Annotated in this window: 48 protein-coding genes and 1 tRNA gene (1 of these 49 cut by a window edge); 29 read left to right on the top strand and 20 right to left on the bottom strand. The window is 71.8% G+C overall.

From position 1 onward, the window contains the following. A protein-coding gene (locus ABD327_RS35685; RefSeq protein WP_344457770.1) for a phosphotransferase family protein crosses the window boundary here: on the top strand, positions 1-1006 show its 3' portion. Its footprint begins 20 nt before the window's first position; 1006 of the gene's 1026 nt are visible here — the last part of the coding sequence; its start codon lies beyond the left edge, outside the window; its stop codon occupies positions 1004-1006. Here ABD327_RS35685 and ABD327_RS35680 read toward each other — a convergent pair. Further along, a complete protein-coding gene (locus ABD327_RS35680) occupies positions 1003-2469 on the bottom strand; it encodes an RNA polymerase sigma factor (protein WP_344457768.1) in 1467 nt (488 codons plus the stop codon). The two genes, ABD327_RS35685 and ABD327_RS35680, sit on opposite strands and share 4 nt — an antisense overlap. A gap of 138 nt (positions 2470-2607) precedes the next feature. Beyond that, positions 2608-4818, bottom strand: a complete 2211-nt coding sequence (locus ABD327_RS35675; RefSeq protein ID WP_344457766.1) for a substrate-binding and VWA domain-containing protein — start codon at positions 4816-4818, stop codon at positions 2608-2610. Between the two features lie 343 nt (positions 4819-5161). Here ABD327_RS35675 and ABD327_RS35670 point away from each other — a divergent pair, with 343 nt between their 5' ends. Further along, a complete protein-coding gene (locus ABD327_RS35670) occupies positions 5162-6136 on the top strand; it encodes an endonuclease/exonuclease/phosphatase family protein (protein ID WP_344457764.1) in 975 nt (324 codons plus the stop codon). Positions 6137-6154: 18 nt separating this feature from the next. Beyond that, positions 6155-6973 (top strand): TrmH family RNA methyltransferase, encoded by an 819-nt coding sequence (locus tag ABD327_RS35665; RefSeq protein WP_344457762.1) that lies wholly within the window; start codon positions 6155-6157, stop codon positions 6971-6973. A gap of 45 nt (positions 6974-7018) precedes the next feature. Here ABD327_RS35665 and ABD327_RS35660 read toward each other — a convergent pair whose 3' ends face one another. From ABD327_RS35660 to ABD327_RS35650, 3 genes are all read right to left on the bottom strand, one after another. After that, entirely contained in the window at positions 7019-8005 is a 987-nt protein-coding gene (locus tag ABD327_RS35660) for a hypothetical protein (RefSeq protein WP_344457760.1), read from the bottom strand. Between the two features lie 152 nt (positions 8006-8157). Next, complete coding sequence (locus ABD327_RS35655; RefSeq protein ID WP_344457758.1) at positions 8158-8526, bottom strand: hypothetical protein; 369 nt, start codon at positions 8524-8526, stop codon at positions 8158-8160. After that, on the bottom strand, positions 8523-12695 hold the full coding sequence (locus ABD327_RS35650; RefSeq protein WP_344457756.1) for an SseB family protein: 4173 nt from the start codon (positions 12693-12695) through the stop codon (positions 8523-8525). Before ABD327_RS35650 ends, ABD327_RS35655 begins: the two co-directional genes overlap by 4 nt. 184 nt (positions 12696-12879) lie before the next feature. Between ABD327_RS35650 and ABD327_RS35645 the strand changes: the two genes are divergently transcribed. Continuing rightward, positions 12880-13260: a hypothetical protein gene (locus ABD327_RS35645; RefSeq protein ID WP_344457754.1), complete on the top strand. Its 381-nt coding sequence runs from the start codon at positions 12880-12882 to the stop codon at positions 13258-13260. Here the strand turns inward: ABD327_RS35645 and ABD327_RS35640 are convergent. Both ABD327_RS35640 and ABD327_RS35635 read right to left on the bottom strand, forming a co-directional pair. Further along, entirely contained in the window at positions 13257-15482 is a 2226-nt protein-coding gene (locus tag ABD327_RS35640; RefSeq protein WP_344457751.1) for a transglycosylase domain-containing protein, read from the bottom strand. The two genes, ABD327_RS35645 and ABD327_RS35640, sit on opposite strands and share 4 nt — an antisense overlap. 195 nt (positions 15483-15677) lie before the next feature. Next, positions 15678-16754: an FKBP-type peptidyl-prolyl cis-trans isomerase gene (locus ABD327_RS35635; RefSeq protein ID WP_344457748.1), complete on the bottom strand. Its 1077-nt coding sequence runs from the start codon at positions 16752-16754 to the stop codon at positions 15678-15680. A gap of 256 nt (positions 16755-17010) precedes the next feature. Between ABD327_RS35635 and ABD327_RS35630 the strand changes: the two genes are divergently transcribed. The 3 genes from ABD327_RS35630 to ABD327_RS35620 all read left to right on the top strand — a co-directional run bounded on the left by ABD327_RS35630 (position 17011) and on the right by ABD327_RS35620 (position 19213). Next, positions 17011-17084 (top strand) — tRNA-Arg (locus ABD327_RS35630). A 174-nt stretch (positions 17085-17258) separates the two neighbouring features. Beyond that, the gene (locus tag ABD327_RS35625) at positions 17259-18707 is read left to right on the top strand and encodes an AlkA N-terminal domain-containing protein (RefSeq protein WP_344457746.1); all 1449 of its coding nucleotides are present in this window, start codon (positions 17259-17261) and stop codon (positions 18705-18707) included. Further along, a complete protein-coding gene (locus ABD327_RS35620) occupies positions 18704-19213 on the top strand; it encodes a methylated-DNA--[protein]-cysteine S-methyltransferase (protein WP_344457743.1) in 510 nt (169 codons plus the stop codon). Before ABD327_RS35625 ends, ABD327_RS35620 begins: the two co-directional genes overlap by 4 nt. Before the next feature lie 121 nt (positions 19214-19334). Here the strand turns inward: ABD327_RS35620 and ABD327_RS35615 are convergent, their stop codons facing one another. After that, a complete protein-coding gene (locus ABD327_RS35615; RefSeq protein WP_344457741.1) occupies positions 19335-20651 on the bottom strand; it encodes an FAD-binding oxidoreductase in 1317 nt (438 codons plus the stop codon). 53 nt (positions 20652-20704) lie between these two features. Here ABD327_RS35615 and ABD327_RS35610 point away from each other — a divergent pair, with 53 nt between their 5' ends. After that, positions 20705-21664 (top strand): cobalamin biosynthesis protein, encoded by a 960-nt coding sequence (locus ABD327_RS35610; protein ID WP_344457739.1) that lies wholly within the window; start codon positions 20705-20707, stop codon positions 21662-21664. 73 nt (positions 21665-21737) lie between these two features. Next, positions 21738-22304: a DUF1444 domain-containing protein gene (locus tag ABD327_RS35605; protein WP_344457737.1), complete on the top strand. Its 567-nt coding sequence runs from the start codon at positions 21738-21740 to the stop codon at positions 22302-22304. Positions 22305-22330: 26 nt separating this feature from the next. On the opposite strand, the gene ABD327_RS35600 is transcribed toward ABD327_RS35605, so the two are convergent. Further along, positions 22331-22903: a TetR/AcrR family transcriptional regulator gene (locus ABD327_RS35600; RefSeq protein ID WP_344457735.1), complete on the bottom strand. Its 573-nt coding sequence runs from the start codon at positions 22901-22903 to the stop codon at positions 22331-22333. A gap of 127 nt (positions 22904-23030) precedes the next feature. Here ABD327_RS35600 and ABD327_RS35595 point away from each other — a divergent pair, with 127 nt between their 5' ends. The 4 genes from ABD327_RS35595 to ABD327_RS35580 all read left to right on the top strand — a co-directional run bounded on the left by ABD327_RS35595 (position 23031) and on the right by ABD327_RS35580 (position 27154). Beyond that, positions 23031-23708: a DUF4328 domain-containing protein gene (locus ABD327_RS35595; protein WP_344457733.1), complete on the top strand. Its 678-nt coding sequence runs from the start codon at positions 23031-23033 to the stop codon at positions 23706-23708. A gap of 126 nt (positions 23709-23834) precedes the next feature. After that, the gene (locus ABD327_RS35590) at positions 23835-24467 is read left to right on the top strand and encodes a TetR family transcriptional regulator (RefSeq protein ID WP_344457731.1); all 633 of its coding nucleotides are present in this window, start codon (positions 23835-23837) and stop codon (positions 24465-24467) included. A 31-nt stretch (positions 24468-24498) separates the two neighbouring features. Continuing rightward, positions 24499-25461: a quinone oxidoreductase family protein gene (locus tag ABD327_RS35585; RefSeq protein WP_344457729.1), complete on the top strand. Its 963-nt coding sequence runs from the start codon at positions 24499-24501 to the stop codon at positions 25459-25461. A 43-nt stretch (positions 25462-25504) separates the two neighbouring features. Further along, positions 25505-27154: a serine/threonine-protein kinase gene (locus ABD327_RS35580; RefSeq protein ID WP_344457727.1), complete on the top strand. Its 1650-nt coding sequence runs from the start codon at positions 25505-25507 to the stop codon at positions 27152-27154. A 3-nt stretch (positions 27155-27157) separates the two neighbouring features. Here ABD327_RS35580 and ABD327_RS35575 read toward each other — a convergent pair whose 3' ends face one another. From ABD327_RS35575 to ABD327_RS35560, 4 genes are read right to left on the bottom strand one after another with little or no spacing between them, the layout of a single operon-like run. Further along, complete coding sequence (locus ABD327_RS35575) at positions 27158-28102, bottom strand: alpha/beta hydrolase (protein WP_344457725.1); 945 nt, start codon at positions 28100-28102, stop codon at positions 27158-27160. A 27-nt stretch (positions 28103-28129) separates the two neighbouring features. Then, positions 28130-29134 (bottom strand): LLM class F420-dependent oxidoreductase, encoded by a 1005-nt coding sequence (locus ABD327_RS35570; RefSeq protein ID WP_344457723.1) that lies wholly within the window; start codon positions 29132-29134, stop codon positions 28130-28132. 48 nt (positions 29135-29182) lie between these two features. After that, the gene (locus ABD327_RS35565) at positions 29183-29359 is read right to left on the bottom strand and encodes a DUF397 domain-containing protein (RefSeq protein ID WP_344457721.1); all 177 of its coding nucleotides are present in this window, start codon (positions 29357-29359) and stop codon (positions 29183-29185) included. Positions 29360-29364: 5 nt separating this feature from the next. Continuing rightward, positions 29365-30177, bottom strand: a complete 813-nt coding sequence (locus tag ABD327_RS35560; protein WP_344457718.1) for a helix-turn-helix domain-containing protein — start codon at positions 30175-30177, stop codon at positions 29365-29367. Positions 30178-30344: 167 nt separating this feature from the next. Between ABD327_RS35560 and ABD327_RS35555 the strand changes: the two genes are divergently transcribed. The 12 genes from ABD327_RS35555 (at position 30345) to ABD327_RS35500 (ending at position 44963) form a co-directional block, all read left to right on the top strand. Further along, positions 30345-30767: an ATP-binding protein gene (locus tag ABD327_RS35555; protein WP_344457716.1), complete on the top strand. Its 423-nt coding sequence runs from the start codon at positions 30345-30347 to the stop codon at positions 30765-30767. A gap of 99 nt (positions 30768-30866) precedes the next feature. After that, on the top strand, positions 30867-31802 hold the full coding sequence (locus tag ABD327_RS35550; protein ID WP_344457714.1) for a bifunctional cobalt-precorrin-7 (C(5))-methyltransferase/cobalt-precorrin-6B (C(15))-methyltransferase: 936 nt from the start codon (positions 30867-30869) through the stop codon (positions 31800-31802). A gap of 156 nt (positions 31803-31958) precedes the next feature. After that, positions 31959-32546: a precorrin-8X methylmutase gene (locus ABD327_RS35545; protein ID WP_344457712.1), complete on the top strand. Its 588-nt coding sequence runs from the start codon at positions 31959-31961 to the stop codon at positions 32544-32546. A 2-nt stretch (positions 32547-32548) separates the two neighbouring features. Continuing rightward, positions 32549-33610: an Rv2231c family histidinol phosphate aminotransferase CobC gene (gene cobC, locus ABD327_RS35540; RefSeq protein WP_344457710.1), complete on the top strand. Its 1062-nt coding sequence runs from the start codon at positions 32549-32551 to the stop codon at positions 33608-33610. A 90-nt stretch (positions 33611-33700) separates the two neighbouring features. Next, positions 33701-34933, top strand: coding sequence for a uroporphyrinogen-III C-methyltransferase (cobA, locus tag ABD327_RS35535; protein WP_344457708.1), 1233 nt, complete (start codon positions 33701-33703; stop codon positions 34931-34933). Next, the gene (locus tag ABD327_RS35530) at positions 34930-36690 is read left to right on the top strand and encodes a GTPase family protein (protein ID WP_344457706.1); all 1761 of its coding nucleotides are present in this window, start codon (positions 34930-34932) and stop codon (positions 36688-36690) included. Before cobA ends, ABD327_RS35530 begins: the two co-directional genes overlap by 4 nt. After that, positions 36687-39608 (top strand): hypothetical protein, encoded by a 2922-nt coding sequence (locus ABD327_RS35525; protein WP_344457704.1) that lies wholly within the window; start codon positions 36687-36689, stop codon positions 39606-39608. The genes ABD327_RS35530 and ABD327_RS35525 overlap by 4 nt, the downstream gene beginning before the upstream one ends. Before the next feature lie 452 nt (positions 39609-40060). Beyond that, the gene (locus tag ABD327_RS35520; RefSeq protein WP_344457701.1) at positions 40061-40585 is read left to right on the top strand and encodes a single-stranded DNA-binding protein; all 525 of its coding nucleotides are present in this window, start codon (positions 40061-40063) and stop codon (positions 40583-40585) included. 260 nt (positions 40586-40845) lie between these two features. After that, positions 40846-42132, top strand: a complete 1287-nt coding sequence (locus tag ABD327_RS35515; protein WP_344457699.1) for a GGDEF domain-containing protein — start codon at positions 40846-40848, stop codon at positions 42130-42132. Between the two features lie 133 nt (positions 42133-42265). Further along, entirely contained in the window at positions 42266-43927 is a 1662-nt protein-coding gene (ettA, locus tag ABD327_RS35510) for an energy-dependent translational throttle protein EttA (RefSeq protein WP_344457697.1), read from the top strand. A gap of 123 nt (positions 43928-44050) precedes the next feature. Continuing rightward, positions 44051-44503: an acyl-CoA thioesterase gene (locus ABD327_RS35505; protein ID WP_344457695.1), complete on the top strand. Its 453-nt coding sequence runs from the start codon at positions 44051-44053 to the stop codon at positions 44501-44503. A gap of 100 nt (positions 44504-44603) precedes the next feature. Next, positions 44604-44963 (top strand): hypothetical protein, encoded by a 360-nt coding sequence (locus ABD327_RS35500; RefSeq protein ID WP_344457693.1) that lies wholly within the window; start codon positions 44604-44606, stop codon positions 44961-44963. 39 nt (positions 44964-45002) lie between these two features. On the opposite strand, the gene ABD327_RS35495 is transcribed toward ABD327_RS35500, so the two are convergent. From ABD327_RS35495 to ABD327_RS35475, 5 genes are all read right to left on the bottom strand, one after another. Next, entirely contained in the window at positions 45003-45620 is a 618-nt protein-coding gene (locus tag ABD327_RS35495) for a hypothetical protein (RefSeq protein ID WP_344457691.1), read from the bottom strand. Between the two features lie 39 nt (positions 45621-45659). Then, positions 45660-47156 carry a glycoside hydrolase family 13 protein gene (locus ABD327_RS35490; protein ID WP_344457689.1) on the bottom strand — a complete coding sequence of 499 codons (1497 nt, stop codon included), beginning with the start codon at positions 47154-47156 and terminating at the stop codon, positions 45660-45662. An 18-nt stretch (positions 47157-47174) separates the two neighbouring features. Next, entirely contained in the window at positions 47175-47558 is a 384-nt protein-coding gene (locus ABD327_RS35485) for a globin (RefSeq protein WP_344457686.1), read from the bottom strand. An 11-nt stretch (positions 47559-47569) separates the two neighbouring features. Continuing rightward, complete coding sequence (locus ABD327_RS35480; protein WP_344457684.1) at positions 47570-48556, bottom strand: mechanosensitive ion channel family protein; 987 nt, start codon at positions 48554-48556, stop codon at positions 47570-47572. A gap of 268 nt (positions 48557-48824) precedes the next feature. Continuing rightward, positions 48825-49106, bottom strand: coding sequence for a hypothetical protein (locus tag ABD327_RS35475; protein ID WP_344457681.1), 282 nt, complete (start codon positions 49104-49106; stop codon positions 48825-48827). A 355-nt stretch (positions 49107-49461) separates the two neighbouring features. Here ABD327_RS35475 and ABD327_RS35470 point away from each other — a divergent pair, with 355 nt between their 5' ends. Together ABD327_RS35470 and ABD327_RS35465 are read left to right on the top strand one after the other, a co-directional pair. Next, positions 49462-51081 (top strand): NsdA family TPR-like regulatory protein, encoded by a 1620-nt coding sequence (locus ABD327_RS35470; protein WP_344457678.1) that lies wholly within the window; start codon positions 49462-49464, stop codon positions 51079-51081. After that, entirely contained in the window at positions 51078-51614 is a 537-nt protein-coding gene (locus ABD327_RS35465) for a GNAT family N-acetyltransferase (protein WP_344457676.1), read from the top strand. The genes ABD327_RS35470 and ABD327_RS35465 overlap by 4 nt, the downstream gene beginning before the upstream one ends. A 77-nt stretch (positions 51615-51691) precedes the next feature. Here ABD327_RS35465 and ABD327_RS35460 read toward each other — a convergent pair whose 3' ends face one another. Beyond that, the gene (locus ABD327_RS35460; protein ID WP_344457673.1) at positions 51692-53764 is read right to left on the bottom strand and encodes a prolyl oligopeptidase family serine peptidase; all 2073 of its coding nucleotides are present in this window, start codon (positions 53762-53764) and stop codon (positions 51692-51694) included. A gap of 349 nt (positions 53765-54113) precedes the next feature. Between ABD327_RS35460 and ABD327_RS35455 the strand changes: the two genes are divergently transcribed. Together ABD327_RS35455 and ABD327_RS35450 are read left to right on the top strand one after the other, a co-directional pair. Beyond that, positions 54114-54626: an HNH endonuclease gene (locus tag ABD327_RS35455; protein WP_344457671.1), complete on the top strand. Its 513-nt coding sequence runs from the start codon at positions 54114-54116 to the stop codon at positions 54624-54626. A 9-nt stretch (positions 54627-54635) separates the two neighbouring features. Continuing rightward, on the top strand, positions 54636-54854 hold the full coding sequence (locus tag ABD327_RS35450; RefSeq protein ID WP_344457669.1) for an FmdB family zinc ribbon protein: 219 nt from the start codon (positions 54636-54638) through the stop codon (positions 54852-54854). Between the two features lie 76 nt (positions 54855-54930). On the opposite strand, the gene ilvD is transcribed toward ABD327_RS35450, so the two are convergent. Continuing rightward, the gene (ilvD, locus tag ABD327_RS35445) at positions 54931-56799 is read right to left on the bottom strand and encodes a dihydroxy-acid dehydratase (protein WP_344457667.1); all 1869 of its coding nucleotides are present in this window, start codon (positions 56797-56799) and stop codon (positions 54931-54933) included. Positions 56800-57039: the final 240 nt, after the last annotated feature.

Raw genomic sequence — 57039 nt, 5'->3', positions numbered from 1 at the left:
CGGCCTGGATTTCCCTCAGCTGTCGCGCTGGCTGGAGCAGGCCCTCCCCGACGCCGGCGAGCTGACCGGCGCCACCCTGATCGCCGGGGGCAGGTCCAACCTCACCTACCGGCTTGATCTGTCAGGACGTTCGGTGGCGCTGCGCCGCCAGCCGCTCGGCCACGTGCTGCCCACCGCGCACGACATGGCCCGCGAGTACCGGGTGCTCAGCGCGCTGGCCGGGAGCGGCGGGGTCCCGGTGCCGCGGCCGCTGGCCCTGTGCACCGACAAGAGCGTGCTCGGCGCCGACTTCTACCTCATGGAGTGGGTGGACGGGCGCATCCTGCGCACGGTCGAGGACGCCGCGGACGTCACCCCCGAGCAGGCCGGCGAGCTCTCCCAGCGGCTGGCCGAGGCGCTGGCCGCCATCCACACCCTGGACGTGAAGGCCGCTGGCCTGAGCGACTTCGGCCGTCCCGAGGGCTACATGGCCCGCCAGCTCAAGCGCTGGGGCCAGCAGTGGGAGCGTTCGAAGACCCGGGAGCTGCCCGCCTACGACAAGCTGGTGACCCGGCTCGCCGAGGGGCTGCCCGAGCACTCGCCCGCGTCCCTGGTGCACGGGGACTTCCGGCTCGACAACGCGCTGGTCAGGCTGGAGCCGAAGCCGGAGATCGCCGCCGTCGTCGACTGGGAGATGTCCACTCTCGGCGACCCGCTGGCCGATCTCGGCCTCACCCTCGTCTACTGGCTGGAGCCGGGAGAGGAGGCGCTGCCCGTCGGCGCGACCGTCACCGCCGCGCCCGGCTTCGGGACCCGCGCGCAGTTCGTCGAGGCGTACGCGAACCTCACCGGCTTCGACGTCGACGGCCTCGACTACTACGTCGCGTTCGGCTGCTTCAAGCTGGCGATCATCCTGGAGGGCATCCACGCCCGCTTCCTGCAGAACGCCACCGTCGGAGAGGGCTTCGACAAGATAGGCGACGCGGTGCCCCTCCTCATCGACCGGGCGCACACCGTCCTGGGTTAGGGCAGCGGTGGTTCTTCGTCCTCGGGAGGGGGCTCCTCTTCCAGCGGCGGGCAGTCCCAGGAGACCTGGACGCTGCCCGCCGGGACGAAGTCGATGCCGACCTCGCCCTCGATGCACGGGTCGTCCCGGGTGACCCGGAAGAGCACCGTCCGGCTCCTGCCGGCCGCCAGGGTGCCCGACCCTCCGCCGCTCACCTCGGCGTATCCCTGCGCCGACCACTTCACCGGGCCGCCGAAGGCCGTGATGACGACCGCGCAGGTCCGGGCCGGGTAGACGATGACGCAGGCAGGGGAGGAGAAGAGCAGCCTGCCCGGCTTGGGAGCCGTGGTGGGCTTGGTGGGCGTACTGCTGGGCTTGGGGCTCGTCGTCGAGACGCTGGGGCTCGCCGAGGGAGACGCGCTCTTCGACGGAGTGGCGGAGGGTGATCTGGTCTTGACCGACTTGGAAGGGGAGGGCAGGGGGTCTTCGGAGGGGGTGTCCTCTTCGTCCTCCAGCGGCTCCTCGGTGCGCTCGGGCGCGACCTGGCTGATGTCGGCGGCCTGAGGGTCGCCCGTCTCCTCGCCGGGGCGGAGGAGGAACAGCCCGCCCATGAGCAGCGCGACGGCCGCCGCGCCCGCCAGCGGCCACACCGCGGAGGGCACCTTCGTCCTGTCCTCGCCGTCCCGGGCCTTTCCCGGCCCGGCGAGGCCCGGCGCGCGGTGCCCCTGGCGGTCGCCTTTCTCGCAGGGCCACCCGTCGGCGCCGAACGGCAGGGCCCGCCGGGCGATCTGGGCCCGGTCCTGGTCCATGCCGGGGTCCAGCGCGCTGGCCAGCACCCGCTGCTCCAGGTTCGGCGGGGCCATCGCGATCGGCAGGACGGACAGCAGCCGGTCGAGCCGGATCCGGCGGTGCCCCACCCTGGCCTCGACGGCGTCTGCCAGGTCGTCACGGGACCCCTCCGCCAGCGCCGCCGCCTCCTCCGAGGAGAGGCCCAGCACGCCGGCGAGTTCGGCGTCCGACAGCCCGTGCCGGAGCGTCAGGTCGACGGCCTCGCGCTGCCGTCCGGTGAGCGCGGTCATCGCGTCGTGGGCCAGGACCCGCGCCTCGTGGTACCGGCGGCGCTCCTCCATGGAGCGGAACCGGTCGGGCGCCTCGGGCGCCGGACGCCGCTGGGCGGGCCGGTCGGGGCCGCCCAGGATCCGCTGGCACTCCCGCCTCGCCAGCGCGTAGAGCCAGCCGCGCAGGTGCCCCGGGTCGCGCAGCCGGTCGGCGTGGGCCTGGGCGGCGAGCAGCGTGTCGTGCAGGACGCGCGAGGCGTAGGGCTCGTCCCTCAGCAGGGTGTGGCAGTAGTCGAAGAGCTGATGACCGTACCTGTCGTAGACCCTGGTGAGCGCGTCGGTGTGCCGCGCGCGCAGCGCCCGGACGAGTTCCTGGTCCTGGTGCGCGTCGTGCAAGGCGTCGTGCTGACCTGTCCAACCGGCCAACGCAGGCCTCCAGCAGTCGGGGTAAGGGATCCGCTTAGATGACGGCTCGCACTGTGTCACGGTTGACACTGGTACGTCCATATGTAGAGAAGGGGCGCGGCCGACGGCCGCGCCCCTTCTCATCCGTTCGTCACCGGGTCAGCAGGTGGTGCTCTCCTGGCCCGCGCACATCCGCCGCGAGAGCGCCTTCAGGAAGATCTGGGTGATCTCCTCGGGCGTCCTGGGGATGTAGGCCTCACCGCCGGTGAGGTTGGTGATCCGCTTCATGGTCTTGAGCTGGCCCGGGCCCGAGCCGATGCTCACCATGACGACCTGGATCGGCTTGCGCTTGTCGACTTCCTTCTTCAGCTGGGTCAGCAGCTGGTTCAGGGTGATGCCGCCGTTCGGGTCGTCGTTGCCCAGACCGTCGGTGAACAGCACGATCGAGTTGATGCGGTCCGGCCGGTGGGTCTTCTTCATGTGCTGGTAGGCGGCGAGCACCGTGTCGTACAGGCCGGTGTTGCCGTTCGGGAGCGCCTTGATGCCCAGCAGCGACTGCTGGAGGCGGCGCAGGTGGTTGGCCGAGCCGAAGCGCTTGTTGAGCTGCTCGACCGGCACGACCTCCTTCCAGTCCTGGTTCCCCACCAGCCGGTCGGAGTAGACCCAGGTGCCGACCTGGCTGTCGGGCGGGAACTGGGTCAGGCCCTTGGAGGCGAGGGTGAGGATCGTCTGCATCCGGCTCGGGCCGCCGGGGGCGATCGGCTCGGTCATGGTGCCCGAGACGTCGATGACGGAGAGCATCCGGATCGCCAGGGAGAGCTTGGACCAGTCCTGAGTGATCTTGTAGATCTCCTCGGAGGTGCTCAGCGGCAGCACCTTGACGCGCTGGGTGCTCAGGCCCATGTTCTCGGTGAAGGTCTCGGGGGCCTTGCGGTCCGGGCCGCGGAAGCCCAGCGCCTGGTAGTTCTTGACGGCCTCGGGGGAGCTCAGCGCGGTGGCCAGCTCCTGGGCGGCCTTCTTCTTGCCGCCGTCCTCGGCGGTGACGGTCACCGGGTAGTCGAGGCTCACCATGCCCTCACTGGGGTAGATGGTGACCGCCTTCTCCTTCGGGTCCTTGGTGTTGTGCGCGTACACCGACTGCTCGGGCGCGATCAGCAGCGGGAACCGCTTGCGGGCGTCCTGGTGGAAGTCCTCGTAGAGCGCGTCCACCGAGGCGACCGTGTGGTTGCGGATCGTCTGCGCGATGCCGGTGAAGATGGTGTCGGCGTACTTGTCGCTCTGCAGCAGCGTGCGCAGCATGGAGATGGACGACATCCCGGCGCCGGTGTTGACGGGGTCGGGCACCCGCATGTCCAGCAGCTTGGGGTCGATGAGCTGGTTCTTGGTGACCGCGCCGCCCTCGAGGCCGCCGGCGGCCTTCAGGAGGTTGTCCCAGGAGGGGTTCTCGGCGAAGCCCTGCTTCTTCAGCGCCACCGCCAGGGTCTGCGGGACCGCGACGACGATCGGCGTGGAGGCGATCGAGATCTTGGTCGGGGTGATGGTCTCCTTGTTGGTCGCCTGGACCAGGTTGGACCACAGCGACGAGTCGGGGATCCACACGTCGGGCCTGGTGGTCTGGCCCGCCGAGACGCCCTCGCCGGTCAGCACGGTGCGCACGGCGCCGGGGTCGGTGCCCACGATCTTCGCCGTGTAGCAGACTCCGTCGATCTCCTTGCCGCCGAACGCCTCCGCGGACTTCGTGACGGCCGGGGCGATGTCCTTGGCCACCGCGACGTTCAGCACGGTGGAGTCGCCCGAGCAGCCGCCGCTCTTCTGCGTGAAGGCGTAGATGGCGACGCCCACCAGCAGCGCGAGGCCGACCGCGCCGGCCAGCGGGCCGATGAGCGCGCCCTTCTTGCGCTTCTTGCGGGTGCCGTAGGTGCCGGAGTCGAAGGAGTAGTCGCCGCTGGAATAGGTCCCGCTGCCGCTGCCGCCGCCGCGGTTACCGGACGAGGAGGTGCCGGGACCGGTGGGGAAGGGCCGGTCGTAGGAGCTGAGCGAACTGTTGGCGGAGGAGGAGCCGGACGGGGGGACGGGCGCCGAAAGGTAGGGGTCGGACGCCGGATTCTGCGAGTAGGAAGGGCCGCCCGGGTCGGAGGCACCGGTGAACCCGCCGGATCCGAACGACGAACCGGAGGCGCGCGAGGAGAACCACTCCGGTTGGCCGTTGGAGTCGGAGACGGTCCGGTCCACGGGGTGCCCGGGGTTGCCCGCCGAGGAGCCGCCGGCAGCCCGCGGGCTGAACCAGTCGCTGCTGCCGTCGGCGGCCGGATACTCCGAGGAGGAGCCGTATCCACCCTCGCCCGGGAGGTCGCCGGGGGGACGAGTCATGGTGCTCTCCGGGTTCTGTCATGGGGCCGTGCCTGGTCCTGGGGGCACCTGGCGTTGGTCGGACGCACTTTAGCCGTATCACCCAGGTGTTACAAAGGTGTCTAAACCGGTGATCTGTCGGTGGGGCGTTGCATGTCCGGATTTAATTGGATTACCTATCGGTAACAACCGGGGGGAAGCCGTCCCCCTGCGCGCCCCGGTATGCCTTGTGGCACGGTGGGCAAGGGATCTCTTGCCGTGGAGTGACAACTCCTGGCGCCCGCTGATCGTTGAGGTTGTCGTGGGTACCGAAGCTGTGACCGAAACGTTGCCGGACGAGCCCGGGAAGGCTCGCCGCCGAGCCGTGACGAGGGCCGACCTCGACCCGGGCGGGGGGTGGCGGAGCCGGGTCGCGTGGTCCGTCACCGCGCTCTGGGCCGGCTGGGCCGCGGGCCGCACGCTGGGGCTCGACGGCCTGGCACTGTTCGAACCGGTGGCCGTGCCGCTCATCTCCCTCACCCCTTACATGGCGGCGGCCGCGCTGGTCCCCCTCCTCGCCGCCGCGCTGCTCCGCCGCTGGTACGCGGCGCTGGCCGCGGCGGTGGCGGCGCTGGTCCTGGCGGCCGCGGTCCTGCCGCGCGCCACCGCCGACGCGGCGTCCGGCGCCGACGGCCCGAAGCTGCGGGTGCTGACCTCCAACGTCTTCTTCGGACGGGCGCCCATGGCGGAACTCGTCCGGATCGTGGAACGCGAGCGGGTGGACGTGCTGAGCGTCCAGGAGTTCACCCCCGACGCCCGGAGCGGGCTCGAGGAACAAGGATTGCGGACACAACTTCCTTACGAGGTGGTCGATCCGAGATGGGGGGCGGGCGGCTCCGCGCTCTACTCCCGGTACCCCCTCACCGCGCTCCCCGCGCTCCCCGGGACGGTCATGGCCCACCCCCGCGCCGCCCTCGAACTGGACGGGCGGCGCGTCGAGATGACGGCCGTCCACCCGCTGCCGCCCCTGCCCGGCGACGGCCTCGAGGACTGGAAGCACTCGCTGTCCACCCTGCCGTCCGCCGGCTCGGGCGACGACCGCACGGTCCGGGTGCTCGCGGGCGACTTCAACGCCACCCTCGACCACGCCCGCTTCCGCGGCCTGCTGGACCGCGGCTACACCGACGCCGCGGACCGGCGCGGCGAGGGCCTGACCAGCACCTGGGGCTTCTCCGACTTCCCCCGGCTGACGCTCGACCACATCCTGGTCCCGCGTAGTGTGGCGGTCCGGTCCTACGAGGTGCTGCGGCTGTCCGGCAGCGACCACCGCCCCGTCCTGGCCGAACTCCAGTTCCCCTGACCCTGGAACAATCAGCACATGGCCGAACTCATCCACGTCCCCGACGCCTCCGACCCCAGGCTGGCCGACTACGTCCGTCTCACCGACGGCCAGCTGCGCAAGAGCCTGGAGGCCGAGGAGGGCCTGTTCATCGCCGAGGGCGCCAAGGTCATCCGCCGGGCCCTGGAGACCGGCCATCGCCCCCGCTCGATCCTCATGTCCGAACGCTGGCTGGACTCCCTCTCCGACGTCCTGCCCGCCCTCGACTGCCCGGTGTACCTCGTCTCCGACGGCACCGCCGAGACCCTCACCGGATTCGCCGTCCACCGCGGCGCCCTCGCCTCCATGACCCGCCTCCCCCTCCCGTCCCTCCCCGACGCCCTCGCCGGCGCCCGTCGCATCGTCATCCTCGAGGACCTCGTCAACCACACCAACGTCGGCGCGATCTTCAGGTGCGCGGCGGCGCTCGACGTGGACGCGGTGGTGCTGGCGCCCCGGTGCGCGGACCCGCTGTACCGCAGGTCGGTGAAGGTCTCGATGGGCGCGGTGTTCTCGATGCCGTACGCCCGGATGGAGGACTGGCACAAGGACCTCGCGCTGGTGCGGGAGGCCGGCTTCCGCCTGCTGGCGCTCACCCCGGCACAGGACGCGCTCGACCTGGAGGACGCCGTCGCCTCGGCGGGAGACCGCGTCGGCCTCCTCTTCGGCTCGGAGGGAGACGGCCTTTCCTCCCACTGGATCTCCGAAGCCGACGCCGCGGTCCGTATCCCCATGAGCGAAGGCGCCCTCGCCAAGGGCGTGGACAGCCTCAACGTCGTGGCGGCCGCCGCCATCGCCTGCTATGCGCTGACCCGCTGAACCCCTCTGCGGCGGATCCGCTCCGCCGGGGACGCGCGGGGCCGGTCAGCGGGCGAATCTGCCTCGGGTGAGGCGGCGGTGGGTGCCTCGGACGGGGCGTTTGAGCTGGACGAACAGCGCGCCGAAGAGGGCCAGGAGCATGCCCAGCCAGACGGCCTGGACGCGGATGAGCCCGTCGGCGTCGTCGGCGGGGCCGGGGCGGATCGCGGCGACGTTCTGCGTGGGGTTCAGGGGCTGGGCGGAGGAGTCCACCACCACGGGGAGCTGGCCGTCGGTGCTCTCCGGCGACGAACCGTTCGGGAGGGTCGCCTGCGAGGTGTCCGACGGGAGCGCCGAGTACGGGGGCGTCGTGCCGGGAGGAACGGGCGGCTGGGCGGGCTGTTCCGCGGAAGGCGCGGCAGGCGCGGGTGACGTCGTGTCGGGGGTGCTCGTACTCGGCGTGGACGTGGCCGGAGCGGGGGCGCTCTTCTTCTCGATGGTGAGGAGATGGACGACCGTCTTGGCGGCGGCGGAGCGGGCCGAGACGGACGTCGTCACACGCAGGGGACCGGGGGCGGCGGTCGCGGGGACGGACAGCGTGACGGGGACGAAATCTCCCTGGGAGGTCACGTCGCCGAGACTGCAGGTGCCCGCGGCGAGCGTGCAGGTGGGGGAGACCTCGGCCCCGTCGCTCGCCGTCACCTTCAGCTTGGCGGCCTTGGCGACCGCGCCCGCCGCGTAGACGTGGGCGGTCGCCTTCACCTCGTCGCCGGGCCGGACGACCGGGTCGGGGACGGACAGGACGATGTACAGCTCGGGCGTCGCGGCGGGGGTCTCCGTCGGCTCGTCCTGAGGAGCGTCCGCGCCGGTGTCCCCGTCGGTGTCGTCATCCGGCTCGTCGACCGTGCCGTCGTCCCCCGGCGGAGTGCTGGGGGACGGCGTCTGCGACGGGGAAGGAGAAGGTGAGGGGCTCTCCACGGACGGGGAGGGAGAAGCCGCCGGCTCGTCCGTGGGGTCCGCCGCGCCCAGGGCGGTGGCCGCGAGGACCAGCACCGCCGTCAAAGTCGTGCCCGTTCGCCTGGAAGGGTGCACGGCTCCAGACCTCCGCATCCGTAGAGGATTCAGGTGTACTTTCAGCAGCCTTCGTTAAGGCTATCCGTACACGGAGCGAATGATCGAATCAATGTGAAGTTAGGTGTTATCGCTCAGATGAACTCCTCGTGGAGTTCCTCCACCTCTGCCCGCGGAGCCCAGGTCTGCCACACGCCGTGGTCGATCCGGTCGAGTCCGAGCCGCTCGGCGACCGGGCCCCGGCCGCCGGTGTACTCCACCCGCAGCCAGGTCTCGTGCTCGCCGACCACGATGAACCGCTCGCCCCGCCAGCGGCAGGCCGTCCGGACGTAGCGCAGCCGCTCGATCTCCGAGGCGGGCACGCTGCGGCGGTACCGGCCCGGACGCGCCTCGGCGAAGCCCTCCGCGGGCTGCGTCGTGTACAGGCGGACCTCGCCCTCCGGCGTCGGGCTCGCCTCGTACTCCGAGCCCTTCCAGATCGCGACGTAACCGTCCCTGATCACTGCGGGACCTCCTTGGGCTGCTGGGCCGGCGTCCAGCTCAGGACATCGGCGTCGTAGACGGCGACCAGGGCCTCGGTCCGGTCCCTGCCGACGAGGTACAGCCGCGCCCCGGTGGGCAGCCGGGTGCTGTCGCTCTTGAACTCGCGGATGCTGCCGGCCGAGCCGGGCGCGAAACCGGTGCCCTCGAACGGCTCCTGCTCGAGCACCCAGCCCGCGTCGCCCCAGGCCTGCAGGTCCTCCTCGGTGCGCCCGCCGAACGGCACCCGGTAGAGGTCCTCGCAGTGGGCGTGCCAGCGCAGGACGTGCACCGCCTCGTCCGCGAGGTCGAAGGGGGAGTCCCGGTACAGCAGGCCGAGGGCCTCGTACAGCTGCGCCGGGGTGGTGAGCTCGGCGCAGTCGGCCAGCGGGTGGATGAACCCGCCGACCCGGTCGTACCCCTGCTCCAGGTACCAGCCGACGTGGCCGTGCGGCAGCACCTTCTGCATCACCGTCACCTGCGGGACCCGCTCGCGCGGGGCGGGGACCTCCACGACGGGGTTCTCCGCCGAGGTCGCCTCGGGTGAGGCGTCCGCCTCGGCGGGGGCGTGCGGCGCCGCGTACGGCTGCGTGAGCTCCCGGTGCTGGCCCTGCCGGACGGGCAGCCCGACGGAGACCGCCCAGTCGCTGAGCTCGCGGACCTGGCCGCCGTCGAGGGACGCGCCGATCCGGGTGCCCGGGTTGAGGTGGAGCGTCCAGTCGGTGCGCCGCCAGTGCGAGATGAGCTCGGTGAAGCCGACGGTGACGTACCGGACGTCGCCCACGGTCTCCTGCAGCCGCAGGTGCGAGGTGAACACCCGGACGGAGGCCCCGGGACCGGGCGGGCTGGCCGACAGCGCGGCCGACCAGTCGAAGTCGGGATGCTCGGGGGAGAGGTCCTCGGGCGCGGTGGCCGGGACCGGGACGAGCACCTCGGCGGCCAGCGTCACCCGCAGGAAGTCGTCGCTGTCCCCGGCGAGCACCGCCTCGTCCAGGTCCTGGTCGACCCGGTTGCCCGGTTCGAAGTGCACGGGACGCGCCCGCTGCGGTTCGGCCGGCGCGACGGCGGCGCGCAGCCGGTCCCCCGGCACGGTCAGGTCGATCGGGGTGCCCGGGTTGAGCACCAGCGACCAGCCGTGCTCGGGCCAGTTCGCCGCCAGTTCCCGGAAGTCCGGCATGACGAACCGGGACTGGCCGACCGCCTCGTGCATCCAGCGCGGCGAGGTGAACGCCATGATCGACTGCTCGCCCTTGATCGGCACGGGATGCCAAGGGAAGTCCGGTTCGCCGGGCTGGGCGCCCCAGGGGGTGTCGGGGTCGGCGGGGATCATCACCTGGGCGGAGGTCAGCAGCCCGAAGAACGTCTCGGCGTCCCGGCGCTGCGCCGCCTCGTACAGCCGCTGCTCCAGCTCGTTCTGCGGGGAGAAGGAGTCGGGCCGCTCGGTGACGAGCTGGTCGACCCAGGTCGCCACCAGCGGCAGCTGCTGCCCCGTCAGCGTCGCCGACGCGGGCGTGCCCGGGTTGATGGCCAGGGTCCAGCCGAGGTCGGGCCAGTGCCGCACCACGGTCGGGAACGGCACCCGCACGTAGTCGACCTGCCCGATCACGTCCAGGAGCCGCTCGGGCGAGGTGAACGCGGGCACCGCCGGAGTCCCGTCGATCTCCCCCGGCTGCCACGGGAACCCCGGACGGCTCGGCCGGGCCGCCGCGTCCGTGCCGGGCGGCACCGGCAGCAGCAGGTCCGCCCCCATCAGCGCCTTGACCAGAGACTCCTCGTCGGCGGCACGCACCAGTTCGGTCTCCACCGGGTTGGCCGGAAGGAACCGGCCCCGGCCCGGCGCCGCCGCGGCCCGCTCGGCCTCCGCCGCGGACCCGCTCCTGAGCTCGTCCACGATCGGCGGCAGCCCGTCGATCTGCGTCTGCGTCGGGTCGTTCCCGCCCACCGGTCCCCGAGCGTGCTCGGCCGATCCGAAGACCTGGCCCGCCTCGTCCGGCGCGCCCTCTGGAACGCTCCCGCGCTGATCGGGCTCCTGCCGTCCGAGCAGCGCGGCGACCGAATCGGGCATGTTCTGCCCCGCTTCGCCGACCGGCGCCACGGGCGACCCGGGCAAGGAGTCGTCCCCGCTCTGCGGAGCTCCCTGGCCGTCATCGACGGGGCCTTCGGCCCGATCCGGAGAACCGGACTCCGGCGCCGCGCTCCGCGTGTTCTCCGGCTCGGCGACCACTTCCGGTACGGCCGGAACGTCCGCCACCGGAGAGGTCGGTTCGGGCACCTCGCCCGAATTCGGCCCACTCGTGTACGGCTCCTCCCGTTCGGGGGCCGCGTCGGGAACCGGAGGAGCCTGTTCGGGGGAGCCGGTGGGCTGCGACGTCTCCGTGTAGGGGCTTCCCTGCTCGGCGGGAACGCCGGGAGCCGCTCCTTCAGCCGAGGGAGTGTGCTCGGCGGTCTGCGGTTCTCCCGCGAGGGGAGCGCCGTGCTCCGAGTCCACTCCGGGAGCCACGGGCTCGGCGGAGGACGCCTGCTCCGGGGAGACACCTGCTTGCGCTGCTCCGGTATGGGGAGCTTCCTGTCCGGCGAGCATGCCGGGAGGCACGGCCTCGGCCGGAGGCACGTGTTCGGGGGAAGCGGTGGTCTGGGGTGCTCCTGGCCCGACGGGCGCACCGGGAAGCACGACGTCTGCCGCAGGCGCGGATTCGGTGGAGCCGGCCGTCTGCGGCGCCTCCGGGAGGGGGCCTTCCTGGACGGCGGGGGCCACTGGCAGATCGGGAGCCACGGAGTCGGCCAGAGGTGCCCGCTCGGCCGAGTCGGCGGGCTGGGGGACGCTTTGCTCGGCGGGTGCTCCGGGAGGCGCCGCACCGATGAGAGGCGCCTGCTCGAAGGCGGTCTGCGGACCGTCCGGGTCGGCAGACGCGGCGGGGACCACGCCTTCGGTCGAGAAAGGGGGTTCCGGGGCGTTCTGCGGTGTCTCCACGGGGGGAGCGCCGTGCTTCGCGACCGACGGAGATCCCTGGCCGGACGGCTGCGGTGCCTCATGCCTGGGGGCTCCAGGCAGGGACCGTTCGGCGGTGTCGGCCGCCTGCGGCGCCGAGTGCCGGCCTGCGCGTTCGGCGGGAGCCTCGGGAGCGGCGGGAGCCTCGGGAGCGGCAGGAGCCTCGGGAGCGGCGGGAGCGGGATCCGCGTGTTCGCGGGGGTCGGAGGCCTGAGGCGTTCCCTGCTCGGGGAGCGGAGCGCGCGGTGTTCCCGGGTACGGGCCGCTCTGCCTGGGAGGCGTAGCGGGGGCCACGGGGCCGGGGATGCCTCCGGCGCGGGGAGTGGGGTCGGGGAGACCCGTGGGCTGGGCGGGGCCCGTGTACGGAGCGCCCTGTTCGGCGGATGCGCCGGGAAGCGGCGTCTCCTCGGCGGAGGCGAAGGAGTGCGGTGCTCCGGTCCGGGGGATTCCGTGCTCGACCGGGATGCCCGGCACTTCGGGAACGGCGGTCGGCGAAGGCGGGACGGAAGCGGGGGAACCTATGTCCGGTCCGCCTGCTCGCGGTGCCCCCTGCTCGGGGGAGGAGAAACCGCGGAGGGCGGCGAGCACCTCGGCGGCCTGCCGGTTGGCGTCCTGGAGGGAACCGCTCTCCTGGACGGCGGCGAGGGCGCTCTGGACGGCGGGGGAGTCCGGGGTGACGGGCTCGGCGGCGCCGGGCGGGGGGACCGGGACGGGCCGCGGGGGCGCGGCGGGCCCCGCGGGGCGGGGAAGGCCGAGCAGGACGGGCCGGGGGTCGCCGTCGGCGAGCTGGCGCAGGAACCAGGAGGGCAGCAGCGCCTGCGGTGGAAGGGAGAGGTCCACGGCGAGCCACCAGTGGGGGTGCGGCCAGGCCGCGGCCATGTCGGTGAGCTTCAGCCGCAGGTGGTGCTGAAGGTGCGGCCCGAGATGGGCTCGCATCGCCTCGGGGGAGGTGTAGGCGAGCACGTGGGTGCGCCCGTCGACCTCCTGGGTGGGCCAGACGGGCTGGACGTTGTCGGCGAGCACCTGCTCGGCCGTTTCCGGCGGGAGCGGGACCACAAGGTCCGCTCCCGCCAGGACGCGGAAGTACCCCTCGGGGTCAGCGGCGTCGATCGCACCGACCAGAAGGGTCTCCAGGTCGGTGGTGGGCTGCCATTCCTCGGCCACGTTAAGCCACTCCTTGGGCGTGCTGCGGACTCGTCTACCTTAATGCGGGCTTAATGCGGACCAGTGCTCAGTCCGAGGACGAAGTCGAGCGCGGGTGAGCGGAGAGAAACTCTGCGCACCCGCCTGCGTACCCGTCCGGTACGCAATCATGGAGCTTTGAGGATCACATCCCTGGAGGAATCGGATGCAGGCGGGGCGTAGCGCGCTCATCACCGTCCTGGCGGCGGTCACGGCGCTGTCGGGATGCGGGGTCGTGGAGGGCATGACCGGCAACAAGAGCGAGGTGTGCGCCGAGACCCAGCAGGCCTTCACCGACTTCGGGACGAAGCTGAAGTCCCTGCCCTCCACGGACAACGCCGCCTGGGGCCAGGCGGCGGGCGACTTCGCCGCGACCCTCGACGGCCTCGCCGCCGAGGCCGACGACCAGAAGCTGGGCCAGACCCTCAAGGACCTGGCGGCCTCCTGGCGCGAGGCGTCGCCGGCCCTGGGCCAGACCGGCGACGTCGCCCGCCTCACCGCGCTGCTGCGGGACCAGCCCGCGCGGCTGGGCGAGGCCTGCGGCTAGGGCTGCTGCTGCTGAGGGAAGTCCTCCGGCAGCGGATCCGGCCCGGGGTCCTCGGGCCCGGGGCCGGGGTCGGGGCCGGGGAGGTCGACGTCCTCGTCCGGGTCCTCCGGCAGCGGTTCGGGCTCCTCCTCCACCGGCGGTTCCTCCTCGTCCGGCGGGGTGCTGGGCGAGGCCGGGTCGGTGGCGGAAGGGCTCGGGTCGGGGCCGGAGGGCTCGTCGGCCGGCGCGGGATCGGGCTGGTAGGTGTAGTAGCTCGACGGCTCGGGGAAGTCCTTCACCGCCATGCCCTGGGTGGCCTCGCTCATGAAGGCGCGCCACACCTGCGCGGGCAGCACGCCGCCGTAGGCCGAGTAGCCGCGCAGGTCCAGCGGCTTGTTGGGGAACTTGCTGTGGAAGATCCCCACCGAGGTGGACATCTGCGGGATGAACCCGTTGAACCACACGGCGGCGCCCCCGTCCGTGGTGCCCGTCTTACCGGCGACGTCCCGGCCGTCGTAGAGCTGCGCGCCGGTGGCGGTACCGCTGGTGACGACCTGCTGCAACGCGTACGTGGCGTCGGCGGCGACGTCCTTGCTGAACACCCGGACGCCTTCGACCTCGACCTTCTTCGTCCGCTTGTCGCGGTTGGTGAAGGACTTGATGACGTGCGGGGCGTGGAACTCGCCTCCGTTGGCGAACGCCCCGTACGCGCCGGCCTGCTGCGTCGGGCTGACGTCCGCGACGCCCAGCGCGTACGACTCGGACTTGTCGGCGTCGTTGGCGGTCAGCTGGGATTTGGGGATGCCCAGGCTCTCGGCCATCTTGGTGACCTCGGAGTTGCCGACCTCCTGGGCGAGCCGCACGTAGGCGGTGTTCACCGAGTCGCGGGTCATCTGGACGAGGTTGAGGTAGCCGTAACTCCCCCCGTGGGAGTTCCCGATGACCTTCCCGTTGGCGGCCACGTAGGACGAGCCGTCCACGGTGTCGGTGAGCTCCTTGCCGTCGGCCAGCGCGGCGGCGAGCACGTACGGCTTGAACCCGGACCCGGCCTGGGCGCGCATCCCGAACGCGCTGCTGAGCTGCTCCTTGAGGTAGTCGCGCCCGCCGTAGAAGGCGAGGACCTCGCCGGTCTGCGGGTCGACGGCGCTCAGGCCCACCCGCTGCTCCTTGGGCATGTCGGACGGGACGTTGTCCTTGACGGCCTTGACCGCGGCGTCCATCAGCGGCTTGCGGAAGGTCGTGACGACCTTGAACCCGCCCAGGGCGAGGCGGCGGTCGGAGACGCCGTGCTTCTCGTGCAGCTCCTTCTTGGCCACGTTGACCATGTAGCCGACCTGGCCCTGGTAGATGTTCTTCTGCTTCTCCTTGGCCGGGGTCGGGAACTTGAGCTTCGAGGCCTCGTCCTGGGTGAGGTCTCCCGCGGTGACCATGCCGTCGACGACGTACTGCCAGCGTTTCTTGAGCTGCTCGCGGTTGTTCTTGGTGACCTTCTGGTAGAGGCTCGGCTGCTGGATCGTCGCGGACAGGTAGGCGCTCTCGGCCGGGCTCAGGTTCTCGGCGTCCTTGTTGAAGTAGGACTGCGCGGCCGCCTGGATGCCGTAGCTCTGCCGTCCGAAGTAGATGGTGTTGAGGTACTGCTCCATGATCCAGTCCTTGTCCTGGGACCGGCTCACCTTGAGCGAGACCATGACCTCCTTGAGCTTGCGGAAGATCGATCTCTCCTGGCTCAGCCCGCTGTAGTAGTTGCGGACCATCTGCTGGGTGATGGTGGAGCCGCCCTGCACCTGGGCGCCGGAGACGGTCGACCAGAAGGCGCGCACCGTGCCCTTGAACGAGATGCCCGGGTCGGTGCGGAAGCTGCGGTTCTCAGCGGAGATGACCGCCTGCTGCATGGCCTCGGAGACCTTGTCCAGCGGGACGGGCTGGCGGTTGGTGCCCTCCTGGGCGATGATCGTCTTGCCGTCGGCGTAGTAGAAGACGTTGAGCTGCTCCCGGGCGTCCACCTGCTGGGTGGAGGGCACGGGGGTGAGGACGTAGGCGACGGCGAAGGCGACCACGCACACCCCGATCAGGCCGAGCACGCCGTAGGAGATCTTGCGGACCAGCCTTCCCTTCCGCGAGGAGGGGATGCCGGGCTGTGGTGAGGGGACGGTGGTCTCGGCGGCCTCAGCGATCTCGATGGGCTCGCCGTTCCCTTCGGGCCCGTTCTCGGCCTGCGGGTGCTCCTCGTTCTCGTTCACCATGCCCCCGTTACCTTTCCGTGACCTCGACCTTACCTTGACCGGTCAGGTTCCCTACCCGCCCGGAGGGGCTTCGATGAGCCGCCGCCATTCGGGTGAATGCGGGCAACCCCTCAGAAGACGGCTGAAAACGCCGAAAGGTTGCCCAGAAAGCTGAAAACGGCCGACCTCTTCCCCGGAGGCCGGCCGTTCACGCGATCAGTAGGACGTCAGGACGTCCACGACGAACACCAGGGTGTCGTCTCCCTTGATCCCGGCGCTCTCGTTGCCCTTCTCGCCGTAGCCGTCGGCGGGCGGGATCACCACCAGCACCCGGCTGCCGGCCTTCAGGCCGACCAGGGCCTTGTCCCAGCCGGGGATGACCGCGCCGGTGCCGATCTCGAAGGCGGCGGGCTCGCCGTTGGCGTAGCTGGAGTCGAACTCCTTGCCGCCCTTCCAGATCACGCCCTTGTAGTGGGCGGAGAGCTTCTGGCCCTTCTCCACGACCGGACCGCTGCCCTCGATGAGGGTCTTGACGGTCAGCTCCTTGGGCGCGTCCCCGTCGGGGAGCTTGATGCCGGGGGCCTCGCCTTCCTTCGCGGGAGCGGTGACCTCGGGCAGCTTGTCGTCGTCCTGCTTCGCCATGTCACCGGCGATCTTGTACTGCTTGGTCACGATGTCCACGACGAAGACGACGTTGTCGTCCTTCTCCAGGCCGGTCTCCTGGGCGGTCTCGCCGAGTTCCTCGACCGGCATCGTCACCAGGTAGCGGCTGCCGAGGGTGGCGCCGTCCATCGCCTCGTCGAGCTTCTTGAAGCCGCTGCCGCCCTGGCCGCCCACCGGAAGGGCGGTGGGGCCGTCTGCGGCATAGCTGCTGGACTTCTCCTCGTGCTCCTTGGCGCCCGTCCACTGGTAGGTCTCGAAGTTGACGTAGGCGGTGTCGCCGCTCTGCAGCTTCTCGCCGTCACCCTTGATCAGCTGCTCGATGCGGCTGGTGGTGTAGGGCTTGACCTCGGGCCAGGCGATCTTGGGGTCCTTGTTGAAGGCGCCCGTGATGGTGAAGTTCTCCTCCGGCCGGGTCAGCGTGTAGGCGCCGCCCGCGACGCCGGCGATGACCGCCAGGACCAGGACGGTGACCCCGGCCTGCTTGATGCGCCTCTTGCGCAGCTCGGCCTTGTTGGCGGGGCGCTTCAGGGAGCCCCGGCCCTTGTTGATGCCGTGCGGGGTGAAGTCGGTGCGACTGATGTCCCGGGCGCTCGGCAGCTTCACACCTGGGGTCTTCTCGTTGTCCGACATGGTCCTCTTGTTTCCAGCTCGACGACATCAGGCAGGGGGCGGGCCACACTCTTCCAGCTCCGGCCTAAGCTCGGAGTGAAATCACCCCAAAATACCGGCTCCCGGGACCCGGGGCCGCGCGACGGCCCTCAGCCTCCCACGCACCGGCCCGTGCTTCCCGGCTGGGAAGTGTATCGATGCCGTGTCGGGGACGAATCGGGCATAAATCTGCTGTTCCAGCGGCCTTCCGTGCCTTACACTCGGGGCGCGAAAGTCTGCGCCCATAGCTCAGCTGGATAGAGCAACGGACTTCTAATCCGTCGGCCGGGGGTTCGAATCCCTCTGGGCGCGCCGCCGGCGACCCGTCGCGACCGTTCGATCGGTGGCGGCGGGTCGCTTCATATCCGGCATCCCCCGAGATGTCCGCTCCCGGTGTCCGTCCCGGCCGTGCCGGGCGCGCGAGGGCGAGGCCGCGATGGCCGAAAACCGCCAGTACCGCGCCGTCCGGTCGCCCACACTGGGAGGGTGGACGACGAGAGCCGCTACAGGGCGGTACGCAGCAGGGACGCCCGGTTCGACGGGGAGTTCTTCTTCGCCGTGCTGACCACCGGGATCTACTGCAGGCCCAGCTGCCCCGCCACCACGCCGCTGCGCCGGAACGTACGGTTCCATCCCAGCGCGGCGGCCGCGCAGCACGACGGTTTCCGCGCCTGCAAGCGCTGCCGGCCGGATGCGGTGCCCGGCTCGGCGGCCTGGCACGTGCGGGCCGACGCGGCGGCCAGGGCGGTGCGGCTGATCGCCGACGGGGTCGTCGACCGGGAGGGCGTCGACGGGCTCGCCGCCCGGCTGGGCTACAGCACCCGGCAGCTGCGGCGGCAGCTGACCGACGAGCTCGGCGCCGGGCCCGTGGCCCTGGCCCGGGCCCAGCGGGCCCAGACCGCGCGGGTGCTGCTGCAGACCACCGCCCTGCCGGTCACCGAGATCGCCTTCGCCTCGGGCTTCGCCAGCGTCCGGCAGTTCAACGACACCATCAAGAAGATCTACGCGGCCACTCCCGGGCGGCTCAGGGCGGCGGGCCCGGGCCCCTCCGCCTCCGCCGCCTCCGGGGTGGCGCTGCGGCTGGCCTACCGGGGCCCGTACGCGGCGAGGGAGATCTTCGACTTCCTGGCGCGCCGGGCCGTGCCCGGCGTGGAGGAGGTCGAAGGACCCGTGGGCTCCCGCGTCTACCGACGCACCCTTCGCCTGCCCGGCGGCCCGGGGATCGCCGCCGTCCACGAGTCCGGCGGGGGTCGGGGCTGGCTCGACTGCGCCATGAGCCTGAGCGAGGTGAGCGACCTCACGGCCGCGACCCAGCGGATCCGCCGCCTGTTCGACCTGGACGCCGACCCCTGCGCGGTCACCGAGCGCTTCGCGGGCGACCCGGTCCTCGGCCCGGGTTCGGCGGCGGTTCCGGGCCTGCGCGCCCCCGGCGCCGCCGATCCCCACGAGACGGCCTTCCGCGCGGTGCTGGGCCAGCAGATCACCGTGGCCGCGGCCCGCACCCTGACCGCCGTGCTGGTCTCCTCCTGCGGCACCCCGCTGCCGGAGCCCTCGGGGAGCCTCACCCACCTCTTCCCCTCGGCCGAGGACGTGGCCGCCGCGTCCCTGGAGGAACTGGGCATGCCCCGCGCCCGCCGGGCCACCCTGAGGACGCTCGCCGAGGCCCTGGCCGGAGGCGGCCTTGTCCTGGATGCCGGGGCGGACCGCGACGAGGCGGAGAAGGGCCTCCTGTCCCTGGCCGGGATAGGCCCCTGGACCGCCGCCTACATCCGCATGCGCGCCCTGGGGGACCCGGACGTCCTGCCGCCCGGCGACGTGGCGCTGAACCGGGCCCTGGCCCGGGCGGGCCGCCCCGACCCCGCCGCCTGGGCCCCCTGGCGCTCCTACGCCACCCACCTGCTGTGGAACTCGCTTTCCGGAAAGGACCGATCATGACGCTCTACACCACCATCCCCAGCCCGCTCGGCACCCTGCTGCTCACCGGCGTCCGCACGGAGACGGGCCTGGCGCTGTCGTCGCTCTCCCTGCCGGGGCAGCGCAACGCGCCCGTCCGGGCCGACACCTGGCGGCACGCCCCGGCCGACTTCACCGAGGCCGCATCCCAGCTGGACGCCTACTTCTCCGGCGACCTCAAGGAGTTCGACCTGGCCTTCACCACCACCGGCACCCCCTTCCAGCGGCAGGTCTGGGCGGCCCTGGAGGCACTCCCGTACGGCACGACCACCACCTACGGCGAGCTCAACGCCGCTCTCGGCGGCACCCCCGCCCGGGCCCGCGCCATCGGCGCCGCGAACGGAGCCAACCCCCTCCTCATCGTCCGCCCCTGCCACCGCGTGATCGGCTCCACCGGCTCCCTCACCGGCTACGCGGGCGGCCTCCCCGCCAAGAAGGCCCTTCTCACGCTCGAGGGCTTCCTCCCGGCCCCCCTCCCGCGCCTCTGACAGCGCCTCTTCGGGAAAGGAGCCCTTCCCGAAGAGGCGCCCGTCCAGGAGCTTGATCGTCCTTTTCGCGATCGGAGGCGCGAAGGACGCCGGAGCCGCGTTCCGCGCACCCGGTGCGAGCTCAGGGGACCAGGACGCCGGGGTTGAGGAGGTGGCGGGGGTCGAGGGCCTGCTTGACGGCGCGGAAGGCGGCGAGTTCGGCGGGGGAGCGGCTGAGGTGGAGCCAGGGGGTCTTGGCGCGGCCCACGCCGTGCTCGGCGCTGATGCTTCCGCCGGACAGGGCGACGCGGCGCAGGACGGCGTCGGTGGGGTCCTGGCCGCCGATCAGGTTGATGTGGAGGTTGCCTTCGGCGAGGTGGCCGAAGAGGTAGAGCTCGCAGCCGCCGACGAGGGACGGCAGGTCGTCCAGGAAGCCGGGGAGTTCGCCGAGGGGCAGGGCGACGTCCAGCTTCACGGGGACGCCGCGGGCGTTGATCGCCTCGGTGTGGGCCTCGCGGTAGCGCCACAGGCGGTGGCGGTCGGCGGCGTCGGCGGCGACCACGATCTCCGAGGCGTGCAGGGACTCCAGGACGGCGTGCAGCTCCGGCGCGGGATCCCGCGGGGCGGCGCACTCGACCAGGAGGTAGACGGGGTGCTCCTCGCGGGTGGGGGAGGGCAGGCCGGTGTGCCCGCGGACCAGGCGCAGGCCCTCCGCCTGGAAGAACTCGGCCATCTCCAGGGAGTCGAGGGAGCGCAGGACGGCCAGCGCCTCGAGGGCGGCCGGGACGCCGGGCAGGCCCAGGAGGGCGGTGGCCCGCCGCTCCAGGAGGGGGACCAGGCGCAGGCGGGCCGCCGTGATGACGCCGAGGGTGCCCTCGCTGCCGGTGAACGGGAGCTCGAAGCCGGTGTTGTCCTTGGCGAGGCCGCCCAGGCGGGAGACCACCGAGCCGTCGGCCAGGACCGCCTCGACCCCGACCACGTTGGCGCGGGTCGTCCCGTAGCGCAGGACCCGCTCGCCGCCCGCGTTGGTGGCGATCATCCCGCCGACGGTCGCCGCGTCGCGGGCCGCGAAGTCGACCCCGAAGTCCAGGCCGGCCGCCCGGACGTGCCGCTGCAGCGCGGAGAGCACGACGCCCGCGCCAGCCGTCACCTGCTGGGCGGCGGCGTCCACGGGGCCGAGCCCTGTCAGGCGCCGCAGGGAGAGCACCACCTCGCCCCCCATCGGCACCCCGCCGCCGACGAGGCCGGTGTTGCCGCCCTGCGGGACCACCGGCACGCCCTCCTCGGCGCAGATCCGCATGACCTCGGCGACTTCGGCGGTGTCGCCGGGCAGCGCCACCAGCGGGGTGCTTCCGCGCCAGCGCCCGGTGAAGTCGGTGCAGTATCCCGCCGCCACCGACGGGTCCGTCACCACCCGCGCGACCTGGGAGATCCGTTGAGAGGCCCGTTCCATCCGCATGCCTTCGATTGTGGTGCACTACGGTCGGTCCGGTGCGGGTGAGAGGCGGGTATGTGAGCAGGTCGAGGGCCGTGGGGCTGCTGCTGGGGGTCGGGCTGGACCTGGTTTTCGCCGATCCGAGGCGGGGGCATCCGGTGGCCGGGTTCGGCGGCGCCGCCGCGAGGCTGGAGAAGCGGATCTACGGCGACTCCCGGGCGCGGGGCGCGGTCTTCACCGGTCTGTGCGTCGGGACGGCGGCCGCGCTGGGCGTCCTGGCGGAACGAGGACGCCGTCCGGTGGCCCGCTGCCTGCTGACGGCGGGGGCGACGTGGGCGGTGCTCGGCGGGACCTCCCTGGGCAGGGAAGGCATGATCATGGCCCGCCGCCTGGAGGAGGGCGACCTCGACGGGGCCAGGTCCAGGCTCTCCCACCTGTGCGCCCGCGACCCGTCGGGGCTGGACGCCGACGCCCTGGCCCGCGCGACCGTCGAGTCGCTGGCCGAGAACACCGGCGACGCCGTCGTCGCGCCGCTGCTGTGGGGGGCCGTCGCGGGGGTTCCCGGCCTCATCGCCTACCGGGCGGTCAACACCCTGGACGCCATGGTCGGCTACCGCGGCGTCCGCTACGAGCGCTTCGGCTGGGCCTCGGCGAGGCTGGACGATCTGGCCAACTGGATCCCGGCCAGGGTCACCGGTCTGCTGACCGTGCTGGCCGCCCCCTCCGTCGCCGAGGACGGAGCCCGCAGGGCGGTCGCCGAGTCCTGGCGGATCCTGCGCCGGGACGGGGCCGCCCACCCCAGCCCCAACGCCGGACGCTGCGAGTCCGCCGCCGCCGGGGCGCTGGGCGTCCGCCTGGGCGGCGCCAACTCCTATGGGGGCAGCCTGGAGATCAGGCCGGAGCTGGGAGACGGCCGCAAGCCCCGGGTCGAGGACGTGCGCCGCGCCGTCCGCCTGAGCCGCGCCGTCACCGCCGGAGCGGCCCTGACCGCGGCCCTCCTGGCCCTGCTCGGCCGCCGGCGGGGAACCCGCGAGTGACGGGCCGCCGGACGGCGGCCTCCACCAGCCGCTATCGTGATCCGCCGGAGCACGAGCACGGAGGTCCTGGAAGATGAGCGAGCCGTACGACCTGATCGTCCCGATCCTGGGCGCCCGGGTCCCGGTCGACGTCAAGCTCGACTTCCCGCTGCCGCCGGACGAGACCCCCCTGCGGGAGGACTTCTCCGGCGAGCTCTACCTGACCTACGGGCTGGACCAGCCGCCGTCCGAGGACGGCAGGATCCGCTTCGAGCCGGTCACCCCGCGTCTGCTGCGCGAGCTGGGCCTGCAGGCGGACCAGCTGCGCACCAGGGCGGCGGGCAACCTGCGGGTACGCCGCCCGGACCTGGCGCTCAACTGGTTCCCCGGCGTCCAGGCGGCCACCGTCACCGTCGGCGGCGACCTGGAGGCCGGGCTGCTGCTCGACGAGCCCTTCCTGGAGAAGCTCGCCCCGGAGATGGACGGCGACCTCGTGGTCGGGGTCCCGGCCCGGGACGTCTTCACCGCGACCGGCTCCCGCGACGAGCAGGGCTTGGCGAAGCTCCGCTGGGTCGCAGACCGGGTCTGGGCCAGGGGCGACCACCTGCTGTCGCGGCGCCTGCTGATCCGCCGCGACGGCCGCTGGGCCCCCTTCGACTGATTCGGCCCGCGGCCGCCGGCCGCCGGTCAGCGGAGCCCGCGCAGCCCTTCCCGGAAGGCGCGGGTGTCGACGTCCCCGAAGAGCGTGCGCTGCACCATGTACCCGTGGACCAGGGCCACCAGCGTGCGGATCACGTTGAGCGCCGGCATCTCCCGGGTGATCAGCCCGGTGCGCTGGTAGAGCTCGACGTACCACAGCAGGGCCTTGGTGAACTCCGCCGCGGTCGGGTCCTCCCGCCCGTCCAGCGCGGAGGCGCGCAGGGCGGCGCTCCACACCTTGACGGCCAGCCCGGGAAAGCCCTGTTCGACGTGAGGGAAGGCCTCCACCGGCGTGGGCATCCGGCCGAAGGCGCCGGCGAAGACCCGGTGCACCTCGGCCTCGGTCTCGTCGGCGAACGCGGCGATCACGTCGTCCCTGCCGCGGAAGTAGCGGGTGACGCCGGTGAAGGGGACCTTGGCCTCGGCGGTGACGTCCCGCATCGAGGTGGAGTGGAAACCGTTGCGGATGAAGCAGCGGCGGGCGGCGTCGAGGATCTGGGTGCGCCGGGGGTCTGGTTCTCGGACGGGGAGAGGGGTCTTCTCTACGCTGTCTCGGGGCATGACAGGTAGGTTTCCCGTCCTCGTCCCCAGGTGGCGTATCCGACACCCAAAGCGCGGGTCAGCAGTACGTACACTGCGAGAAAAGACCGAAGTTCTACACGCACCGAGATTCCGTCGGGAGCCGGCCATGCCCTGTGGACTGTGCGGGGACATCATCCCCACCGTCTCCGTCCGCTGCCCAGCGTGCGGCGCCTGGTCGCACCGACGCGACTTCCGGGCGCTGGCCACGGGCCTGTTCGTGCTGCTGGGCTTCAACGCCTTCCTGGCGCTGGGGTCCGCGGTGAGCATGATGCGGCTGCTGGCCGGGCTGGAGCAGGAGAACCCCTTCTCCTACGACGCCTCGTTCACCCTGCCGGTGCTGCGCGCCTACGGCGACGTCTTCCTGATCTCCGGTGTGCTCGCCGTGGTCACCGGGGTGCTGTTCTTCGCCTGGCTGTGGCAGGCGCACGGGCAGGCGCCGGGCCCGATGCGCCACCGCAGGGGCTGGACGGTCGGCGCCTGGTTCCTGCCGGTCGCCAACCTGTGGATGCCGCCCCGGATCGTGCACGACGTCTGGGTCTCCAGCGGCCGCTACCGCATGGCGAGGCGGCACGGCGTCCTGCTGGTCGTGGCGGCCTGGTGGGCGAGCCTGCTGGGCGGTACGGCGCTGGCCCGCGCCTTTCCCGGGATGGGGGCCGGCTCGCTGGCCGACGCCCGGTTCGCGATGGAGACGGGCATAGCCGCGGCGGGCTGCCTCGCCCTGGCCGCGACCCTCTGCATGGCCTTCGTCTTCCAGGTCACACGGCTTCAGCTCTCCCCGCGCTGAACTGAGGCCCGTGAGAGCCGGGGATCTCCCGGGGAGCGCCTCGCGCCGACACGGCGGAAGCCCCCGGATCCGGCCGGTATTCTTGGGCGGCTCGTCCCCGGGCCGCCCGGCGGGAGGGAGATGATCATGAAGGTGGGAGGGCTGCGCGAGCTCAAGAAGCAGCGCACCAGGCTCGCGCTCATCGACTCCGCGCTCGAGCTGTTCCTGGCTCACGGCTACGAGAGCACGACCATCGACGAGATCGCCGCGGCGGCGGACGTCTCGCAGCGCACGTTCTTCCGGTACTTCGCCACCAAGGAGGACGTGGTCACCGGCCTCGTCCTGGAGTACGACTCGCATCTGGTCGAGCGGGTGCGGGCGCTGCCCGAGGACGAATCGGTGCCCGGGGTGCTGCTGGCCGCGCTCCGCGGGCTGCTGGAGCGGCTGGAGCGGGGCGATTCGGTCCAGATGAAGCGCATGTGGCGGCTGCGCCGGGTCCTGGAGACCAACCCCTGCCTGATCGCGGCCTACCTGACCCGCTACTCCCGGACCTCCGGCGTGCTCGTCGCCGAACTGGCCCGCCGCATGGACGTCGACCCCGCGCTCGACCTGCGGCCCCGGCTGCTCGCCTCGATCTACCTGGGCGCGGTCCGGGTGGGTTTCGAGGACTGCGCCTGCCGCGAGGTCTTCGAGCCGGGCGAGGTGGTGAAGCGTGTCGAGGAGTCAGTGACGCTCGCGCTGGGCGCGCTCCGGGAAGATTGGACGTGCTCCCCCGGCTGAGAGGGGGAGACCCCGAGAGCCTGGAGGGCCGATGCGCGCGATCGTCGCAGAGAAGCACGGGGGGCCGGAGGTCCTGGTCCCCGCCGACCTGCCGGACCCGGTTCCCGGTCCCGGGCAGCTGCTGGTCCGGGTGGCCGCGGCGGGCGTCAACTACATCGACACCTACCACCGCACCGGCCGCTACGAGACCCACCCGCCGTTCACCCCGGGCGTCGAGGTCGCCGGGGAGGTCGAGGCGGTGGGCGAGGGCGTCACCGCCTTTGCGCCCGGCGACGTGGTGGCGACGGCCGACGCGATCGGCGGCTACGCCCAGAAGGCGTTGGTGGACGCCGGCCGTGCCGTCCCGGTGCCCGCGGACGTGGCGCCGGAGCGGGCCGCCTCGATCATGCTGCAGGGGCTGACCGCCCACTACCTCACCCACTCCACCTACGCGGTGCAGCCGGGTGACACGGTCCTGGTACACGCCGCGGCCGGCGGCATGGGACTGCTGCTCACCCAGCTGGTCAAGCTGCTGGGCGGGCGGGTGATCGGCACCGTCTCCACCCCGCAGAAGGAGCGCGTCGCCCGCGAGGCGGGGGCCGAGGAGGTCATCGGCTACGAGGGCTTCGCCCGCCGGGTCAAGGACCTCACCGGAGGGCGGGGCGTCCCGGTGGTCTACGACGGGGTCGGCGCCGCGACCTTCGAGGGCAGCCTCGCGGCCCTCCACCCCAGGGGCCTGCTCGCCCTGTACGGGGCGGCCAGCGGCCCGGTGCCGCCGTTCGACCCGATCAGGCTGTCGGGGGCGGGCTCGCTCTTCCTCACCCGGCCGACGCTGGCCCACTACGTCGCCACGCCCGAGGAGCTGCGGGCCCGGGCAGAGGACGTCTTCGGCTGGCTGGCGGCGGGCCGGCTCGACGTCCGGGTGGGCGGAAGGTACCCGTTGGCCGAGGCCAGGCGGGCACACGAGGATCTGGAGGGCCGCCGCACCACCGGTAAGTTGCTGTTGATCCCCTGATCTACGCCAGAATGGGCGAACTCGTCCCCCCGAGGAGCCCCCGATGGAACAGAACATCGGCCCTTACCGGCTGATGAGCAGGCTTGGCCGCGGTGGCATGGGCACCGTCTACCTCGCGCAGGACGGCGAGGGCCGCCAGGTCGCGCTCAAGGTGATCAACACGGAGCTCGCCGACGAACCGATATTCCGCGAAAGGTTCCGCCGCGAGGTGCTCGCCGCCCAGCGGGTCCGCAGGTTCTGCACGGCCAGCGTCCTGGACGCGAACCTGGAGAACGACCCGCTGTACGTCGTCACCGAGTACGTGCAGGGTCCCGACCTGGACGGGCACGTCCGCCAGGCGGGGCCCATGCACGGCTCCAGCCTGGAGCACCTGGCGGTGGGAGTGGCCACCGCGCTGGCCGCCATCCACGGCGCGGGGATCGTGCACCGCGACCTCAAGCCGACCAACGTGCTGCTGTCCCCCGTCGGCCCCCGGGTCATCGACTTCGGCATCGCCCGCGCCCTGGACACCGTGGCCGCCGCCACCCGCACCGGCACGTTCGTCGGCACTCCCGCCTACATGGCGCCGGAGGTCATCCGCGGGCAGGAGGCCACGCCGGCGGCGGACATCTGGGCCTGGGGCTGCGTGGTGGCGTTCGCGGGAACGGGCAACGCCCCGTTCTCCGCGTCGAACATCCCCGCCATCCTCTACCAGGTCACCCAGGGCACCCCGAACCTGGAGGGCCTGGACGAGGGCGTGCGCAAGCTCGTCGAGACGGCGCTGTCCCCCGAGCCGAACGAGCGGCCGACCGCCCAGCAGCTGTTGGACCAGCTCACCGGGCAGACCAGGGTGGACATGGAGCAGGTCGCCCGGACCGTGCAGGCGGAGTCCCCGTTCAGCCCCGAACAGGGGTTCACCCACGCGGCCCACTTCCCGCCGCTCGAACCGACCGTGCTCACGGAGCGGAACGGCGACGACGGGAGCACGCGCCGCCGGGTTCCCGGCAACCGGCGGCACCTGCTGATCGGCGCGGGCGTGGCCGTGGCGGCGACCCTGGTGGGGACCACGCTGGTCTACCTGACGCGGAACGAGGGACCGCCGAAGAGCAGCACGGTCTTCGACGACGCCTTCGCCGACACCCGGACGGGCTGGACTGGCGGCTCCTTCACTCCGGGGGCGTCCACCTACGGCTACCTCGAGGGACGCTACCGAATGGTCACCACCAGCGAGTACAGGCTGCACGACGAGGTCGGCTCGCCCTACAAGAACGCCGAGGCGGAGTGGCGGATCCCCTCCCGCTCCCTGATCTCGGTGACCGTCAGGATGAGCGGGACGCCCAGCGCGTCGGCGGGCCTGTCGTGCTTCGGCCCCGACTCCCATGAGGAGGGATACCGGTTCCTGGTCCGCGCGGACGGCCAGGGCATCGTCCTCAGGCGGGTGACCAAGGACCGCGGCACCGCCGAGATCGGCACCCGGCCGGAGGCGGCGGGGTTCTCCCCTGGCGGGGAGAACAGGTTGCAGGTCGCCTGCGAGAAGCAGGGCTCGTCGGCACGGCTGCGGATGTGGATCAACGGGACGCTCGCCCTGGAGGAGCTCGACGAGGACGGGGCGCTGACCGAGGGGACCACCGGGCTGCTGATCGAGCAGACCGCCTGGGACGGCAAGGGCCTGACCGCCGACTTCGACGACTTCCAGATCGCCGGGATCCGTTAGCCGTCAGCCCTTGGCGGGCAGGTGGGCGCCGATCCAGCGGGTCAGCTCGGCGAACACCCGGTCCCGGGCGGGTCGTGCGGACAGGACGAGGTCGTGCAGGCCGCCCTCGATCCGCACCAGTGTGAGGTGCCGGCCGAGCCGGGGCGACCACCTGGCGATGTGCTCGACGTCCAAGACGATGTCGGAGCCGGTGATGCCGTCGCCGCCGGGCTTGGCGGGGACCGTCCGGGCCGAGCACATGACCAGGACCGGCACGTCGATCGCCAGCCCGGCGTGCAGCCGCTTCTGCCCGCGCCGGATCGCCGCCAGCCAGCCCGCCCGGACCGGGAATCCCTTCAGCGGTTTGAGCGCCAGGTCGAAGTCCCACTCGCCCTGGTGGCCGCGGTGGATCGTCCGGACGTAGACCGGTGATAGCCCGGCCGGGAGCTTGGCGGTCGGCCGGACTCCGCGCAGCGCCCTGGCCAGCCCCGTCCCGGCGAGCCGGTTGGGCGCGGACTCGTTGAGGTCGAAGAAGGGGCTGTTGAGGAACAGCCCCTGCACCAGCCCCCGGCCCTTGACCCGGTCGGCCCACAGCGCGGTGATCAGACCGCCGGTGGAGTGCCCGTTGACCAGCAGGACGTCGTGGTCCTCGCGGATGATCCGGACCGCCTCGTCGATCTCGGTGAAGTACTCGCTGAGGCTGTCGATCATGTTGGGCGTCTGGTACGGGCGCAGGGAGCGCCCGTACTTGCGCAGGTCCAGGGCGTAGAAGTCGAAGCCCTGCTCCAGGTAGAAGTCCGCCAGGTGGGTCTGGAAGAAGTAGTCGACGAAGCCGTGCACGTACAGCACGGCCCGCCGCGTCGGCTCGGCGCGCCGCCGGCTCACCAGGGTGGCGACGACCTCGCCTTCGGAGTCGCGGCCCAGGGGGAGTTCGACGGCCTCGTAACCGGGTCCCAGCACGTCTTCCATGGCGTCATTCCATCACGCGGGACCCGATCACGCATCGACCAGTTCGCGGATGGCCTTGAGCGTGGGCTCGTCCTTGACGCCGGCGAGCAGCAGGGTGGTGACGGGGCTGCTCTTCCACAGTTCCAGCCGCTCCTTGATCCGCTCCAGCGGGCCGAGCAGGGAGATGGAGTCGGCGAGCTCGTCGGGGACGGCGTTGATCGCCTCGTCGCGGCGGCCCTCGAGGAAGAGCTTCTGGACGTGCGCGGCCTCCTCGGCGTAGCCGAGCCTGCCGATGAGGTCGAGGTGGAAGTTCTTCTCCTTGGCGCCCATGCCGCCGATGTAGAACGCGAGCGGGACCTTCGCCCAGGCGAGCGCCTGCTCCAGCGGGGCCACCACGGTGGTGACGGTCGCGGTGATCTCGAATCCGGGCTTGCGGCCGGCCAGCGAGCCGCCGAAGAGGGAGTCGATCTGCTGCGGGTCGACGAACAGCGGCAGCCAGCCGTCGGCGAGCTCGGCGGCGAGCGCGATGTTCTTGGGCCCCTCTGCGCCCAGGTAGACCGGGATGTCCGGGCGCAGGGGATGGGTGATGGAGCGCAGGGGCTTGCCGAGGCCCGCGCCGCCCGGGTAGGGCAGCGGGTAGTGCGGCCCGTCACTGGTGACGGGCCGCTCCCTGGCCCAGACCTTGCGCAGGATGTCGACGTACTCGCGGGTGCGGGCCAGCGGCTTGGGGAACGGCACGCCGTACCAGCCCTCGACGACCTGGGGGCCGGACGCGCCGAGCCCCAGGATCAGCCGGCCGCCCGAGAGCGCGTCCAGGGTGAGGGCGTGCATCGCGGTCGCCGCGGGGGTGCGGGCCGACATCTGCACGACGGCCGTGCCCAGCTTGATCCGAGAGGTGCGCGCCCCGTACCAGGCGAGGGTGGTGAAGGCGTCGGACCCGTAGGCCTCGGCGGTGAACACCGAGTCGTACCCCTGCCGTTCGGCGGCGAGCACCGTCTCGGTGGCGTCCTCCGGGTCGCGCTGCCAGTAGCCGATGTTGATGCCGAGTTTCACGGGTCCACCCTCCAGGTCTGCGTCCCTGGAGACTAGAACACGTTCTAGTCAGCCCGAAAGGCCCCGCAGGAAGTCCGCGAAACCCGTGCCGTTCAGGGTGAGGAAGGGAAGCTCGGGATTCTTGGAGTCGCGGACCGCCAGCCCGCCTCCGGGCAGTGCGGCGACCTCGACGCACTGGTCGCCGGAGCCGCTGTGGGAGGACTTGCGCCAGATGAGCTCAGCCACGGGACCTACTCCTTCGCCGCCTCGGCGATCAGCCGGACGGATTCTTCGGGGGAGAGCGCTTCGTCGGTGATGCGCTCGAACCGGTTCCTATGCTGAGTTATTGCCTCCGCGCTCTCGATGTACACGTCACCCATCGTGCCTTCGACATAGGCGATGTCGGGGTCCGCCGGGTCGGGGAACGACAGGATCGTGAACCGGCCGTCGAGCCCCGCGTGCGCGCCCCGGGCCAGCGGCATGACCTGGATGGTGATGTTCTCCAGATCTGCGGCGTTGACCAGCGACACCAGCTGGTCGCGCATCACCGACTCGCCTCCGATCGGCCGGCGCACCGCCGCCTCGTCGAGGACGACGTGCAGGTGCGGGGCGTCGGACCGCTCCAGAAGCGCCTGGCGCTGCTGGCGGGCGTGGATGCGCCGGTCGACGTCCGCCTGGCTGGGCAGGAACCGCCCCGAGGTGATCACGGCCCGCGCGTACTCCTCGGTCTGCAGCAGCCCGTGGACGAGCTGGGCGTCCCAGGTGCGGATCTCCGAGGACTCGTCCTCCAGCCCCACGTAGGAGCCGCTGAAGACGTCGACGTAGGCGGTCCACCAGCCCATCTGGCGGGCCTCGCGGGAGAGGGTGAGCAGGGCGTCGCGCTCGGGGCTGGTCACCCCGTAGAGGTCGAGGAGTTCGGCCACGTCTCGGGGACGGGTCTGCCCGGTCTCCAGCCGGGAGACGGTGGCGCGGGACCAGCCGAGCCGGTCGGCGACGTCTTGCAGGGTCAGGCCTTGGCGTTCGCGCAGGCGGCGCAGCTCGCGCGCCAGCCGACGGCCTCTCACGGTCGGACGGTAAGTCATAGGAGGAGTTTGCTGCCGAGTCATGCGTCAGTACAGAAGAAACCAAGAATCTTCGGCAAGTCAGTTGCACAGGTGAGATTCCCACGACACCCTTTGCTGTGACGGCTCGGGGACCGGCTGTGATCGCATCCGATGGCGAAAGGGCTGCTGTGAAGCTCGCGATAGACCTCGGGAGGACCTGGACCTGGTCTCTGCCCCCGGATGCCACGTGTCCGCGGATCGCCCGCACGCTGGTCCGCGAGGCGCTCACGGTGCTGGAGGTTCCGGGCGAGACGATCGCCGACGCGGCGCTCATGGTCAGCGAGCTGGCGACCAACGCCTTCCAGCACGCGGCCGCCTACCCGCCGCACGAGCTGTGGATCTACTGCTTCGACGACTACGAGTTCTCCTGCGCCGTCTTCGACGGCCTGCCCACCCGAAATCTTCCGTTGGCCCTGGAAAGAGCTGACTTCGGCCGCGGTCTGAGCATCGTCGCCGAACTCAGCCGGGACCGATGGGGGACCGATGCCGCGCACGCTCGACTCGACCCCCGCGTGCGCGGCAAAGCGGTCTGGTTCACCTGCGACCGTTAGACCGCTCCACCGCGGGGGCCGGGTCCGGACGGGCCGATGTCGCCGAAGAACCGCCCGAGACGGGGAAGGCCGCCTAACGTCTGAGGTGTGGTGACGGTCATGGGTGAGGGTCTGGAAGAAGGCGTGCTCGCGCTGGCCGCGCGGGCTTTCGCCGCGGCCGGGATGGACGGCGGGGACGCGCTGGTGGTCTCGGCGCGCGAAGGAGGGCTCCGGCGGGCCGTCAACGTCTGCCGCGCCCATCCGAAGGTGGCCGTGCTGACGGCCCCCGGAGCGGGCCCGGCCGAACTCGGACGGGAGCTGCACCCGCAGACACCGCGCGCGTTCGTCGTCTGCGAGGGGCTGGGCGGCCCGGACGAGCGGGTGACGCGCGCGCGTCCGGCGGAGGCGACGACCCGGCCGTGGCGGGATCCCCGGGTGGTGATCGTCCACGACCCGCGGTGGCGGGGGGAGACGGCCGGCTGGCTCGCCGCCGGACGCCCGGGACCGGCGGGCTGGGCGCTGCCGGAGGAGGACTTCGAGGGGCGGCGCGGGCGGGTCCTGTGCGCCGAGGCGCGGGCGCTGGTGCTGGCCGGGCTCGGCCCCCGGCTCGGCGACCTCGTCTGGGACCTCGGCTCGACCGGCGGCGCGGTCGGCGTCGAATGCGCGCGACTGGGCGCGGCGGTGATCGCGGTCGACCGGGACGAGGAGGCCTGCGAGACCGTCCGCCGCAACGTCAGGGCCCACGGGGTCAGGCTGGCCGTCTCGCGCGGCACGGCGCCCCAGGTGCTGCCGTACCTGCCCGACCCCGACGCGGTCTTCGTCGGCGGGGGAGGCCCGCCGGTGCTCCAGGAGTGCGCCCGCCGGGCCCCGCGGGTGATCGTGACGGTCCCGCCCGGGCCGGAGGCGGTCGGCCCGGCACGGGAGGCGCTCGAGGCCGGAGGCTACTCCGTCGGGTCCGTCCGGCTCACGGTCTCCCGCGGCGAGGCCCCGCCCGCCGGCGGCCGGAGGGCGGAGGAGCCGGGCTCCGTCTTCGTCGTCTCCGGGGCGATACGCTGACCGCAGCGTGCGCCTCCCGGTGACCGGCTCGAGAGCGGTACCGGTGGGCCGCGTTCGGGAGCGGGCGGCCACGGGCGCGGATGGCCGGTCCTCGAAGTCGGAGAGAAGATCCGCAGGGACGCCGTCGCGGCGGGCCCGGGTGGAGGAGGAAAAGGCATGAGCGTGCGGCAGCCGCACCCGATCGAGGTCGCTTCGTATGAGATTCTGCGCTCGCGGGTGGACCTGTCGCCGATGCCGCCTTTGTGGCGCGCTGTGACGGAACGGGTCATCCACGCCAGCGCCGACCTCGAGTACGCGATCGACCTGGTGTCCGACGAGCGGTACCTGCGCCAGGGCCTGGACGCGCTGCGGGCGGGCGCGCCCATCGTCGCCGACGTGCCCCAGGTGGCGGGCGGGATCACCGAACGGCCCGTCGTCTGCCCGATCGACGACCCCTCGGCCGTCCGCATGGCCAAGGCCGCCGGGATCACCCGGTCGGCGGCGGCGGTCCGGCTCGCCTACTCCGAGGTGGGGCCCGGCGCGGTGTGGGTGGTCGGCAGCGCCGCCAGCGCCCTGGAGGAGATCATCCTGCGGGGGGTGCGGCCCAGCCTGGTGGTCGGGCTGCCGGTGGGCTTCGTCGGGGCGGGCGAGGCCAAGGCCAAGCTGCGCGCCAGCGGCCTGCCGCAGGTGAGCAACGTGAGCGAGAAGGGCGGCGCGACGGTCGCCGCGGCGGCGGTCAACGCGCTGCTGTACTACCAGGGCTGACCATGGACCTCACACGGCACGACCCCTCCCCCCACGACCTCTCCCACCACGGGGACGCCGAGGTCGGGGAGGGGCTCCTCGACTTCGCGGTCAACGTCCGCGCCGGCACCCCGCCGCGGTGGCTGGCCGACCTGGTCCGCGAGTCGGTCGCCGACCTGGCCGCCTACCCCGACCGGCGGCGCGCCCGGGAGGCGGTGGCCCGAAGGCACGGGCGCCCGGCCGAGGAGGTGCTGCTCACCTCGGGCGCGGCGGAGGCGTTCGTGCTGCTGGCGCGGGTGCTGCGCCCGCGCCGCGCGGTGGTCGTCCACCCCCAGTTCACCGAGCCCGAGGCGGCGCTGCGGGCGGCCGGCCACGAGGTGGAGCGCGTCGTCCTGGAGGGGGACTTCCGCTTCGACGCCGCGGCGGTGCCCCGGGACGCCGACCTCGTCATGATCGGCAACCCGACGAACCCGACGTCCGTGCTGCATCCGGCGGACGGGCTGCGCGCGCTGACGGGCGAGGGCAGGACGGTCGTCGTCGACGAGGCGTTCATGGACTGCGTGCCGGGCGAGCCCGAGAGCCTGGCGCGCGACCCGGACGTGATCGTGCTGCGCAGCCTGACCAAGACCTGGGGTCTGGCGGGGCTGCGGGCCGGTTACGTGCTCGGCCCGGCCCCGCTCATCGCGGAACTGGAACGCGCGCAGCCGCTGTGGGCGGTCTCCACCCCGGCGCTGGTGGCGATCGAGGCCTGCTCGAGCGACCGGGCGCTCGCCGAGGCCGAGGCCTGGGCCGGGGAGCTGGCGGCCGAACGGGCCCGGCTGGAGGGGGAGCTGCGCGGGCTGGGCCTGCACGTGGTCCCCGGCGCCAGGGCCTCCTTCCTGCTGGCGAGGGCCGGGGCCGGAGTCAGGGACGCGCTGCGGGAGCGGGGGATCGCGGTCCGGCGCGGCGACACCTTCCCGGGGCTGGGCCCCGAGTGGATCAGGATCGCGGTGCGGGACCGCGCGTCCACCGCGCTGCTCACCGCGGCGCTCCACGAGTTGTCCGTCTCCTCCGATTCTTCCGACACTGTCACGATCGAGGGCTGAAAGCCTTCCGCGGTAAGGCCTGCTTTCAAGGACGAGTACCGTTGTCACAGCAGTTGTCGAGTCCGTTGCCGCAGATGGGATAGCTCGCCGGTGCAGCCGTATCTTCTGGGCCTCCGCCTGACCGGGCGCCGGGTCGTCGTCGTGGGCGGCGGCCGCGTCGCCCAGCGGCGCGTCCCCACCCTCCTGGCCTCGGGCGCGGCCGTGGAACTGATCAGTCCCGAGGTGACCCCCTCCCTGGAGGACCTGCTCGACCGGCTCGTCTGGCACCGCAGGCCCTACCGGCCCGGAGACCTCGAAGGCGCCTGGCTGGTCCAGGCCTGCGCCGACGACCCGGCCGTCAACGCCGCCGTCGCCGCCGAGGCCGAAGAGGCCCGCGTCTGGTGCGTCCGCGCCGACGACGCGCACGCCGCGGCGGCCTGGACCCCGGCCACCGGACGGGTCGGCGAGACCACCGTGGGCGTGCTGAGCGGCGGCGACCCGCGCCGGTCCGCCGGCATCCGCGACGCCGTCGTCGAGGGACTGCGCGACGCCACCTTCGAGGCCCGGCACTCCCGGAACAAGCCCGTCGGGGTGGCCCTGGTCGGAGGAGGCCCCGGCGACCCCGGCCTGATCACGGTCCGCGGCAGGCAGCTGCTGGCCCAGGCCGACGTGGTCGTCACCGACAGGCTCGGCCCCCGCGACCTGCTCGACGAGCTCGCCGCCGACGTCGAGGTGATCGACGCGGCCAAGATCCCCTACGGCCGGGCGCTGCACCAGGACCGCATCAACGAGCTGCTGGTCGAACACGCCAAGCGGGGCAGGTTCGTGGTCAGGCTCAAGGGCGGCGACAACTTCGTCTTCGGCCGGGGCGGCGAGGAGGCGCTGTACTGCGCGGCCCACGGCGTCCCGGTGACGGTCGTGCCGGGCATCACCAGCTCCATCGCCGCGCCCGCCGCGGCGGGCATCCCCGTCACCCACCGGGGAGTGGCCCAGGAGTTCCACGTGGTCTCCGCGCACGTCCCCCCCGGGCACCCCGCCTCCACGGTCGACTGGGAGGCGCTCGCCCGCAACCGCGGAACTCTCGTACTGATGATGGCCGTCGAGCGAATGAGTCTGATAGCGGATGCTCTCATGCGCTATGGTCGGGCGACTGACACTCCCGTAGCGGTCGTCCAGGACGGGACCCTCCCCGGGCAGCGAACGCTCGTCGCGTCACTCGGCACGGTGGCCGACGAGATGGCGGCGCGCGGGGTGCGGCCACCGGCGATCGTGGTCGTCGGAGACGTCGTGCGCGTGGCAGAAGAGATCGGCAACTTGACGGCGGATATGGGGCGGGATCCGTGACATCCCCGGCGGACCAGAGCGCGGTGCGCGACGAGACCATGTCCGCGCCGGCCGAGGACTCGGCACCACTGGGCCGGGTCCTCGTCGAGCTGCGCGACCAGATCGACGCGCTGCGCTTCACCCTCGACGTACCCGGATCCGACGACGCCGCCCTGGCGGCCAGGGAGATCCGCGACCAGCTGGACGACTACGTCCTGCCCCGGGTCAGACAGGCCGCCACCCCGCTGCTGGCCGTGTTCGGCGGGTCCACCGGCGCCGGAAAGTCCACCCTGGTCAACTCGCTCGTCGGCGCCCGGGTCTCCGGCACCGGCGTGCTGCGGCCCACCACGTCCAGCCCCATCCTGGTGTGCAACCCCGAGGACTTCGCCTGGTTCATGGGCGCCGGCGACCGGCCGCCGGGGGTGCTGCCGACCATGGGCCGCGTCGAGGGCCCCGCGCCCGACGCCGTCGTCGGCGACCAGCTCGTGGTCATCCGCACCGAGGCGGTGCCGCGCGGGCTCGCGCTGCTCGACAGCCCCGACTTCGACTCGCTCTTCGACGACCACTACGAGTTCGCGACCAAGCTCATGGCCGCCGCCGACCTGTGGATCTGCGTCACCACCGCCGCCCGGTACGCCGATGCCCAGGTGTGGCGGATGCTGGAGCGGGCCCGCGAGCAGGGCGCCAGTATCGGCGTCGTGCTCTCCCGGGTGCAGCCAGGGCCCGGCGCGGAGATCGCCGAGCACTTCGCCGAGATGCTCGCCGAGCGGGAGTTCGGCGACGCGCCGCGGTTCGAGATCCCCGAGACCGTCATCACCGAGTCCCGGCTGCCCGAGGAGGCGATCTCCGGCATCCGCGAGTGGCTGCTGGAGCTCGCCGAGAACGCCGAGGTCCGCGACGAGGTGATCATCGAGACGCTCGGCGGCGTCCTCGACAGCTTCCGCACCCGTGTCCCGCAGCTGGCCAAGCAGGTCGAGGCGCAGGTGATGCGCCGCGACGGGCTCGCCCGCGACGTGGAGTCCGCCTACTCCACCGCGCTGGCCGAGCTGGACGAGGCCACCCGCAACGGTTCGCTGCTGCAGGGCGAGGTCCTCGCCCGCTGGCAGGACTTCGCCGGGACGGGCGACCTTCTGCGGGCCCTGCACCTGCGGCGGGGCCGGAGCCGGGCGCCCAAGGGCTCCGCCCGGCGGCGCCGGTCCGCGCCCCGCGTCCACGCGCTCAAGGCGGCGCTGCGCTCGGCCCTGGAGGCCCTCGTCCTGGCCGCCGCCGAACAGGGCGCGGAACAGGCCGTCCAGCGCTGGCAGTCCGACGCCGCGGGCCGGTACGTGCTCGGCGACCTCGCCGAGCAGCTCGGCCACGTCTCGCCCGAACTCTCCCGGCGCATCACCCGCGCCGTCAGCGGCTGGCAGGACCACGTCCTGGAGCTGGTCCGCACCGAGGGCGTGATCAAGCGCTCCATCGCCAAGGTCGTCTCCTTCGACGACGAGGCGCTGTCGGTCGTCCTGATGGTCGGCATCCTGGGCTACGGCACCAGCGACGTCGTCGTGGAGGGCGGCACCAGCGCCGTTCCCCAGCGCCTGCTGAAATCCCTCTTCGGCGCCGAGTCGCTGCGCGGCATGAGCTCCAAGTCCAAGGCCGAGCTGCGCAAGCGCGTCACCATGCTCCTGGACGAGGAGAGCCTGCGCTTCAACCAGGCCCTCGACCAGGTCGACATCCCCGACGAGAGCCTCGCCGTAGCCCTCTACCAGGCCACGTACAATCTCGAGGTCGCCCGATGACCCACCGGAACGAGGCCGGGACACCTCCCCACGGAGAAGACCCCCTCGGCCTGGATCCCCGCGCTCCCTCCCGCACGGACGGCGCCTCCGACATCCCGCCCGCTCCGTCACTCCCCGAGGACGACGCCCTGACCACCGGAGACCCCGAAACCCCGCCACCGTCCCCCGAGGACGAGTCCTTCACCTCCCCGGTCCGCCGCTTCCCGGACGCCTCCGACGAGGATTCCCGGACCGCCGGGAACGGCGCTTCGGCGAGCGCGTTCGAAGAACCCGCTCTCGAGGACGACCCCCTGTCCACGGGCGGCCTCCGCCTGCCCGCCGCGAGGCGACCGGCCGGCGACGATCCGTTGAGGAGCGGTGAGTTCGGGGGGTTCTCCCCCGAGGACGATCCTCTGATCAGCGGTGGTCTCCGCCGCTCCGTCCCCGGGCGGTTCGCCGGGGACGACCCGCTGACCAGCGGTGAGTTCGATCGCCGTCCGGGCGCGGCGGCGGGCGAGGAGGACCCCCTCACCTCTCCGGTCTTCCGGGCGCGTCCCGAGGAGGAGCTCTTCAAGAAGGGCGGCCTTCGGGGGAGGCCCTCCCGGTGGGGGGTCAGAAACGAGCCTCCGCCGAGCGGAGAGTCCGTCAACGGTTTCCGGCAGGAGTCCTTCCACCAGATCTCCCAGGACGACCCCTTCTCGGCTCCCGCTTCCTACGACAGGGGCTCCGCCGGGGATGACCAGGGCATGGGCGGAGAGACCGGCCGTTCCGCCGAGGCGGGTACGGACGAGGACGATCCGCTGACGAGCGGCGAGTTCGGGCGTCCGGGGACGTCCGGGATGTTCGACGGAGATCCGCTGACCAGCGCGGAGTTCGGATGGCGGATGGCCGCCGAGGCCTCCGGCGAGGACCCGCTGGAAGGGCGGCGGTCCCGGCGGCCGATGGTCCCCGAGGACGATCCGCTGACCTCGGCGGAGTACCGGGTGCCGCGTTCGGCCGAGCTGGAGGCCAGGCGGGCCGAGGCGGAGGCCGCGGCGAGCGCCGAGCGGGCCGGGGACGCCGCCGGGACGGCCGAGAACGCCGAGGACCCGTCCGACGGGCCCGGCGAGGCCGTCGTCGAAGCGGTGGAGGCCACGGAGCCCGCCGCGGACGAGGACGCCTCCGAGGACGCCGAAGCCGACGAGCGGGCCGAGCCCAAGGCCGAGCTTGAGGTCAAGGCCGAGCCCGAGGTCAAGGCCGAGGCCGAGGCCGAGCTGGAGATCGCCGAGGTGCCCGAGGTTCCCCTGGCGGAGCCGGAGACGCCGGCGGAGCCCGAGGCCAGAGCCGGTGACGTGGCGTTCGCCGAGCGGCTCGAGGCGCTGGAGCGGCTGGTCGAGCTGGGCGACGGCCGGCTGGACGAGGAGCTGGTCGCCGAGGCGTCGACGCTGCTGGAACGGGCCGGGGAACGCATGCGGCTGTCCGGCGAGTACACCGTCGTGGCCCTGGCCGGAGGCACCGGGAGCGGCAAGTCCTCGCTGTTCAACGCGGTCTGCGGGCTGGAGCTGTCGCCCAGCGGGATGCGGCGGCCGATGACGTCCTCCGCCCACGCCTGCGTGTGGGGCCACGACGGAGCCGGGCCGCTGCTGGACTGGCTGGGCATCGACAAGCGGTTCAGATACGCACGGGCCGGGACGCTCGGGCCGAAGGGCGAGGAAGGGGACTCCCTCGAAGGGCTCGTCCTCATCGACCTGCCCGACCACGACTCGATCCAGGCGGTGCACCGGGCCGAGGTGGACCGGTTCGTCGGCGTCGCCGACCTGCTGGTGTGGGTCGTCGACCCGCAGAAGTACGCCGACGCCGCCCTGCACCGCGACTACATCGTCCCCTTCGCCCAGCACGCCTCGGTCACGCTGATCGTCCTCAACCAGGTCGACCGGCTCCAGCCCGAGGAGGTCGACGACTGCGTGAGCGACCTGCGGCGGCTGCTGGAGTCCGAGGGCCTGGCCTCGCCGCACATCGTCACCACCTCCGCGGTCACCGAAGGCGGCGTGGACGGGCTCCGCGAGGTCCTGGCCCGGGCCGTCACCGCCCAGAGCGCCCGCGCCGACCGGCTCGGAGCCGACCTGGACGGGCTCGTCGAGCGCTTCGCGGTCCTGGCCGAGGGCGGTCCCGTCCCGGTCGAGATCGACGAGGAGCGGGCCGAGGGCCTGGTGGACGCGCTGACCGTCGCGGCCGGCGTGCCCGCCGTGGCCGAGTCGATGGAGAGCGCCTACGAGCTGCGCGCCGCCGACTACGTCGGCTGGCCGTTCGCCCGCTGGGCGGCCGCGCTGCGGCGCGACCCGCTGCGCATGATCAGGCTCACCGAGCTGCGCGACGAGCTGCGCGGCGCCTTCACCGGCCCGATGGGCGCCCAGCAGGGCGAGGTGGACAACGCCCTGCACGGCATCACCGACGGGGTGACGGGGGACGTCCCCGAACCGTGGCGGCGCTCCCTGCGCGCGGCGGGCCGGTCGAACGCCTCCGAGCTGCCCGAGGCGCTGGGCAAGGCGCTGCGGGAGGTCGTCCCGTCCTTCAACCAGGTGCCCCGCTGGTGGTGGCTGGTGCGGATCTGGCAGCTGCTGCTGGTCGTCCTCGCCGTCCTGGGCGCGGTCTGGGTGGTGCTGCTGGTGGTCTACGGCGTCTTCGGCCTCGCGGACTCGCCCGGCGGCCTGCTGGGCGACACCGGAATCCTGCCCTGGGTGCTCCTCCTGGTGAGCTGCCTGGTCGGCATGGGCGCCCTCACCGCCGCGGCCTGCCGCAACGTGGTCGCCCTCTCGGCCGCCAGACACGGCGAGAAGATCGTGAGCACGATGAGAGAGAGCCTCGCCCGGGTCGCCGACGAGAAGGTCCTGACCCCGGTGGCCACGGAACTCAGCGTCCTCGAGGACTTCCGCGCCGCCGTCTCCGACGCCCGCCGCTGATCCCCTCCGGCCCGCCCCGACCACCCCCGGGGCGGGCCTTCGCTTCTCCACAGGAGAACATGCGCCTGCGGCGCGCCACCCGTGGCTGAACGTGAGCTGGCGCGCACTGAAAGATCCACAGGAGAACGTGCGCCTGACGGCGCACCACCCGTGGCTGAACGCGCGCTGGCGTGCACTGAAAGATCCACAAGAGAACGTGCGCCTGCGGCCCACTATCCGTGGCTGAACGTGAGCTGGCGCGCTCTGAAAGATCCACAGGAGAACGTGCGCCTGACGGCGCACTACCCGTGGCTGAACGTGCGCCTGACGGCGCACTACCCGTGGCTGAACGTGCGCTGACGCGTGCTCAACGATCCACAGAATTCGGTTCGGGTGCCCGTGGGGGCGGGAGGCGCGGCAGCCTGGGGGCGGACGGGGTTCGACGGGAACCCCCGGCTCCCGAGGAGGAGCACGTGGACGAGGCGCTGACGACGCTGGTCGGATGGGTGGCGGCCCGGCCGCTCTACACCGTCACCAGGAGCGGGGTGCCCTTCCTGTCTTTACGAGCCGGTATGACCCCGCGCCGCTTCAACCGCGAGACCGGCCTGTGGGAGGACCGCGAGCCGACGTTCTTCGCGGTGAGCTGCTGGCGCTCCCTGGCGGAGAACGCCAACGCCTCGGGCCTGGTGCCCGGCACCCCGATCGTCGCCCACGGGCGGCTCCGGGTCCGGGAGTACGAGCAGGCCGGTGAACGCCGCTTCACGGTGGAGCTGGAGGCGCTGGCCCTCGGCCCCGACCTCACCCGGGGCAAGGTGGTCTTCCAGCGGGTCACCAAGGGCGGCGTCCTCACGATCGAGGACCGCGCCGAAGCGGCCTCCCTCTCCGACCGCGCCGCGGGCCTGAGCGCCACCCCGGCCCCCCGGCCCGGCCGGGAGCCCGGAGGATCCGGCGAACCGGACGAGGAGGGCCCCGAGGAGGAGGTGAAGGAGGCCGCCTGACGGCTCCGCCGGCCCCGCGCCGGCGGAGCCCTCCGGCCTGCTCGGACGGGGGCGTGCCGCCGGGCTTGGTCTCGGGTTGGGGAAACGCCGTACGGGATGGGGGATTCTTCTCTCCGAGACGGATTCGGGTGGGTCGATTGTCACGGACTGTGCCAGGCCGCATGCGATGGGCTCAAGAAAGGTACCGCTTTCCGCCCCGGACCACACAGGTTGCAACTATCGTGTTACCTAACGTGATAGGCGGCCGGAGTGGGGGAAGCATGACTGCAGTGCACCAGTCAGCCGCCGATGAGCATCGCCACGAGGGCGGTGAGTCCGGACGCGGGCATGCCCGTTCCTCGCTGCTGGCCCAGCCGTTGCCCCTCGTGGCCTACGTGCTGGCCGTGGTGATCGCCTATCTGGCGTTGACGGCCTGGCAGCTGGCGGTCACCGAGTACCGGTTGCGGGACGTCTCGACCTTCCTGGCGCTCGCCCTGTGCGGGGCGGTCTGCATCGAGACCTCGCGCCGGCTGGGCATGCCCGCCGGTGTGGCACGTGATCTGCTGTCGGCCTGGTGGCTGCCGGTGGCGCTGCTGCTGCCGCCGGTCTACGCCCTGCTGATCCCGCTGCCGCTGCAGGTGCTCTCGCACTACCGGGTGCGCCGGACCATGGCCTACCGGCGGGTCCTGGTGACCGTGGCGACGGGCCTGTCGGGGCTGGCCGCCTCGCTCGTCTTCCACCGCGTGGTGCCCGAGCCGCTGGCGGACGGCGCCCGGTGGGTGATCGAGGAGCAGGGTGCGCTGCTGGTGGCGCTGGGCTGCGCGGTGCTCTTCGTGGTGCTCAACACCCTGCTGGTGGGCATCGCGGTCTGCGCCGTGCGCGAGGGGCGCTGGCAGGACGCGCTGTGGACCAGGGAGACGCTGCTGCTCGACGTGGTCGAGCTGTGCCTGGGGCTGCTGATCATGATCAACTGCGTGATCTCGCCCGCGCTGCTGCTGGTGGTGCTGCCCCCGGTGGTCCTGCTCCAGCGCAGCCTCATGCACCAGCAGCTCCAGGCGGCGGCCCGCACCGACGCCAAGACCGGCCTGCTCAACGCCGGAGCCTGGCAGCGCGAGGCCGACATCGAGCTCTCCCGAGCCGAACGCTCCCGCGAGGCGCTGGCCATCCTCCTGATCGACATCGACTACTTCAAACGGGTCAACGACACCCACGGCCACCTGGTCGGCGACCAGGTCCTGGTCAACGTCGCTGGCACCCTGTGCCTCCAGCTCAGGGACTACGACGTCATCGGCCGCTTCGGCGGCGAGGAGTTCGCCGTCCTGCTCCCCGGCGCCGACACCGTCGAGGCCTGCCGCGTCGCCGAACGCCTCCGCGCCCGCGTCCGCCGCCTCGCGGTCCCCGCCGAGGACACCACGGTCTCGGTCACCATCTCCATCGGCGTGGCCCTCTACCGCACCCACGGCCAGGACCTCATCGAACTCCTCGCCTCCGCCGACCTGGCCCTCTACCGGGCCAAGCAGTCCGGCCGCGACCGCGTCTGCCTCCCCGCCGTCCGCAAGTCCGGCTGACCGGCCGGATCCGGCCGTCCGTCCGGATGACCGCCGTACTGGCGCGGCCGCTCGGAGACCTCACCCCGACGGAGTGATGAAGGAGCCCTCCAGAGCGGCGTGGGCAAGAGGTCCGAGCCAATAGGCTAGGAGCATGGCCGAGTACATCTACACGATGCATCGTGTGCGCAAAGCGCATGGCGACAAGGTGATCCTGGACGACGTCACGCTGAGCTTCCTGCCCGGGGTCAAGATCGGCGTGGTGGGTCCCAACGGCACCGGCAAGTCGACGCTCATGAAGATGATGGCCGGCCTGGAGCAGCCGTCCAACGGGGACGCCCGGCTCATGCCCGGGTTCACCGTCGGGATGCTCCAGCAGGAGCCGCCGCTGAACGAGGAGAAGACGGTCCTGGAGAACGTCCAGGAGGGCGTCGCCGAGACCATGGACATGCTCAAGCGGTTCAACGAGATCGCCGAGCAGATGGCCACCGACTACAGCGACGACCTGCTGAACGAGATGGGCAAGTTGCAGGAGCAGCTCGACCACCGCAACGCCTGGGACCTGGACTCCCAGCTCGAGCAGGCGATGGACGCGTTGCGCTGCCCCGCGCCCGACCTGCCCGTCACCCAGCTGTCCGGTGGTGAGCGGCGCCGCGTCGCGCTGTGCAAGCTGCTGCTGGAGGCGCCCGACCTCCTGCTGCTGGACGAGCCCACCAACCACCTGGACGCCGAGTCGGTGAACTGGCTGGAGTCGTACCTGGAGAAGTACGCCGGGACGGTCCTGGCGGTCACCCACGACCGGTACTTCCTGGACAACGTCGCGAGCTGGATCCTGGAGATGGACCGCGGCCGCTGCCACCCCTACGAGGGCAACTACTCGACCTACCTGCAGAAGAAGGCCGAGCGCCTCAAGGTCGAGGGCAACAAGGACGTCAAGCGCAAGAAGCGCCTGGAGGACGAGCTGGAGTGGGTCCGCTCCAACGCCAAGGCCCGCCAGACCAAGAGCAAGGCCCGGCTGGCGCGGTACGAGGAGATGGCCTCCGAGGCCGCCAAGACCCGCAAGCTGGACTTCGAGGAGATCCAGATCCCGCCGGGCCCGCGCCTGGGCGGCACGGTGATCGTCGCGGAGGACCTCACCAAGGGCTTCGGCGACCGCCTGCTGATGGACAAGCTCTCCTTCACCCTCCCGCCGAACGGGATCGTCGGTGTGATCGGCCCGAACGGCGTCGGCAAGACGACCCTGTTCCGGATGATCACCGGTGAGCAGCAGCCCGACGAGGGCAAGCTGCGCATCGGCGAGACCGTGCAGATCTCCTACGTCGACCAGGGCCGCGGCGGCATCGACCCGCAGGCCAACGTGTGGCAGGTCGTCTCCGACGGCCTCGACCACATCAAGGTCGGCCAGGTCGAGATGCCGTCCCGCGCCTACATCGCGGCGTTCGGCTTCAAGGGCCCGGACCAGCAGAAGAAGGCCGGCGTGCTCTCCGGAGGCGAGCGCAACCGCCTGAACCTGGCGCTCACCCTCAAGCAGGGCGGCAACGTGCTGCTGCTGGACGAGCCCACCAACGACCTGGACGTCGAGACGCTGTCGTCGCTGGAGAACGCCCTGCTGGAGTTCCCCGGCTGCGCCGTGATCACCTCGCACGACCGCTGGTTCCTGGACCGCATCGCCACCCACATCCTGGCGTGGGAGGGCGAGTCGAACTGGTTCTGGTTCGAGGGCAACTTCGCCGACTACGAGAAGAACAAGATCCAGCGTCTGGGCGCCGAAGCGGCCCGCCCGCACCGGGTGACGTACCGCAAGCTCACCCGCTGATCCTCCGCTTCCCGTCAGGCCCGCGACAGACCGTCGCGGGCCTGGTCGTTTTCTCCAGGACGCCGCGGATCCCTGTAGCATCAAGGTGCCCGACATTCCCCCCACGACCCCTGAGGCGAGGACATGGAAGACACCGCGACGCTTCGCCGCAAGGCGGACACCGCGTACCGCCACGTCTACGAGTTCCACATCCGCTTCGGGGACATCGACTCCCAGATGCATGTGAACAACGTGAAGTTCCTGGGCTATCTGGAGGACGCCCGGCTGGCGATGTTCCATGCCGACCCGGTCCGTGCGGGCCTGGAGCCGGTGCGGGGAATGGTCGTCTCCCGGCACGAGATCGACTACAAGGTGCCGCTGACCGGTGTGATCCATCCGATCAGGGTCGAGACCTGGGTCACCGAGCTGCGGGCCGCCTCCTTCAAGCTCGCCTACGAGGTGCGCGACGACGACAACCTCTACGCGTCCGCGACCTCGACCCTCGTCGCCTTCGACGTCGAGAACGCCCGCCTGCGCCGCTACACGCCCGCGGAGCGCGAGTACATCGGCCGCTTCATCAGGCCCTCGGACGCCTGATCGCGGCTTTTCCGCCGAACCCGCTTTCGGGCCTGGGCGGTCTTGATCGAAACGGGTAGCGTAGGCCTCCACTCGCGCTGAAGGAGGCATTTTGCGCCGTATGTTGCTGACTGTCCTGATGGCCATCGGAATGGCGGTGGGGGGTGCGACCCAGGCGAGCGCCGGTGTCACCTGCGTGCCCGTCAAGGCGCCCAAGGCGTGCAAGGGCGTCGCACGGTGCGAGTGGGGCGGGGACCCGGACGCGATCTGGGTGGAGATCAAGGGCGGCACTCTCAAGCTGGCCCTGTACCGCGCCGAGAAGGCGCTCGCCAACGTCAGGTCCGCGAAGGTCAAGCCGCGGACGGTCAGCATCCAGGCCCGCCAGGGCAAGAAGAAGAAGCTCGTGCTCTCCCGGACCTACAGGCTCAAGGGCAAGCACTGGCACTACTCGTACAAGAAGAACTGCTGGTACGTGAAGTGACGACCGGCCCCGTGGGTGAGGGGCCGACCGCCGGCCCGCTCAGGGCTCTTCCACCCAGTGCTCCCGCAGGTCGAAGTAGGCCGGTTCGCCCACCTCGAGCTTCATGAGCTCGTCCGTCACCTCCTTGAGACTCCCGGTAGGCTCCGCGGCCTCGTTCTCCCTGGCCTCCCGTTCGGAGGTGAAGTAGGTGAACTGGGTGTAGGCGTCCTCCCCGGGGTGCATCGCCAGGACGGCTCCCAGCAGGTCCGGCCGCCACTCACGCATACCGTCCTCCATGCGGTGCATGAGCGCGCAGACCTTGTCGAAGTCCCGCAGCCGCCCCCGCATCACCTGGACGAACCCGGCGTCGCCGAAGAAGCCCGTCTTCCCCCGGGGGAAGACCTCCACCTGCTCGCAGTCCTGGAAGGAGACCTCGCCGCTGAAGTACTTGGCGGTCTCCATCCACCACTGGTGCTGCTCGGGCCGCTCGCTGTTGCGCCGGGCCGCCTCCACCGACTCGAAGCAGGCGGAGGCGAAGAACGTGCCGTCCTCGGTGAATCCGGCCGTGCCTCCCAGCCAGCCGGTCGCCTCGGGCGCCAGGTCCCGCTGCCACCTTTCGAAGGACTCCTTCAGGGCGGCGGTGTCGGTGGCGTGCCCCTGGATGATCTGCATGAACATCACGCGTCTCCTCGTCGAGAAGCGGGTTCCGTCAACCGGTCATGATCTCAGCCAGACCGCACCACCTCCCGCGACGCGCCCTCCGGCCACCGGTCCGCTGGCCAGGAGGACCTCTCCCTGGAACTCGACGGGCTCCTCCCCGAAGTTGACCGCGCAGACGAGATCGCCCCGCCGGAAGGCCAGGACCTCGGGGTCGGGCCACTCCTCCCATTCCAGGGTAGGCGGCAGGCCTCCCTTGAGGGTCCGCCGCAGGGCAAGAGCGCGTCGATAGAAGGAGAGCATCGAGGAGGGGTCCTCCGCCTGCGCCTCGACGGTCAGCGGCCCCCAGTCGGCCGGCTGGGGCAGCCAGGGCTTGCCCGTGGTGAAGCCGTAGGGCTGCTCCGTCCCGGACCACGGCAGCGGCACCCGGCAGCCGTCCCGGCCCATGCCCTTGCCCTGGAAGAAGATCGGATCCTGGCGGGCCTCGTCGGGGAGGTCGAAGACCTCCGGCAGGCCCAGTTCCTCGCCCTGGTAGAGGTAGGCGGAGCCGGGCAGCGCGAGGATGAACATCAGTGCGGAGCGGGACCGCTCCTCGATGCCGTACCGGCTGCGGTGCCTGATCACGTCGTGGTTGGACAGCACCCAGGTGGGCGCCTCGCCGCTGGGGGAGTCCAGGCAGGTCTGGACGGTCTCCTTGAAGGCCCGGGCCGACCAGGGGGCCAGCAGCAGGTGGAACTGGAAGGCCTGGTGCAGCTCGTCCGGCCGGACGTACATGGCGAGGGCCTCGGGCGACTCCGTCCACACCTCTCCGACGGCCATGCGCTCGCCGGGGTAGGAGTCGAGGATGGCCCGCCAGTCGCGGTAGATCTCGTGCACCTCGGGCCGCCCGTACATGGGGCTGCCCGGCGAGTGGGTTCCCTGCGCGCCCAGGTCGGGCAGGTCCGGGTGCTTGAACAGCCCGGCGGCGACGTCGATGCGGAACCCGTCGACGTCGCGGTCGAGCCAGAACCGCAGGATGTCCTCGAACTCCCTGCGGACCTGGGGGTCGTGCCAGTTCAGGTCGGGCTGGTCGGGCGTGTACAGGTGCAGGTACCACTGGCCGTCGGGGGTGCGGCTCCAGGCGGGGCCGCCGAAGTTGGACTGCCAGTCGTTCGGGACGTTCTCGCAGGCCCGGAAGTGGTAGCGCTCCCGGCCCCTTCCGGTCCGCACCGCCTCGGAGAACCAGGGGTGGGCCGAGGAGGTGTGGTTGGGGACGATGTCGATGATGATCCGCAGGCCGAGCCGGTGGGCGTCGGCGACGAGGTCGTCGAAGTCGGCCAGGGTGCCGAAGCGCGGGTCGACGTCGCGGTAGTCGGCGACGTCGTAGCCGCCGTCGGCCAGCGGCGAGGTGTAGAAGGGCGTCAGCCACAGCGCGTCGACGCCCAGCTCGGACAGGTAGGGGAGGCGGCGGCGCAGCCCTTCGAGGTCGCCCTCTCCGTCGCCCGAGGCGTCGGAGAAACTGCGCGGGTAGACCTCGTAGACCACGGCGTCGCGCCACCAGGGGGTAGTAGTCGTCATGAGGGACGATCTACCCGCTCAGGCCTCGGAGTTCACCAGACTGTAGGCGGCTCGGGAGAGGTAGTCCCAGAGCATCTCGGCGGCTTGCGGATGAAGGTCCAGTTCGTCCACCGCGTCGCGCATGTGGCGCAGCCAGGCGTCCCGCTCGCGCTCTCCGATCTCGAACGGCGCGTGCCGCATCCGCAGCCGGGGGTGGCCCCGCTGCTCGCTGTAGGTGCCCGGCCCTCCCCAGTACTGCATGAGGAACAGGCGGAAGCGTTCTTCGGCCGGCCCGAGGTCCTCCTCGGGATACAGGGGGCGCAGGACGGGGTCGCCCGCCACGCCCTGGTAGAACCGGTGGACAAGACGACGGAAGGTCTCCTCGCCGCCCACGGCCTCATAGAAGGTCACCTTTTGGCTCATCGTTCCCCAGCCTATGCCAGGCTGCCCAGACTCACGCCCGCTTCGTCGAACGCCCGCTTCACCCGGGCCCTCAACTCGCGGGTGACCTTGTGCTGCTGGTTCGGGGCCGTCTTGATCGTCACCCGGACGACCACCGCGTCGTTGGTGAGCGCCTGGACGCCCCAGACGGACGGCTCCTCCAGGATCAGCTCCTCCCAGTCGGGGTCGGCGACGAGGGCGTCCGCGGTCTCCTGGAGCAGCTTCCGGATGTCGTCGACGTTCTGGTCGGGGGCGATCGGCACGTCCAGGAGGGCGCGGCCCCAGTTCTGGGACTCGTTGCCCAATCGGTTGATCTCGCCGTTGCGCACGTACCAGACCACCCCGTTGACGTCCCGCAGCCGGGTGATGCGCAGCGAGACCGCCTCGACGGTGCCCTTGGCCGAGCCGGTGTCGACGACGTCGCCCACCCCGTACTGGTCCTCCAGCAGCATGAACAGGCCGGCCAGCAGGTCCTTGATCGTGTTCTGGGCGCCGAAGGCGACCGCGGCGCCGACCACGGTGGCGCCGGTGAGGATGGGGGTGAGGTTCAGCCCGATCTCGCCCAGCACGGTGAAGAGCGCCACACCGTAGATGACCACGGAGGCGATGCTGCGCAGCACCGAGCTCAGCGTCTCCATGCGCTGCCTGCGCCGCTCGTTCACCAGCGCGGCCGCGGTGGTCTGGGGCTTGGCCCGCGTCCGGCCCGGCACGGTGCCCAGGGCGATCCGGTTGGTGACCCGCGTGATCAGCCGGTGGAGGTAGTACCGGACGACCATGGCCAGGAGGAAGGCCATGACCGCCCACATCAGCGCGGTGACCAGCCCGTCGAGCCAGTTGTGGAAGAAGCGGGTGAAATCCTCGCTTCGGGAGAGGTTCCAAGCGCTTCGGCACGCCACGCTGGGCTTGGCGTCACAGATGTCCTTGGGAATCGGTTCGCCGATGGAGAACAGAAGGACCCTCCCCGGGTCGGCCGGCGGCATCCGCCGAAATCGTGCGACTTGGTACGGAACAGATCGTAAGGGACGGGCACGATCGGGTCGTACATGTCGCGACGGCAGGCCTACCTGTCGTCCCGGGGAGGGTACCGGCACGCATCCGGCCCCCTCCGGCCTGATTCGGATGCGTGCCCAAGGAGGGTGCGAGCGGCTGCCGGTGGCGGGCGCCGCTCGCACCCGGAGTGGTGCGGGCGGGTTCCCCGGGGCACCGGCCTCCGCGCCTGGTGCCGGCCCCTGGGGAACCCACCCGGGTCTAGACGGTCTTCGGTTCCAGGACGCGGGCCACCTTTCGGGCGGCCGCGTCCGGTTCGTCGACCCTGTGGAGTCGTTCGCCCCAGCTCCACCAGAAGTAGTGCTCGGCGGTGCCGGGGCCGGGAGCGCAGGTGACGTTCTCGGTCAGGCTCGCGGCATCGGGATTGACGACCCTGAGGAAGGCCGGTCCTGAGCGGGTGTGCACCACTCGTGCCACCAGACCGCGAGCGTCCAGTGCGTGGACCAGTTCCTCGAGGTAGGCGACCCGCTCTTCGCCGACCACCCGGCACCCCCCTCGGAGTCGATTGCGAAACTTTCGTCATCGCCTGCTGCCAGCAGAGAATTGCAAGCCCGGGGTGCGCGGTCAAGGGTGTGATCTCTGCCGTCGGAGGGGTTTCCTCCACCCCGGTGGAACGTTCTTCCCCCCGGGTTCCAGGATCCTGAGCTGCGGGGAGACTTGTTGCTCCCGGCGCGGTCCGGATTCTTGGGAGACGGTTGGCCTGCCGCGATACGCAGGGTTACCTTGTGAGTGCTGTATCAATTATGGCAACTGACCGAGAAAACCGGTCGCCAACGCTCGGGGGAGTGCAGAGTGGTGACGTTGCACACACCCGGCGAGTGGTGAGGAGCCGGCACGGATGGCAGAACCCCCCCAGAAAGAAGCAGAGCGGGCGCGCTGGATGCGCGCGCAGGGCTTGGCCCGCGGTCTGAGCGCCACTCAGATAGCGGCGGAGATCGCTGAACAGTGCGGTCCTCTGTTCAGCACGAGCCGGATCAAAGCCCACCGCCTGGCCCTCGGGGTGGCGCTCTCGGACGTGGTGGCACAGATGCGGGCGCTCTACGAGATGGACGGCAAGCCGCCCCCGAAGATCGGGGAGACCCTGCTGTCCGCCTACGAGAGCGGCTACAAGCGCCCGGGTCCGGAGTACCTGCACTATCTCTGCCTGGTCTATCGCGTCGAGCCCGGCGATCTCGGTTACCAGGGCCCCTGTGTCTGCGGACGGGGCCATGAACAGCGTTTCGGCGCCGGCACGCAGCTGTCGGCGATCCGGGACGAGTCGGAGACCCTGATCGGCGCGGTCCTCGACCGCCGCTGGATCAACCAGCAACTCGAGGGGGGGCCTCACCGCGCCGAGGCCTCCGGCTCGATAGACCTAGGAGAGGAGGACGTCGTGCTTCGCCGGACACTTCTGCAGTTGCTGGCCGGGGCGGGCGTGGCGCTCGACGGCCAGTTCCTCGGAGCTGTGGACCAGCTCCGCAGGAAGATGGACGACACCCTCGTGAACGCGACGGTATCGCCCACGATGCTCGACCAGTGGGAGGAGACGATCCTCGGATACGGGCAGTCGTACCAGTCGACCCCGTCCCTGAGGATGCTCTGTGACGTTCTACTGGACTTCAGTGAGGTCCGGCGCCTTTGCGAACAGCGTCAGCCGATCGAGCTCCAGGAGAGGCTGTGCCGGATAGCCGCGCAGCTGTCCGGGATCTCCGGACTGATCATGATCAATCTCGGTGACCACCGGCTGGCCCGCTCGTTCTTCCGCACCGCGCGGACGGCGGCGGACGAGACCGGCGACCGAAGCCTGCGCTCCTGGGTGACCGTGCGCGAGGCGCTCCTCCCGCTGTACTACGGAGACCCCCGGGAGGCGCTGCACCTGGCCCGCAAGGCCCAGGACCTGGCCGGCCGCACCCCCAACGTCGCCGCGGCCATGGCTCCCGCCGTGGAGGCGCGCGCGCTGGGCCAGCTCGCCCTGCGCGGCCGCTCCGACGCGGCGCCGACCGCACGCCGCGCCCTCGTGCGCGGGAGGGCGGTGTTCGACCAGCTCTCCAAGAACGACACCACGGATCTGGTGTTCGGCTTCACCGACCGGCAGATGTCCTTCTACGAAGGGGACACCTACACCAACCTCGGCGACCACCAGAAGGGGGAGGAAGTGCTCCGGTACGCGCTGACCCTCTATTCTCCGACGGAGGTCATCGACCGCACCCTCGTCAAGCTCGACCGGGCCGCGTGCTCCATGTACGCGGGAGAGCCCGACCAGGCGGCGTCCCGGGCCCGCGAGGCCATCATGGAACTCGAGCCCGAGCACCGCTCCGACATCCTCATGCATCGGGCCCGCCAGCTCGCGGCGGCCGTCCAGCAGCAGCACGGCGACCTGCCCGAGTTGAGGGAGCTGCGGGAGGCGCTGGCCGGCCCGTCGGTCCAGAGGCCGCTGACGCCCGGCGAGGGCTCGGGGTCCCCGGCGGACCTGGTTTGAGCGCGGCGGGACCGGTCGGCAACGCGGGGGTCCGGCGCGCCGAGGTCATGCCCGTCCGGTGGTTCGGCGACCTGCTCGTGCGCCGCTACCTGCCGGAGGACCACGCCGAGGTGCTGTTCCTGCACCGTGAGGGCCTGGCCAGGATCGGGCTGCGGCCCGGCGACGGCGTCTACTACGAGCACGATCTGCACCGGCTGGAAGAGCTCTACCTGCAGGACGGCACGGGGGAGTTCCTCGTCGGTGTCCGTGAGGGCGAGCCCGTCGCGATGGGCGGCCTGCGCCGGGTGGACTCCTGGACGGGCGAGCTCGTCCGGCTGCGGGTCCGTCCGGAGCTGCAGCGCCACGGCTACGGAGCCGCCATGCTCACGGCGCTGGAGGAGCGGGCGAGCGGCCTCGGCTACGGCAGGCTCGTCGGCGACACCACCGAGTTCCAGGGGGCGGCGCTGCAGCTCTACCAGAAGTTCGGCTGGAAGGAGACCAGCCGTAGGACGATCAACGGGATCGTGAACATCTACGGGGAGAAGTTCCTGTGAGGAACGTTCCGGCCTCCTGACCCCTCCGGCGCCGCTCCCCTCGGGGAACGGCGCCGGTCGGTCGGCCGTGAGAACCGTCAGAGGTCGAGTCCGGTGTGGCGGGCCATGAAGGACATGGTGTCGACCGAGAGGTCCACGGTGCGGCTCAGCGAACGCGCGCCGTGGCCCACCTCGGCCTCGTTGCGCAGCAGGACCGGGCCGCCCTCCGGCAGCCCGGAGACGGCGTGCTGGAGCGCGGCGCACATCTTGCGGGCGTGCAGCGGGTCGACCCGGGTGTCGCTCTCGAACACCGTGAACAGCGTCGCGGGGTAGGCGACGCCCTCCTTGACGTGGTGGTAGGGGGAGTAGCCCAGCAGCCACTCGAACTGCTCGGGATCCTCGGCCGAGCCGTACTCCACGTTCCACGTCTGGCCCAGGCCGAACTTCTCGTACCGGACCATGTCCAGGAGCGGGGCGGAGCAGACGACCGCCGCGTACAGCTCGGGCCGCTGGGTGAGCGCCGCGCCGACGAGCAGCCCGCCGTTGGATCCGCCGGACACGGCCAGCTGCTCCGCGGTCGTCCAGCCGTCGGCGATGAGCCGCTCGGCGGCGGCGTGGAAGTCGTCGAAGACGTTCTGCTTGTTGCCGAGCATCCCGGCGCGGTGCCACTCCTCGCCCTCCTCGGACCCGCCGCGCAGGTTGGCGATGGCGTAGACGCCGCCGGCCTCCACCCAGGAGAGGATGCCCGCGGAGTAGGCCGGGGTCAGCGAGACGTTGAAGCCTCCGTAGCCGTACAGGATGGTCGGCTTCGGCCCGCCCTCCAGGCTGCCGAGCACCAGCATCCGCACGGTCGTGCCGTCCGCGGAGGTGTAGGCGATCTGGCGGGCCTCCACCGGCGGGACCTCGACGCTGCCGGGAGGCGCCGCCCACAGGTCCGTCTCCCCGGTGCGGGCGTCGTAGTGCTGGACCCCGCCCGGGGTGACGCTGTCGGTGTAGCCGAACCACGCCTCGTGGCCGCCCTCGGGCCGTTCGACCAGGCCGCCGATGGAGCCCAGGCCGGGCAGCGGGACCTCGCCCAGCCGCTCTCCCGTGGCCAGGTCGTGGACGCTGATCTCGCTGACGGCGTGCCTGGTCCAGCCCGCGAGCAGGACCGGGCGCTCCAGGTCGTCGAGGATGGCGAAGTCGCTGAGGACCGCCTCGCCGTCCTCGGGGAGCAGGTCCGTCCAGTTCTCGTACGCCAGGTCGGACGGGTCCGCGACGGCCAGACGGGCGCGCGGGGCGTCCCGGTCGGTGAAGATGTAGGCCCGCCCGTCGCGTCCGAAGTGCACTCCGGTCTGGGCGTCCACGTCGAGCTGGACGGGCTTGAGCTCGGGGCTCTCCAGAGGGCTGGAGGACAGGTCGGAGTACCAGAGGTCGTTGCGGGGCGCGGTGCCGCGGGAGGCCGAGATGGTCAGCCAGCGGCCGTCGCGGCTGACGGAGACCCCGTAGTAGTTGGTCTTCTCCATGCCGTCGCCGAAGATGAGCACGTCGTCGCGGTCCGGGTCGGTGCCCAGGCGGTGCAGGTAGACCCGGCGGTGGTACTGGTCCTCGCCCTCGGGCACCTGGTCCCCGGGCAGCCGGCGCACGTAGTAGAACGCCTCGCCGCCGGGCAGCCAGGCGATGTTGCTGTAGCGGCAGCGGTCGATGGGGCCCTCGACGGTGTCCCCGGTGGCCACGTCCATGACCGACAGCTTGGACTCCTCGTCGCCGCCGACCGACAACTGGTAGGCCAGCAGGCGGCCCTCCTTGTCGGGCTGCCAGGCGTCCAGGGTGGTGGTGCCCGAGGCGTCCAGCGCGATCGGGTCGATCAGCGCCCGCTCGGTGCCGTCGGGGTCGACGGTGTACAGGACGGAGAGCTCCTGCTCGGCGGTGCGGCGCATGAAGAAGTACCGGTCGCCCCGCCAGATGGGAGCCGAGATGCTGCCCGAGCCGAGCAGCTCGGTGATCCTGGCCCGGAGCCGCTCGCGGCCCGGCAGGGCGTCCACATGGGCGTGGAACAGCTCGTCCTGGGCCTGCAGCCACTCCTTGGTCTCGGCGCTCTGCGCCTCCTCCAGCCAGCGGTACGGGTCGGAGACCTCGTGTCCGTGGAGCTCTTCGACGATGTCCTGACGGTGCGCTGCCGGGTAGTCCATGAAGGTCAGCCTACTCAGCGGAGAGGCGCATGATCTGCTTCCCGGCCGCCCGTCCGAAGGTGATCCTCTCCTTCCGGACATGACTGTGACCTTCTTGAACGGGGCATAAAGGGGTAGCGCGAACCGCTTCTCATTGGTCACACTGTTGACAGAGTGGAGTCGTCGACTCCATCTGGTAGCCCTGCCCGGAGGAGGTCCTCGTGGCGGATGCATCGGATTCGGCCGAGCCAGGCGCCCGGCCGCGTGACTCTCTGTGCGGCCGGACCCGCGGAAGAGCGGACCGCGAACGACGACGAAGGCGAACGAGGCGGGCGCCGTCCGACCCTCACCTCCGGGTGGAGGCGGGCTGATGCGCCAGGTCCTTCTCCTGAACGCCACGTATGAACCACTGACGACCCTGTCCCTGAGACGGGCGGTATGTCTTGTACTGCGGGAGAAGGCCGAGGTCGTGCACCACGACTCCTCGGGCGCCCACCTGCGGTCCGCGAACACCTCCCTCCAGGTGCCCTCGGTGATCAGGCTGAGGCGGTACGTCCGCATCCCGTTCCGGACCAGGATCCCGCTGACCAGGGCCGCGCTCATGCGGCGCGACAACTACCGCTGCGTCTACTGCGGCAAGAAGGCCGAGACGATCGACCACGTGCTCCCGCGCAGCAAGGGCGGCCAGCACACCTGGGAGAACTGCGTGGCCTCCTGCACCCCCTGCAACCACCGCAAGGCCGACCGGCTGCTGGAAGAGCTCGGCTGGTCCCTGGACATCCCCCCGGCCGTCCCGCGCGGCGCCCACTGGCGGCTGATCGGCCTGATCGGCTCCGACGGCGATCCGCAGTGGGCCGCCTATGTCAGCGAACCCGCCGCATAAACTACGCCCATGCCCCGCTATGACTACCGCTGCCGCTCCTGCGGAGCCACCTTCGAGCTGTCCCGTCCGATGTCGGCCTCGGGCGACCCCGCGGCCTGCCCCGAGGGGCACGACGACACCGTCAAGCTGCTGTCCACCGTCGCGGTGACCGGCGGTGCGGCCGCCCCGGTCCAGCGCCCCTCCGGCGGCGGCGGAGGCGGCTGCTGCGGCGGGGGCTGCTGCGGCTGACCGGCCCTGCGAACGCGCTCGACAGGCCGAAGGCCCGCCCCTTGAGGGACGGGCCTTCACCTCGCGGATTCCGGGCTCAGCGGCCGTCGCCGCCGAGCTGGGAGATGTCGCGGGCCGCGCCGGTGGAGGCCGACGTGGCCATCGCGGCGTAGGCCTGCAGCGCGGCGCTGACCGGGCGGTGGCGGTCCTTCGGACGGTAGCCGCCGTCGGCCAGCAGCCTCTCGCGGCGGGCGGCCAGCTCCTCCTCGGGCACGTCCAGCTCCAGCACGCGGCGCGGGATGTCGATGACGATCCGGTCGCCGTCCTCCACCAGGGCGATCTTGCCGCCGGCCGCGGCCTCAGGGGAAGCGTGGCCGATGGACAGGCCGCTGGTGCCGCCGGAGAACCGGCCGTCGGTGATCAGCGCGCAGGCCTTGCCCAGGCCCCGGCCCTTGAGGAAGGACGTGGGGTAGAGCATCTCCTGCATGCCGGGGCCGCCCTTGGGGCCCTCGTAGCGGATCACCACGACGTCACCCGGCTTGACCTTCTTGCCGAGGATGCCGTCGACCGCGTCGTCCTGGGACTCGAAGACCACCGCCGGTCCGGAGAACGTCCACAGCTCCTCCTCGACGCCCGCGGTCTTCACGATCGCGCCCTCGGGGGCGATGTTGCCGTACAGGACGGCCAGGCCGCCGTCCTTGGTGTAGGCGTGCTCGACCGAGCGGATGCAGCCCTCCTCGCGGTCCAGGTCCAGGGAGTCCCAGCGGGTGTCCTGGCTGTAGGCCTCGGTGGTGCGCACCCCGCCGGGCGCGGCGTGGTAGAGCTCCAGCGCGTCGGCCCGGACCGTCGGCGAGGCCGGGTCCCAGGCGTCCAGGAACTCGCCCAGGGACGAGCCGTGGATGGTGTGGACGTCCCGGTGCAGCAGCCCGCCCCGGTCCAGCTCGCCCAGCAGGGCGGGGATGCCGCCCGCCCGGTGCACGTCCTCGACGTGGTACTTGGCGGTGGCGGGCGCGACCTTGCAGACGCAGGGCACCCGGCGGGACAGCTCGTCGATCTCCTTGAGGCCGAAGTCGACGCCCGCCTCGCGGGCCGCGGCCAGCAGGTGCAGGATCGTGTTGGTCGAGCCGCCCATGGCCACGTCCAGCGCCATCGCGTTCTCGAAGGCGTCGCGGGTGGCGATCGACAGCGGCAGGACCGAGGCGTCGTCCTGCTCGTAGTAGCGCCGGGTGATGTCGACGACGGTGCGCCCGGCCTGCTCGAAGAGGGCCTTGCGGGCGGCGTGGGTGGCCAGCGTGGTGCCGTTGCCCGGCAGGGACAGGCCGATCGCCTCGGTGAGGCAGTTCATCGAGTTGGCGGTGAACATGCCCGAGCACGACCCGCAGGTCGGGCAGGCGTTCTCCTCGAGCTCGTCCAGCTCCTCCTGGGAGACGGACTCGTCGGCCGCGGCGATCATCGGGTCGATGAGGTCGAGCTTGCGGACGGTCTTGGCGGTGCCGTCGACGACGGTGACCTTGCCGGCCTCCATCGGGCCGCCGGAGACGAAGACCGTCGGGATGTTCAGCCGCAGCGCGGCGATCAGCATGCCCGGGGTGATCTTGTCGCAGTTCGACAGGCAGATCATCGCGTCGGCGCAGTGCGCCTCGACCATGTACTCGACCGCGTCGGCGATCAGCTCGCGCGAGGGCAGCGAGTAGAGCATGCCGGCGTGGCCCATGGCGATGCCGTCGTCGACCGCGATGGTGTTGAACTCGCGCGGGATGCCGCCGGCCTCGCGGACCGCCTCGGCCACGACCTGGGCGACCTCGCGCAGGTGCACGTGGCCGGGCACGAACTGGGTGAAGCTGTTGGCGATCGCGATGATCGGCTTGCCGAAGTCCTCACGGGCGACGCCGGTCGCGCGCAGCAGAGCGCGCGCTCCCGCCATGTTCCGGCCGTGGGTGACCGTACGAGACCTGAGCGGAGGCATGAAAGGGACTCTCCCAACCGTGGATCATGAAGGTGGGTGGCCCCGGGTGGGGGCGGCACGAAGGGAATCGGTGCCCTCAGCCTACCGAACAACGGCACCCCGGCTGCTCTGGCGGGGTGCCCGGGTACAGGTGGCCGCAGCGAAGCGAGGATCGCCTGTGCCCTTTCGGGGGTTCGGGGGTCGCCCCCTGGACCAGGAACAGGTGGCCGCAGCGAAGCGAGGATCGCCTGTGCCCTTTCG

Source organism: Actinocorallia aurantiaca (assembly GCF_039533685.1).
GTDB classification, from domain to species: Bacteria; Actinomycetota; Actinomycetes; order Streptosporangiales; family Streptosporangiaceae; genus Actinocorallia; species Actinocorallia aurantiaca.
This window is presented reverse-complemented; position numbering and strand designations above follow the sequence as displayed.

Excerpts from the sequence above, each read along its gene's own strand:
- ABD327_RS35675 (WP_344457766.1), bottom strand. The coding sequence starts at position 4,818 with ATGACTCGTCCCCCCGGCGACCTCCCGGGCGAGGGTGGATACGGCTCC.
- ABD327_RS35665 (WP_344457762.1), top strand. The coding sequence starts at position 6,155 with ATGGCCGAACTCATCCACGTCCCCGACGCCTCCGACCCCAGGCTGGCC.
- ABD327_RS35645 (WP_344457754.1), top strand. The coding sequence starts at position 12,880 with ATGCAGGCGGGGCGTAGCGCGCTCATCACCGTCCTGGCGGCGGTCACG.
- ABD327_RS35640 (WP_344457751.1), bottom strand. The coding sequence starts at position 15,482 with ATGGTGAACGAGAACGAGGAGCACCCGCAGGCCGAGAACGGGCCCGAA.
- ABD327_RS35635 (WP_344457748.1), bottom strand. The coding sequence starts at position 16,754 with ATGTCGGACAACGAGAAGACCCCAGGTGTGAAGCTGCCGAGCGCCCGG.
- ABD327_RS35620 (WP_344457743.1), top strand. The coding sequence starts at position 18,704 with ATGACGCTCTACACCACCATCCCCAGCCCGCTCGGCACCCTGCTGCTC.
- ABD327_RS35615 (WP_344457741.1), bottom strand. The coding sequence starts at position 20,651 with ATGCGGATGGAACGGGCCTCTCAACGGATCTCCCAGGTCGCGCGGGTG.
- ABD327_RS35605 (WP_344457737.1), top strand. The coding sequence starts at position 21,738 with ATGAGCGAGCCGTACGACCTGATCGTCCCGATCCTGGGCGCCCGGGTC.
- ABD327_RS35600 (WP_344457735.1), bottom strand. The coding sequence starts at position 22,903 with ATGCCCCGAGACAGCGTAGAGAAGACCCCTCTCCCCGTCCGAGAACCA.
- ABD327_RS35595 (WP_344457733.1), top strand. The coding sequence starts at position 23,031 with ATGCCCTGTGGACTGTGCGGGGACATCATCCCCACCGTCTCCGTCCGC.
- ABD327_RS35590 (WP_344457731.1), top strand. The coding sequence starts at position 23,835 with ATGAAGGTGGGAGGGCTGCGCGAGCTCAAGAAGCAGCGCACCAGGCTC.
- ABD327_RS35585 (WP_344457729.1), top strand. The coding sequence starts at position 24,499 with ATGCGCGCGATCGTCGCAGAGAAGCACGGGGGGCCGGAGGTCCTGGTC.
- ABD327_RS35580 (WP_344457727.1), top strand. The coding sequence starts at position 25,505 with ATGGAACAGAACATCGGCCCTTACCGGCTGATGAGCAGGCTTGGCCGC.
- ABD327_RS35575 (WP_344457725.1), bottom strand. The coding sequence starts at position 28,102 with ATGGAAGACGTGCTGGGACCCGGTTACGAGGCCGTCGAACTCCCCCTG.
- ABD327_RS35550 (WP_344457714.1), top strand. The coding sequence starts at position 30,867 with ATGGGTGAGGGTCTGGAAGAAGGCGTGCTCGCGCTGGCCGCGCGGGCT.
- ABD327_RS35545 (WP_344457712.1), top strand. The coding sequence starts at position 31,959 with ATGAGCGTGCGGCAGCCGCACCCGATCGAGGTCGCTTCGTATGAGATT.
- cobC (WP_344457710.1), top strand. The coding sequence starts at position 32,549 with ATGGACCTCACACGGCACGACCCCTCCCCCCACGACCTCTCCCACCAC.
- ABD327_RS35525 (WP_344457704.1), top strand. The coding sequence starts at position 36,687 with ATGACCCACCGGAACGAGGCCGGGACACCTCCCCACGGAGAAGACCCC.
- ABD327_RS35515 (WP_344457699.1), top strand. The coding sequence starts at position 40,846 with ATGACTGCAGTGCACCAGTCAGCCGCCGATGAGCATCGCCACGAGGGC.
- ettA (WP_344457697.1), top strand. The coding sequence starts at position 42,266 with ATGGCCGAGTACATCTACACGATGCATCGTGTGCGCAAAGCGCATGGC.
- ABD327_RS35505 (WP_344457695.1), top strand. The coding sequence starts at position 44,051 with ATGGAAGACACCGCGACGCTTCGCCGCAAGGCGGACACCGCGTACCGC.
- ABD327_RS35500 (WP_344457693.1), top strand. The coding sequence starts at position 44,604 with ATGTTGCTGACTGTCCTGATGGCCATCGGAATGGCGGTGGGGGGTGCG.
- ABD327_RS35495 (WP_344457691.1), bottom strand. The coding sequence starts at position 45,620 with ATGTTCATGCAGATCATCCAGGGGCACGCCACCGACACCGCCGCCCTG.
- ABD327_RS35490 (WP_344457689.1), bottom strand. The coding sequence starts at position 47,156 with ATGACGACTACTACCCCCTGGTGGCGCGACGCCGTGGTCTACGAGGTC.
- ABD327_RS35485 (WP_344457686.1), bottom strand. The coding sequence starts at position 47,558 with ATGAGCCAAAAGGTGACCTTCTATGAGGCCGTGGGCGGCGAGGAGACC.
- ABD327_RS35480 (WP_344457684.1), bottom strand. The coding sequence starts at position 48,556 with ATGCCGCCGGCCGACCCGGGGAGGGTCCTTCTGTTCTCCATCGGCGAA.
- ABD327_RS35470 (WP_344457678.1), top strand. The coding sequence starts at position 49,462 with ATGGCAGAACCCCCCCAGAAAGAAGCAGAGCGGGCGCGCTGGATGCGC.
- ABD327_RS35460 (WP_344457673.1), bottom strand. The coding sequence starts at position 53,764 with ATGGACTACCCGGCAGCGCACCGTCAGGACATCGTCGAAGAGCTCCAC.
- ABD327_RS35455 (WP_344457671.1), top strand. The coding sequence starts at position 54,114 with ATGCGCCAGGTCCTTCTCCTGAACGCCACGTATGAACCACTGACGACC.
- ABD327_RS35450 (WP_344457669.1), top strand. The coding sequence starts at position 54,636 with ATGCCCCGCTATGACTACCGCTGCCGCTCCTGCGGAGCCACCTTCGAG.
- ilvD (WP_344457667.1), bottom strand. The coding sequence starts at position 56,799 with ATGCCTCCGCTCAGGTCTCGTACGGTCACCCACGGCCGGAACATGGCG.